At 42.9% G+C, this 57,671-nt stretch carries 56 protein-coding genes, 4 pseudogenes and 2 riboswitches (1 of these 62 cut by a window edge); of the genes and pseudogenes, 36 read left to right on the top strand and 24 right to left on the bottom strand.

The features are described from left to right. Positions 1 to 560, bottom strand: the 5' portion of a protein-coding gene (locus tag H538_RS0122155) for a TetR/AcrR family transcriptional regulator (protein WP_026679445.1). 22 nt of this gene lie to the left of the window's left edge; only the first 560 of its 582 coding nucleotides appear in the window; the start codon lies at positions 558 to 560; the stop codon falls past the left edge of the window. A 155-nt stretch (positions 561 to 715) separates the two neighbouring features. Between H538_RS0122155 and H538_RS0122150 the strand changes: the two genes are divergently transcribed. From H538_RS0122150 to H538_RS27210, 6 genes and pseudogenes are all read left to right on the top strand, one after another. Further along, positions 716 to 1,567, top strand: coding sequence for a hypothetical protein (locus H538_RS0122150; protein ID WP_026679444.1), 852 nt, complete (start codon positions 716 to 718; stop codon positions 1,565 to 1,567). Positions 1,568 to 1,757: 190 nt separating this feature from the next. Beyond that, positions 1,758 to 2,062: pseudogene (locus H538_RS24855) on the top strand (PhzF family phenazine biosynthesis protein); the annotation flags it as partial. Positions 2,063 to 2,174: 112 nt separating this feature from the next. Next, entirely contained in the window at positions 2,175 to 2,693 is a 519-nt protein-coding gene (locus H538_RS0122140) for a GNAT family N-acetyltransferase (protein WP_026679442.1), read from the top strand. 207 nt (positions 2,694 to 2,900) lie between these two features. Then, positions 2,901 to 4,610 carry a T7SS effector LXG polymorphic toxin gene (locus H538_RS24850; protein ID WP_245595304.1) on the top strand — a complete coding sequence of 570 codons (1,710 nt, stop codon included), beginning with the start codon at positions 2,901 to 2,903 and terminating at the stop codon, positions 4,608 to 4,610. After that, positions 4,607 to 5,086, top strand: a complete 480-nt coding sequence (locus H538_RS0122130) for an SMI1/KNR4 family protein (RefSeq protein WP_026679441.1) — start codon at positions 4,607 to 4,609, stop codon at positions 5,084 to 5,086. Before H538_RS24850 ends, H538_RS0122130 begins: the two co-directional genes overlap by 4 nt. 104 nt (positions 5,087 to 5,190) lie before the next feature. After that, positions 5,191 to 5,444 (top strand): annotated as a pseudogene (locus tag H538_RS27210) (SMI1/KNR4 family protein); the annotation flags it as partial. Positions 5,445 to 5,514: 70 nt separating this feature from the next. Here the strand turns inward: H538_RS27210 and H538_RS0122120 are convergent. Together H538_RS0122120 and H538_RS24840 are read right to left on the bottom strand one after the other, a co-directional pair. Continuing rightward, positions 5,515 to 6,033 carry a GNAT family N-acetyltransferase gene (locus tag H538_RS0122120; RefSeq protein ID WP_026679439.1) on the bottom strand — a complete coding sequence of 173 codons (519 nt, stop codon included), beginning with the start codon at positions 6,031 to 6,033 and terminating at the stop codon, positions 5,515 to 5,517. 58 nt (positions 6,034 to 6,091) lie between these two features. After that, positions 6,092 to 7,369: a metal-dependent hydrolase family protein gene (locus tag H538_RS24840; RefSeq protein ID WP_035351976.1), complete on the bottom strand. Its 1,278-nt coding sequence runs from the start codon at positions 7,367 to 7,369 to the stop codon at positions 6,092 to 6,094. A gap of 688 nt (positions 7,370 to 8,057) precedes the next feature. On the opposite strand from H538_RS24840, the gene H538_RS0122110 reads away from it, so the two are divergent. Beyond that, a complete protein-coding gene (locus tag H538_RS0122110) occupies positions 8,058 to 8,609 on the top strand; it encodes a DJ-1/PfpI family protein (RefSeq protein ID WP_026679438.1) in 552 nt (183 codons plus the stop codon). Between the two features lie 49 nt (positions 8,610 to 8,658). On the opposite strand, the gene H538_RS0122105 is transcribed toward H538_RS0122110, so the two are convergent. Then, on the bottom strand, positions 8,659 to 8,997 hold the full coding sequence (locus H538_RS0122105; protein ID WP_026679437.1) for a hypothetical protein: 339 nt from the start codon (positions 8,995 to 8,997) through the stop codon (positions 8,659 to 8,661). A 309-nt stretch (positions 8,998 to 9,306) separates the two neighbouring features. Between H538_RS0122105 and H538_RS0122100 the strand changes: the two genes are divergently transcribed. Both H538_RS0122100 and H538_RS0122090 read left to right on the top strand, forming a co-directional pair. Continuing rightward, positions 9,307 to 9,927 carry a cell wall hydrolase gene (locus tag H538_RS0122100; RefSeq protein WP_245595303.1) on the top strand — a complete coding sequence of 207 codons (621 nt, stop codon included), beginning with the start codon at positions 9,307 to 9,309 and terminating at the stop codon, positions 9,925 to 9,927. A gap of 195 nt (positions 9,928 to 10,122) precedes the next feature. Further along, positions 10,123 to 10,320 carry a hypothetical protein gene (locus H538_RS0122090; RefSeq protein ID WP_026679435.1) on the top strand — a complete coding sequence of 66 codons (198 nt, stop codon included), beginning with the start codon at positions 10,123 to 10,125 and terminating at the stop codon, positions 10,318 to 10,320. 116 nt (positions 10,321 to 10,436) lie between these two features. Here the strand turns inward: H538_RS0122090 and H538_RS0122085 are convergent, their stop codons facing one another. Together H538_RS0122085 and H538_RS25280 are read right to left on the bottom strand one after the other, a co-directional pair. Next, the gene (locus H538_RS0122085) at positions 10,437 to 10,739 is read right to left on the bottom strand and encodes a DUF3846 domain-containing protein (protein ID WP_026679434.1); all 303 of its coding nucleotides are present in this window, start codon (positions 10,737 to 10,739) and stop codon (positions 10,437 to 10,439) included. Positions 10,740 to 11,459: 720 nt separating this feature from the next. Next, positions 11,460 to 12,392, bottom strand: coding sequence for a hypothetical protein (locus tag H538_RS25280; RefSeq protein WP_026679433.1), 933 nt, complete (start codon positions 12,390 to 12,392; stop codon positions 11,460 to 11,462). Positions 12,393 to 12,516: 124 nt separating this feature from the next. Between H538_RS25280 and H538_RS0122075 the strand changes: the two genes are divergently transcribed. Then, positions 12,517 to 13,026: a DUF3189 family protein gene (locus H538_RS0122075; protein ID WP_026679432.1), complete on the top strand. Its 510-nt coding sequence runs from the start codon at positions 12,517 to 12,519 to the stop codon at positions 13,024 to 13,026. 83 nt (positions 13,027 to 13,109) lie between these two features. Here H538_RS0122075 and H538_RS0122070 read toward each other — a convergent pair whose 3' ends face one another. Continuing rightward, the gene (locus H538_RS0122070; RefSeq protein ID WP_051291639.1) at positions 13,110 to 14,318 is read right to left on the bottom strand and encodes an MFS transporter; all 1,209 of its coding nucleotides are present in this window, start codon (positions 14,316 to 14,318) and stop codon (positions 13,110 to 13,112) included. 157 nt (positions 14,319 to 14,475) lie between these two features. On the opposite strand from H538_RS0122070, the gene H538_RS0122065 reads away from it, so the two are divergent. Next, complete coding sequence (locus H538_RS0122065) at positions 14,476 to 14,814, top strand: MerR family transcriptional regulator (protein ID WP_026679430.1); 339 nt, start codon at positions 14,476 to 14,478, stop codon at positions 14,812 to 14,814. A 327-nt stretch (positions 14,815 to 15,141) separates the two neighbouring features. On the opposite strand, the gene modB is transcribed toward H538_RS0122065, so the two are convergent. Both modB and modA read right to left on the bottom strand, forming a co-directional pair. After that, a complete protein-coding gene (modB, locus tag H538_RS0122060) occupies positions 15,142 to 15,786 on the bottom strand; it encodes a molybdate ABC transporter permease subunit (RefSeq protein WP_026679429.1) in 645 nt (214 codons plus the stop codon). A 1-nt stretch (position 15,787) separates the two neighbouring features. Further along, positions 15,788 to 16,588, bottom strand: a complete 801-nt coding sequence (modA, locus tag H538_RS0122055; protein ID WP_026679428.1) for a molybdate ABC transporter substrate-binding protein — start codon at positions 16,586 to 16,588, stop codon at positions 15,788 to 15,790. Positions 16,589 to 16,679: 91 nt separating this feature from the next. On the opposite strand from modA, the gene H538_RS0122050 reads away from it, so the two are divergent. After that, positions 16,680 to 17,606, top strand: a complete 927-nt coding sequence (locus H538_RS0122050; RefSeq protein WP_026679427.1) for a helix-turn-helix transcriptional regulator — start codon at positions 16,680 to 16,682, stop codon at positions 17,604 to 17,606. A gap of 216 nt (positions 17,607 to 17,822) precedes the next feature. Beyond that, positions 17,823 to 18,164, top strand: a complete 342-nt coding sequence (locus H538_RS0122045; RefSeq protein ID WP_026679426.1) for a YmaF family protein — start codon at positions 17,823 to 17,825, stop codon at positions 18,162 to 18,164. A 220-nt stretch (positions 18,165 to 18,384) separates the two neighbouring features. Here H538_RS0122045 and H538_RS0122040 read toward each other — a convergent pair whose 3' ends face one another. Together H538_RS0122040 and H538_RS0122035 are read right to left on the bottom strand one after the other, a co-directional pair. Further along, positions 18,385 to 19,338 (bottom strand): TIGR03943 family putative permease subunit, encoded by a 954-nt coding sequence (locus tag H538_RS0122040; RefSeq protein ID WP_026679425.1) that lies wholly within the window; start codon positions 19,336 to 19,338, stop codon positions 18,385 to 18,387. A 13-nt stretch (positions 19,339 to 19,351) separates the two neighbouring features. Further along, the gene (locus H538_RS0122035) at positions 19,352 to 20,371 is read right to left on the bottom strand and encodes a permease (protein ID WP_026679424.1); all 1,020 of its coding nucleotides are present in this window, start codon (positions 20,369 to 20,371) and stop codon (positions 19,352 to 19,354) included. Between the two features lie 141 nt (positions 20,372 to 20,512). Here H538_RS0122035 and H538_RS0122030 point away from each other — a divergent pair, with 141 nt between their 5' ends. After that, on the top strand, positions 20,513 to 21,487 hold the full coding sequence (locus H538_RS0122030) for a CobW family GTP-binding protein (RefSeq protein ID WP_026679423.1): 975 nt from the start codon (positions 20,513 to 20,515) through the stop codon (positions 21,485 to 21,487). Between the two features lie 42 nt (positions 21,488 to 21,529). Here the strand turns inward: H538_RS0122030 and H538_RS0122025 are convergent, their stop codons facing one another. Further along, positions 21,530 to 22,720 carry a GTP-binding protein gene (locus H538_RS0122025; RefSeq protein WP_026679422.1) on the bottom strand — a complete coding sequence of 397 codons (1,191 nt, stop codon included), beginning with the start codon at positions 22,718 to 22,720 and terminating at the stop codon, positions 21,530 to 21,532. 153 nt (positions 22,721 to 22,873) lie between these two features. Here H538_RS0122025 and H538_RS0122020 point away from each other — a divergent pair, with 153 nt between their 5' ends. The 3 genes from H538_RS0122020 to H538_RS24830 all read left to right on the top strand — a co-directional run bounded on the left by H538_RS0122020 (position 22,874) and on the right by H538_RS24830 (position 23,820). Further along, positions 22,874 to 23,074 (top strand): hypothetical protein, encoded by a 201-nt coding sequence (locus H538_RS0122020; protein WP_026679421.1) that lies wholly within the window; start codon positions 22,874 to 22,876, stop codon positions 23,072 to 23,074. 15 nt (positions 23,075 to 23,089) lie between these two features. Beyond that, on the top strand, positions 23,090 to 23,458 hold the full coding sequence (locus H538_RS0122015) for a (2Fe-2S) ferredoxin domain-containing protein (RefSeq protein ID WP_026679420.1): 369 nt from the start codon (positions 23,090 to 23,092) through the stop codon (positions 23,456 to 23,458). 122 nt (positions 23,459 to 23,580) lie between these two features. Continuing rightward, positions 23,581 to 23,820, top strand: a complete 240-nt coding sequence (locus H538_RS24830; protein ID WP_051291634.1) for a hypothetical protein — start codon at positions 23,581 to 23,583, stop codon at positions 23,818 to 23,820. A gap of 318 nt (positions 23,821 to 24,138) precedes the next feature. Here H538_RS24830 and pdxR read toward each other — a convergent pair whose 3' ends face one another. Further along, a complete protein-coding gene (gene pdxR, locus H538_RS0122000; protein ID WP_026679419.1) occupies positions 24,139 to 25,518 on the bottom strand; it encodes a MocR-like pyridoxine biosynthesis transcription factor PdxR in 1,380 nt (459 codons plus the stop codon). A 98-nt stretch (positions 25,519 to 25,616) separates the two neighbouring features. Here pdxR and H538_RS0121995 point away from each other — a divergent pair, with 98 nt between their 5' ends. From H538_RS0121995 to H538_RS0121985, 3 genes are all read left to right on the top strand, one after another. Then, on the top strand, positions 25,617 to 26,240 hold the full coding sequence (locus tag H538_RS0121995; protein ID WP_026679418.1) for an FMN-binding negative transcriptional regulator: 624 nt from the start codon (positions 25,617 to 25,619) through the stop codon (positions 26,238 to 26,240). A gap of 62 nt (positions 26,241 to 26,302) precedes the next feature. Then, on the top strand, positions 26,303 to 26,941 hold the full coding sequence (locus H538_RS0121990) for a LysE family translocator (RefSeq protein ID WP_026679417.1): 639 nt from the start codon (positions 26,303 to 26,305) through the stop codon (positions 26,939 to 26,941). Between the two features lie 46 nt (positions 26,942 to 26,987). Further along, on the top strand, positions 26,988 to 27,698 hold the full coding sequence (locus tag H538_RS0121985; protein ID WP_026679416.1) for a B3/B4 domain-containing protein: 711 nt from the start codon (positions 26,988 to 26,990) through the stop codon (positions 27,696 to 27,698). Between the two features lie 88 nt (positions 27,699 to 27,786). Here the strand turns inward: H538_RS0121985 and H538_RS26880 are convergent. Both H538_RS26880 and H538_RS26875 read right to left on the bottom strand, forming a co-directional pair. Continuing rightward, a pseudogene (locus H538_RS26880) lies at positions 27,787 to 28,065 on the bottom strand (EamA family transporter); the annotation flags it as partial. A gap of 56 nt (positions 28,066 to 28,121) precedes the next feature. After that, positions 28,122 to 28,280 carry a hypothetical protein gene (locus H538_RS26875; RefSeq protein ID WP_245595301.1) on the bottom strand — a complete coding sequence of 53 codons (159 nt, stop codon included), beginning with the start codon at positions 28,278 to 28,280 and terminating at the stop codon, positions 28,122 to 28,124. Positions 28,281 to 28,660: 380 nt separating this feature from the next. On the opposite strand from H538_RS26875, the gene H538_RS24820 reads away from it, so the two are divergent. Continuing rightward, positions 28,661 to 28,999: a DUF4306 domain-containing protein gene (locus H538_RS24820; protein WP_051291632.1), complete on the top strand. Its 339-nt coding sequence runs from the start codon at positions 28,661 to 28,663 to the stop codon at positions 28,997 to 28,999. A gap of 202 nt (positions 29,000 to 29,201) precedes the next feature. Here H538_RS24820 and H538_RS24815 read toward each other — a convergent pair whose 3' ends face one another. Further along, positions 29,202 to 30,509, bottom strand: coding sequence for an RNA-guided endonuclease InsQ/TnpB family protein (locus tag H538_RS24815; protein WP_245595300.1), 1,308 nt, complete (start codon positions 30,507 to 30,509; stop codon positions 29,202 to 29,204). Positions 30,510 to 30,839: 330 nt separating this feature from the next. Between H538_RS24815 and H538_RS0121965 the strand changes: the two genes are divergently transcribed. Then, entirely contained in the window at positions 30,840 to 31,223 is a 384-nt protein-coding gene (locus tag H538_RS0121965) for a VOC family protein (RefSeq protein WP_026679414.1), read from the top strand. 147 nt (positions 31,224 to 31,370) lie between these two features. Here H538_RS0121965 and H538_RS0121960 read toward each other — a convergent pair whose 3' ends face one another. Both H538_RS0121960 and glpT read right to left on the bottom strand, forming a co-directional pair. Then, the gene (locus H538_RS0121960; RefSeq protein ID WP_026679413.1) at positions 31,371 to 32,258 is read right to left on the bottom strand and encodes a glycerophosphodiester phosphodiesterase; all 888 of its coding nucleotides are present in this window, start codon (positions 32,256 to 32,258) and stop codon (positions 31,371 to 31,373) included. A 595-nt stretch (positions 32,259 to 32,853) separates the two neighbouring features. Continuing rightward, positions 32,854 to 34,188, bottom strand: a complete 1,335-nt coding sequence (glpT, locus tag H538_RS0121955; protein WP_026679412.1) for a glycerol-3-phosphate transporter — start codon at positions 34,186 to 34,188, stop codon at positions 32,854 to 32,856. Positions 34,189 to 34,476: 288 nt separating this feature from the next. On the opposite strand from glpT, the gene H538_RS0121950 reads away from it, so the two are divergent. Beyond that, complete coding sequence (locus tag H538_RS0121950; protein WP_026679411.1) at positions 34,477 to 35,043, top strand: RBBP9/YdeN family alpha/beta hydrolase; 567 nt, start codon at positions 34,477 to 34,479, stop codon at positions 35,041 to 35,043. Positions 35,044 to 35,347: 304 nt separating this feature from the next. Here H538_RS0121950 and H538_RS0121945 read toward each other — a convergent pair whose 3' ends face one another. The 5 genes from H538_RS0121945 to H538_RS0121925 form a co-directional block, all read right to left on the bottom strand. Beyond that, complete coding sequence (locus H538_RS0121945) at positions 35,348 to 36,304, bottom strand: transketolase family protein (protein ID WP_026679410.1); 957 nt, start codon at positions 36,302 to 36,304, stop codon at positions 35,348 to 35,350. Beyond that, complete coding sequence (locus H538_RS0121940) at positions 36,301 to 37,158, bottom strand: transketolase (RefSeq protein ID WP_026679409.1); 858 nt, start codon at positions 37,156 to 37,158, stop codon at positions 36,301 to 36,303. The genes H538_RS0121945 and H538_RS0121940 overlap by 4 nt, the downstream gene beginning before the upstream one ends. A gap of 87 nt (positions 37,159 to 37,245) precedes the next feature. Then, the gene (ulaA, locus tag H538_RS0121935; RefSeq protein WP_026679408.1) at positions 37,246 to 38,622 is read right to left on the bottom strand and encodes a PTS ascorbate transporter subunit IIC; all 1,377 of its coding nucleotides are present in this window, start codon (positions 38,620 to 38,622) and stop codon (positions 37,246 to 37,248) included. A 63-nt stretch (positions 38,623 to 38,685) separates the two neighbouring features. Next, entirely contained in the window at positions 38,686 to 38,967 is a 282-nt protein-coding gene (locus tag H538_RS0121930) for a PTS sugar transporter subunit IIB (protein WP_026679407.1), read from the bottom strand. A gap of 60 nt (positions 38,968 to 39,027) precedes the next feature. Continuing rightward, on the bottom strand, positions 39,028 to 41,091 hold the full coding sequence (locus H538_RS0121925) for a BglG family transcription antiterminator (RefSeq protein ID WP_026679406.1): 2,064 nt from the start codon (positions 41,089 to 41,091) through the stop codon (positions 39,028 to 39,030). A gap of 339 nt (positions 41,092 to 41,430) precedes the next feature. Continuing rightward, positions 41,431 to 41,567, top strand: a riboswitch (cyclic di-AMP (ydaO/yuaA leader). A gap of 47 nt (positions 41,568 to 41,614) precedes the next feature. Continuing rightward, a riboswitch (cyclic di-AMP (ydaO/yuaA leader) is annotated at positions 41,615 to 41,763 on the top strand. Positions 41,764 to 42,010: 247 nt separating this feature from the next. Here H538_RS0121925 and kdpF point away from each other — a divergent pair. From kdpF to H538_RS0121865, 11 genes are all read left to right on the top strand, one after another. After that, the gene (gene kdpF, locus H538_RS27205) at positions 42,011 to 42,088 is read left to right on the top strand and encodes a K(+)-transporting ATPase subunit F (RefSeq protein WP_081412781.1); all 78 of its coding nucleotides are present in this window, start codon (positions 42,011 to 42,013) and stop codon (positions 42,086 to 42,088) included. A gap of 37 nt (positions 42,089 to 42,125) precedes the next feature. Next, a complete protein-coding gene (gene kdpA, locus H538_RS0121910; protein ID WP_026679405.1) occupies positions 42,126 to 43,805 on the top strand; it encodes a potassium-transporting ATPase subunit KdpA in 1,680 nt (559 codons plus the stop codon). 20 nt (positions 43,806 to 43,825) lie between these two features. Continuing rightward, on the top strand, positions 43,826 to 45,856 hold the full coding sequence (gene kdpB, locus H538_RS0121905) for a potassium-transporting ATPase subunit KdpB (protein ID WP_026679404.1): 2,031 nt from the start codon (positions 43,826 to 43,828) through the stop codon (positions 45,854 to 45,856). A gap of 25 nt (positions 45,857 to 45,881) precedes the next feature. Beyond that, positions 45,882 to 46,445, top strand: coding sequence for a potassium-transporting ATPase subunit KdpC (gene kdpC / locus H538_RS0121900; RefSeq protein ID WP_026679403.1), 564 nt, complete (start codon positions 45,882 to 45,884; stop codon positions 46,443 to 46,445). 59 nt (positions 46,446 to 46,504) lie between these two features. Next, positions 46,505 to 47,653, top strand: coding sequence for a KdpD-like non-kinase potassium sensor (gene kdpDN / locus H538_RS0121895; protein ID WP_026679402.1), 1,149 nt, complete (start codon positions 46,505 to 46,507; stop codon positions 47,651 to 47,653). A 157-nt stretch (positions 47,654 to 47,810) separates the two neighbouring features. After that, positions 47,811 to 48,950: an Ig-like domain-containing protein gene (locus H538_RS0121890; protein WP_026679401.1), complete on the top strand. Its 1,140-nt coding sequence runs from the start codon at positions 47,811 to 47,813 to the stop codon at positions 48,948 to 48,950. A gap of 280 nt (positions 48,951 to 49,230) precedes the next feature. Beyond that, complete coding sequence (locus tag H538_RS0121885; RefSeq protein ID WP_026679400.1) at positions 49,231 to 49,599, top strand: Na-translocating system protein MpsC family protein; 369 nt, start codon at positions 49,231 to 49,233, stop codon at positions 49,597 to 49,599. Between the two features lie 234 nt (positions 49,600 to 49,833). Continuing rightward, on the top strand, positions 49,834 to 51,360 hold the full coding sequence (locus tag H538_RS0121880; protein ID WP_026679399.1) for an NADH dehydrogenase subunit 5: 1,527 nt from the start codon (positions 49,834 to 49,836) through the stop codon (positions 51,358 to 51,360). Then, positions 51,357 to 53,987: a DUF2309 domain-containing protein gene (locus tag H538_RS0121875; protein ID WP_026679398.1), complete on the top strand. Its 2,631-nt coding sequence runs from the start codon at positions 51,357 to 51,359 to the stop codon at positions 53,985 to 53,987. The genes H538_RS0121880 and H538_RS0121875 overlap by 4 nt, the downstream gene beginning before the upstream one ends. 47 nt (positions 53,988 to 54,034) lie before the next feature. After that, positions 54,035 to 54,535, top strand: a complete 501-nt coding sequence (locus H538_RS0121870; RefSeq protein WP_026679397.1) for a carbonic anhydrase — start codon at positions 54,035 to 54,037, stop codon at positions 54,533 to 54,535. A 325-nt stretch (positions 54,536 to 54,860) separates the two neighbouring features. Then, positions 54,861 to 56,180, top strand: coding sequence for an MFS transporter (locus tag H538_RS0121865; protein ID WP_026679396.1), 1,320 nt, complete (start codon positions 54,861 to 54,863; stop codon positions 56,178 to 56,180). A 58-nt stretch (positions 56,181 to 56,238) separates the two neighbouring features. On the opposite strand, the gene H538_RS0121860 is transcribed toward H538_RS0121865, so the two are convergent. Then, on the bottom strand, positions 56,239 to 56,661 hold the full coding sequence (locus H538_RS0121860) for a VOC family protein (RefSeq protein WP_026679395.1): 423 nt from the start codon (positions 56,659 to 56,661) through the stop codon (positions 56,239 to 56,241). Between the two features lie 166 nt (positions 56,662 to 56,827). On the opposite strand from H538_RS0121860, the gene H538_RS0121855 reads away from it, so the two are divergent. Beyond that, positions 56,828 to 57,208, top strand: a complete 381-nt coding sequence (locus tag H538_RS0121855; protein WP_026679394.1) for a VOC family protein — start codon at positions 56,828 to 56,830, stop codon at positions 57,206 to 57,208. Positions 57,209 to 57,234: 26 nt separating this feature from the next. Continuing rightward, positions 57,235 to 57,466: pseudogene (locus H538_RS25880) on the top strand (NAD-dependent epimerase/dehydratase family protein); the annotation flags it as partial. Positions 57,467 to 57,671 lie beyond the last annotated feature (205 nt).

The raw sequence follows: 57,671 nt of genomic DNA, 5'->3' as shown, positions 1-57,671 counted from the left end.
CAGAATACGGTCCAGGAGGCTTCTAATTTGTCTTTCAGCCGTTTCTCATCGTTTCCGTATACGAGCTCGACCAAAATGGAATCGACGACGCCAAGGAAGGCGAGCGTCGGTGTTTTTGCCACATCCCGGGCGATTGCTTCGGCATCCATCCATTCTTGAAATTTACTCTCCAGCATTGCCTGCACCTTCTCCTCGATTTCGACCACTTCTTTTTCAATGGCTTTTGCAAGATGGGCCGGAGGAAAGAAGGTCATACGTAGCCAAAATTTGATCTGCTCATTTTTTTGGAATAGATCAATGATCAGTTGAAGGAATCCGTATAACCCTTTTTCGGGATGTTGTGTATCGGTTTCGCTGAAATAGCGGAGTTTTGAAGAAAGCTCCGTCTCTTTTGCATCACGCAAAACTTGAAGAAATAGATCATCCTTCCCTTTAAAATGGGCGTAGATCGATTGCTTTTTCATGCCGACTTCTTCAGCGATTTGAGAAAGAGATGCTCCTTCATACCCATGAATGGTGAAATATTTTAAAGCCGCATCCTTAATTTCATTACTTTTCAATAAAACCACCTCATGACTTACGAACGTTCGTCAGTTATGATAGCAAATGAAGTAAATAAAAGCAAGGTTGAAAATCACGTAAAAGTTGGTTTAAAAATAAATGTAGGAAGGTATAGGTTAAGAGAATTTCAAAAAAAGACAATGGGGGGCGGATGATGCGGCATTGGTTGATAGCGGTAATTGTTCTATTTTCATTATTCGCAGCAGGGTGCAATGTGAATGGAAATAAGCAAGAAAAAGAGATCGAACAGATGCTGGAGAAGGACAAACGGTTAACAAAAGAAGAGAAGCAGATGGTAAAAGATTCAAAGCTGATTCAGTATATTGCCCATAAATATCGCGATGCGGTTCAAGTGACGGGATTTAAGGTCACTCCGGAAGAACCGGAAGAAGCGCCGCCGTATATTACGTTGAAGGTAAAAGATAAGGAAAAAGGCTGGACGTCTGAAATTTCGTGTGAATTGGATGATACACGCGGTAAAGGGAAAACAGTATGTAAACCGATCGATAACTATTTAAATACAGCCTTGACGAAAGGGGCTGAACAAGAAATTGATCCTACGTTTAAAAAAGCGTTTGGAACGGAAACAAAGAATGTAGGCTACCTGGCGGTTCTATCGATAGATGGAGAAAAAGAGAAGAATTGGGAGTTTGAAAAGACGCCGAGTTTTGAACAGTTAAAAGATGAAGTAAAACTAACTCCCATACTTTTGGCGAATGAAAAAGTATCATCACCTGACGAATATTACGACGAAATGTTTGCGTTTATACGCGATTTTAAGAAAAAACATAGCGATATCAATCTTGAAGAAGGCATCCATTTTTTTATGGAAAGTAAAGAAGATGGTCAATCCGGCAATCCAAAAGTGTACCGGATTTCCGTTGGCAAAGAGAAGCTCGGGAAAGTTCATTCTCCTGAACAATTGAAAAACTATACAAAAGTAGATGAGACAGATCGTTATGATATGTACAGAGAGCGCTATAATGATAAATTGCGTGGAAAGTAGCTTTTCTTTAGAAATCCTGTGGGCATGAGGCCATGCAGGGTTTTTTTCATGCAGCAGGGAAGTATAAATTGTTTAATCGAGTCATTAGTGCAACAAAGCCTTTGACCTGCACCAATTGGCCTGGCCAGAGGAAGGTTTTCTAAGACAATCTAGAAGTGGAGGTGGTTAAGGTGAGGAAATAAATGTTTAGCATTATGATGCATTCAGCACCGAGCCAATATGGGGAATCCAGCCGGGGTTGTGCTGGGTGTGGAGCATCTGACCGTAAGTGAAATGCAAGAAATCGCTATGAAGGTTGGATTCAACGAGACGGCTTTTCCTTTAAAATTAGAGAAAGGCCACATTCAAATCCGTTATTTTACCTCCGGCCACGAAATAAAAGTATGCGGACACGAGACAATCGCAACGATTTTCGCTTTGAAAACAAAAGGGTTGCTGAAAGAAAAATGCGAGCTAATAATCGAAACGAAAGCGGGAATTCTGCCGATAAAATTACGGTCTCCATTTAATGCCTGGCTCACCAAATTGTTTGTTAGATCATCTGACATCGTTATTGTGCGGAAAATAGCCTTCATCTATAGTGAAAAGCGGATAGGGGGTAATTGGGTTGAGTGATATAAAAATTGAAGAGTTGAAGTCGATCGGGGAATGTGTTGATTCTCTCTCAGAGCTGCTAATAAAGATAGTAGATGAGGGGGCGTCCATCGGATTTCTCCCGCCATTAAAACGGATAGAGGCACAAAACTATTGGGAAAGCGTCCCGGGTCCTGAAGTGATTTTATTTGTGGCAAAACAGGGCGATGAGATCGTCGGGAGCGTCCAGCTACATTTATGCACGAAGCCAAACGGCCGCCACCGGGCCGAAATTGCCAAATTAATGACACATCCCGATTGCCGGCAGCGGGGAATTGGCCGTTCATTGATGCAAAAAGCAGAAGAGCGGGCGAAGCAAGAAGGCAAGACGCTTCTTGTGCTTGATACGCGGGAAGGGGATCCCTCCAACCGCCTTTATAAGGCTCTCGGCTTTATCCAGGCAGGCCGAATCCCGGGCTATGCCATGTCGGCAAACGGGGAACTTGACGCGACCGTCATTTACTATAAATCTAATATCGATAATTTTACATAAGAAAAGAGGAATTATCGATAATTCGCTACTATTAGCCTATTTGATTTTTGATTGTTAAAGGATAAATTATGGTATTCTAATTATACAGAATTTCACAGAAAGGGTCGTTTTTATGAAAGTCTTAGACTCTCCTGCTCTTGTTGCCTCGGTTAAACAACGTTCTAAGGATTATAAAAACGTTAAAGAACAAATGATAGATTTAAGGAAATCTTTCAAGGGTGTTTCGACCTTGGTGATAACTTCACCGGTAAAGGCGCAGATAATGTCAAGAACTTTTATACGGATTTGGTCAAGCACCTTGATGCATATATCGATTTTATAGATATGCAAATTGCTTTTTATGATTGTGTCGAACAAAGACTGGATGAGTTGCATCTCGGTGGCAATACGGTTGTTGATGAATACTTTCTTCAATATCAGCTGGACTGGGGGATTAAAAACAGTAAACACCTGATAGATGGGCAAAAGAATGAGCTTAAAAATATATTTAAAAATATCAGTGATATTATTGAGCTTGAACCTTTTTCAAAGAGAAAAGCGTATCATCATCTGGATGCTGCCAATCAAATGATTCATGACACGATTAATGCCGTATACCAACTTGATCATGAGCTAAAAACGGAATACGAAAAGTCGGAACATATCCAACAGTATATCGAAACCTATTTTTCATTATTGATGGCAGCCACCCGTCAAGGTGGTCATGTGAATCCGATTTATTATGATTCTGCTAAATTCCGAAATACGGAAATTTATAAAAATTATGATAAAATAAACTCCGAAGTAAAAGCTTACCTTAAAATGAAAAAAGAAGAGCAGGAGAAATACCGGATTAGAAAGCTAAAGGAAAAGCTTGAACAACCGTCCAAAATTTCAACAGATGAGTATATAAAGATTGTACAAGAAGTAGGATACGATAACCTAACATATGATCAACAAATTTATTATACCCAACTCCTTCAATTAAAAAGTTCCGAACAATCATGGGAAATTACCAAAGGAATTGGCGTTGGACTATATGAAGTGGGTAAAGATTTTGTAACCGGTATTTATGATTTTGTAACAAACCCTCAAGAAACAGTTAAAGCATTAGCGACATCAGTCATTCACCCGGTGGACACATATAAAGCTGTAAAAAAAGCAATTGAAGATTCCTACGAACGTGATGTTATTAAAGGAGATGCTTACTCTAGATCAAGATGGTTCTCTTATGCAATTGGAACGGTAGTAACATCGGTTATTGGAACAAAAGACCTTGGCTCAGTTACAAAAACCGGTATGGCGACAACAAAAGCTGTCGTAAAAACACGCGTAAAAAAGGCTACTTCTGCAGCTAAAAAGGTATCCATGTACGATTTATTGCCATATGCTCGGTACAACCAATTCGCTTTTGAAAATGTACCCTATAATGTGGTTAATGGGCAATATTTTAAAGATTCATTGATTCAACAAGCTAAAAGGCTTTCAGAACCATTCTCTGGGAAAAACATGAAAATTCCATGGTTAAATAAAGAAAAATACGAAGCATACGAAATTGAAGGATCAGTTAAAGTTAATGGCGAAATGAAAATTGTAAATAGAAGGGTTTACACACTAAAAGATATTGATATTAACCAAATAGACCCTGTTACAGGAAAAACAAATCTACAATTAATGAAAAAAGGTGATGCACCATATGCTAAGGATCGTACTAAAATCAATTTGCATCATTTAATTCAAGAGGAACCAGGTACAATGGTTGAACTGCCGAAAAGCCTTCATCAAAAATATCATAAAGTATTACATGGTTTAAAAGAAAACGGAAATAGTTTTAGGAATAATCCAGATCTTGAAAAACAGTATAATAATTTTCGCAAAAAGTATTGGAAATGGAGAGCTAAACAATTTGAAAAAGAATTAGTAGGTGATATTAAATGAACTATATAGAAGTTGAACGTTTTATTCAAGAAAATGCAGAAGATGATGATTTTACAGGCGGTATTAGTGATGAAGATATTCTTGAAATCGAAAAAATGCTTAATGTTAAACTTCCGGAAAGCTACAAATGGTTTTTAAGAAAATATGGTTCAGGTGGCATATATGGTGTTGATATATTGGGCCTGGGGAAAGTAGGGCCTCCGCAAGTAGTATCGGTTACATATGATTATAGAAAGTATTATGGATTAATTGATGGGATTATAGTTATCGAATACATTGACGAATTTTCTTATTGTCTCGATACAAATAAAATGAAAGACGGGGAATGTCCTGTTATTTTGTGGGACAATCTTGAAGGCTATGGACGAACAGTGGCAGATAATTTTCTCGATTTCTTCCTAGAAAATTTAAAAGAGTCTAAAGAGAACTGGGAAGATGATGAGGAAGATTGGGATGATGATGAAGATTTGGATTAACGAGTGTCTTTTCTAGGAATACAATGGATTGCTTCCGTAAAAGGTAATGGAAACGGATATTGAGCAAAAACAATTCGAAAATAAAGAATATGAATGTTTATCGAATGGATTATTCAACGATTCAAAACCATCTTGAAAAATATAAAGAGCATTCGATCATCACCGGAGGGATCTCTAAAGAAAAAATTAGAGAATTTGAAGAAGAACTAGATGTTACTCTCCCAGAAAGCTATAAATAGTTTTTTTAGGGAATTATGGATCAGGAGGAGCTTTTGGAACCCTTATTCTTATATGATATTGCCGGCCTGAAGTAGTTGATCAAACTAAAGAATATCAAAAATATTATAATTTAATAGACTGAATTGTAGTTATCGAATAAAAAGAGTGGATGCATCGGCCAGTGATGCATTCACTCTTTCTGCAAAATTTTACTTTAAGCATAATTTCGCGATGTCCTTCCAGCCATACGCGACATCATCTACTATGGTTCCCCCAAATGTGCTGGTCCTATGGATATATTCTTTGCCGCCCATCCGTTCATAAAAACCTCTACCGGATTGATTTTTCTTCATGACCCAGACCATCATGGAAGAAATGCCGTTTTCTTTAAAATGGCTGACGATGGCCGAAACAAGCCGCCTGCCAAGGCCTAGCCCCTTACATTCCTGCAAGAGATAAAGCGAATAGAGTTCTCCTTTAAAATGTTCATCATCACTCTTTCTGCCCGCTGCAAAACCTATGATTTTTCCAGATTGATGAACGGCGACATAAATAAAGGGTTCGTTTTTGCCATGCAAAAAATCTGCCCATCTTTTTTCTGCATCCTCATAAGATAACCCGTCAAGGTATTCGCCAGGCACCAGGCCGCGATACGTAGTCCGCCAGCTATCCACATACACTCTCGCCACGCCCGCTAGATCTTTTTTACTCGCTTTTCTAATTTCCAAGTGAAGTTCCTCCACATGATGTGATTGATTTCTAAATTGTACAAAGGACCCTATTCTTTTAAACAAGATGCAAGGATTGGCTTCCTTTTGCGGTCAACAAGTCTTTTTCGATTCGGCCGCCTTTCATGACCATGACAATATTGTCCGGGTGTTCAAGTGATTGAATGTCTGCGATCGGATCTGTTTTAGCGATGATCAGATCGGCGAGCTTTCCTTTTTCTATCGTTCCGAGCCGATCGTCCCAGCCAAGGCATTCGGCGGCGGTTTTAGTTGTGGCGACGATCGCTTCCATTGAAGTCATGCCAATTTGGCACATCAGGCTTAATTCACGCAAATTCGTTCCATGCGGGATGACGCCGGCGTCTGTGCCCATGGCAATTTTCACGCCGGCCTTGTGCGCTTTCGCCATGCTTTCACGATGGATTTCTATCACTTCGCGGGTTTTTTCTATTGCATGTTCCGGCATCGTACCGCTCTTTTCGGCGGCTTCCAGCACCCCGATAGGAGCGAGGAGCGTCGGCACGAGGAAAGTTTTGTTTTCACACATTAATTCAATCGCTTCATCGTCCAGGTAGATCCCATGTTCAATCGAATGGATTCCCGCCCGGACAGCGTTTTTAATCCCTTCCGCTCCTTGCGCGTGTGCCATTACCTTTACTCCCCGGCGAAATGCCGCTTCCTGTACCATAATTTCTAGCTCTTCCCGGGAAAACTGGGTGAATTCCGGATGGTCTGTCGGACTCGTCACACCGTCGGTAGCATGGACTTTAATAATGTCGGCACCCGCGCGAAGAACCTCGCGCACTTTTTTTCGCACCTGGTCAGGACCGTCGCAAATTCCACTTGGCATCGTTGGATAACTGACATCGGTCACATCAATCCCGGATCGCATCCAGGCGTCTCCATGCCCGCCTGTTGTCGTAAGCGGAATAACGCTGATTTGCATGCGGGGGCCGGAAATGAGCCGCTGTTCAACCGCCTCTTTTACGCCGACGTCCGTAAATCCCGCGTCCCTTACCGATGTAATGCCGGCATGAAGCGTCCTTTTTAAATAGTCTGACGCTTGATAAAAACGAAGGGAGAACGGAGTCGCCAGCCGTTTTTCAAGACCGGCCCGCGCCCATTCAATCATCATATGTACGTGGCAGTCAATCATCCCTGGCAAGACGAATCCTCCCCGGGCATCAATCACATCAACATTGGCATCCGGCTGCTTGATTTGATCAAGGGTTCCAACCGCTTCAATTCGCTCGCCTTTCATGAGAACGGCAGCATTAACAAGAGGCTGTCCGCCATTTCCATCAATTACTGTAGCATTTTTCACTAATGTATACATCCAATCACCCTCCCCATTTTCGAAAAAGTTGTACATCTGCTTTAACGATACTACTTTTTCGAGTTGAAAGGCAATTCATTCAATTACAAAAAATGATGGAACTCACTTATTCGTCTAAACTAGTGCCCTTTCAGCTAAGAAAGTTCTTATTTTCAAGAATCCATTTTCGCCTGTAAAAAAAATTAGAAGCAAAAAACAGGATCAAACTTCTCTAATGTGGTAGTGTGGTGCTATTTTCATGGCATCTGGACAATAAACAGTGGATTTCCGACAATAAATCGATTCCATCGGACAATAAATGGCCTGTGTCGGACAATAAAATGAGTAGTTTTTTCGCTTATTGTCCAAAAGTAAGATGTTATTGTCTAAACCGGATGACTTATTGTCCAAATAAGAGCATTTATTGTCCGAGAACGAAATCATTTTAAATGATGTAACGATTCGTGAATCGTTTTTCCTCATTTCACAGATCTAACGAGGTGTTCTTAAAATAACAAATGTTCGAGTACTGAAATTCAAACTATTTTTCTAGACGGGGCACTAGATTTTCTTCGCCAAAACAGGTTATTTATTCGTCTAAACCGGGTACTTATTCGTTATGAGTCTTTCTATTAAAATGAAGAAGGAACTTACAAACAATTAAAGAATATGTATGTGAATGATGATACTTTCAAGGAGGTCTTGATCGATGAGCAAAAAAGTGCTGATTGTGACGGGAGATGCGGTGGAGGCTCTCGAAGTTTTTTACCCGTATTACCGTTGTTTGGAAGAAGGATTTGAAGTGACGATCGCTTCCCCAACAGTCAAAAAACTGCAAACCGTGAGCCATGACTTTGTCGAAGGCATGGAAACATATGTTGAAAAGCCTGCCTATTGTCTTGATTCGAATGTCGCTTTTTACGATGTTGATCCATCCAAGTTTGACGGGCTAATCATTCCGGGAGGGCGGGCCCCCGAATATATTCGCATGGATGATGCACTCCCGAAGATTATTCGCCACTTTTTTGAGGAAAATAAGCCGGTTGGCGCGATCTGCCATGCGGCGCAAGTGCTTTCCGTCGTTCCTGATTTAATGAAAGGCCGGGAATATACCGCTTATATTGCCTGCAAGCCGGATGTGATCGCATGCGGGGCTACATATATTGACGAAACGCTTCATACCGACAAAAATCTCGTCTCGGGCCATGCGTGGCCTGACCTGCCTGGATTCATGCGCGAATTTATCAGGCTATTAAAATAATGCGAAAAAAATGCCCTCACTTTAAGACAAAGCTTAAAGTGGGGGCCATTCAATTGGCGGGCGCATACGACCTGTTTTCATCTTTTCCTTTCACCTTGTCAATTTTATCGACAAACATTTGAAAGACTTTTTTCTTCTCCTCTAGATCTTTTATATCTTCTTTCAATTGATTGAATTTCTGCTCAAAAGGAGTCTGGTAGCGTTCACGGATATCACGGATTAGCTCATCATTGACCGTTGACTGGATCACCTGTTTTGTAATGCTGAACTTGTAGGAATAGATTTGCAATTCTTGTTTGATTTCGTTATATTCTTTTTCGATTGCGATCAATAGATCATTGATTTCATTTTTCCATTCTTCTAATGACTTTTTTACATGCTCTTCCATACCTCGATCTCCTCGTAAAAAAAAGTTTGCTTCCATCAATTCTATCAATTTAACATTTCAGCTTTATTGCTATCACGTTACAATATTCAAAAAAGGTCGGCTTCATTCGTTGGGGCTTATAGTAAAGTATTCGTGCCAAAACGTGAAATTGCGACATGATGTGCTGCAATGAATAAATTGCGCACTTTTTAGAAAATAGTGAAAAAGTAGGAGAGATGGCTTCGGCAAAGTTCGTTCTATTGGAGGATACACAATTCGACTGCCTTCTACTAAACTAGTTCTAATTCTAAAAAGGAAGGTGGATGTGTTTTGCTGAAAAAGTCGATCGTTATTCTATTTCTTTTATTTTTGGTGATGGGTTTTGATTTTGGGGAGAGCGCGCATGCTGCAAGCTTGCTCAAACAAGGAGACAGAGGCGACCATGTTTACCAACTTCAGCGCCAGCTTAAAAAAATGGGGTATTTCCATACTCAGCCTACCGGGTATTATGGGCCGGTTACGAGAGAATCCGTGCGGCGATTCCAAAGCGATATGCATATCATGCAAAATGGAATGGTAGGGAAAAATACATACAATCACCTTCGAAATGTAGAGAAATTGGCCCATGCCGTGTATGGCGAGGCGCGCGGTGAATCGTATATCGGGCAAGTGGCCGTGGCAGCCGTCGTATTGAACCGGGTTGATTCCGCCCAATTTCCGAACACGATTGACGGCGTCCTTTTCCAAACGAATGCCTTTACGGCGGTGCATGACGGCCAGTACCATTTGTCGCCAAACCATACCGCGTACCGGGCGGCGATTGATGCCATGAGAGGATGGGATCCTTCAAGCGGCTCCTATTATTACTACAACCCGTCCATTGCGACAAGCAAATGGATTTTAACACGCCCTGTCGTGAAGCGGATCGGAGGGCACGTATTCGCCCGTTAAAGAAAAAGAGCCATAAATTTCTTCATGCAGTCAGGTTACTAAAGCAATGATCAACAAAGGAACGATCAAATGTCTGAAAAACTGGTCTTTTAGGCCGGTTTTTTTCTTTTTTGTTACAAGAAACAAAAGAGCAGGAGATCCCTTTGCTAAGAAAGAATTATTTTATAACGATAATAAAAAAGGAGGGGGTCTTGTTTGAACAAAGAGACTTTTGAACTCTTTTTAGTAGAAGCGATCACGGATCAACGTTTGCAGCGCGCGATTTATCCGGTATCAACCGTCCAGCAAGCGTATGATAGCTTCATGAGCGAATTAAATGACCCGAAAGACATTCAGAGGATCAAGTCACTTTCGATTAAAAAAGGCATCGTTTCGATGGATATTTTTAAATAAGCGAGGATCGTCTATCATCTCATCATATGCGGAATTCTGAAAATGATAGGATTCCCGACTGTTTATATAAAGACAATTTCCGCCAAATGAAAAGGGAGCCCTACTCATGGCTCTCTTTACTTCCACTTCTTCATCTTTATGCGCAGCACTTTTTTAAGCTCATCCACTTCCAATTCATTGAGGCTTTCGAATCCGTTCTGGTATTTGACGACGAAAAACGTTCCGGAAGGTGTTTTCTTATTATAGTATAAATCATACCCTTCTTTTACATGGCAGACGAGTCGATAGGGTTCCCGATGAAATTTGAGCAGATCTACCGGTCCATTCACAATTTCCTCAAAGGCCTCAAGCGAATGATTAATTTTGATGGAACGCGGTTTTTTCTTCTGATCAATCAGTATCACTGAGAGTTCCGACATTTTTATTCCCCCCCCTTGTCGAAGGATCAAATTGTTCGTTATAACGTAACGTAGTTCTATAGTACTATAAAATAGTTCATCCGAATAGAAAGTTTGTTCGTTAAAATAAACGTTTTTTCGACAAGAAGATTCGTATTTCCCGGGAAAAATCCGGGAAACTACAACATTTTTAGCGGGGGAAAAATGTACAGACTCACCATTCCAGCCAATACGGGAGCGGGCAATTTTTCTGTTGATTGGGTTCGGACAATATCTATGCGGCTTCGGACAATAACTCCTCGACTTTGGCCAATACACCCTTGACTTTGGCTAATATCTGTAAGTTTGGCCAATAAATCTTGGGTGCCGGACAATAAGCATCAGGGTTCAGACAATAACTATACGGCTTCGGACAATAACTTCTCGACTTTGGCCAATACACCCATGATTTTAGTCAATATCCGTGAGCTGGGACAATAAATCATGTATGCCGGACAATAAGCATCAGGGTTCAGACAATAACTTCTCGACTTTGGCCAATACACCCGTGATTTTGGCCAATATCCGAGAGCAAGGCCAATAAATTAAGCTTGCCGGACAATAAACATCAGAGTTCGGACAATAACTTCGCGGCTTTGGACAAGCTCTCATCATTTTGGAGTAGATGAAATAGAGCACGGTTTAGCACTTCTTCGTTTCTAGCCAATACATGATCGGACCAGCTTTTAAGTAACCGGGCTCTTACATTTCAAGCCAATTCGGGATCGGGCAACTATTACGAAGCTCGGGCTTTACGATTTCATACCAATTAGGATTTGTGCAGCTTTTGTCCCAGTCAGGTTCAAGCCAATTCGGAATGGGGTCATCATTCCTTCGGCGCTCACGCCTTTTTTCACGCGAAAAAACCGTTGTTAACGTTCCATAAAAATACTGAACAAAAGACGTTTTAATGCGCCCGCACTTATACTGAAAGACCGTGACCTTAAAGGCGTAAATCGCTTGATCGACAAGCTCTTCTAAATGTTGTTCAAACGAAAAACTCCGATAGGCCATTCGAACCTTTTGCCATAGCGAATAAATTTCAATAGCTCTCGTGAAAAAAGGTTTTACTGCATGAATGAACTCTTTAGGAATATCATCCGGCAAGTAGGTGTAATCAGGATCCGCTGCATCAATACCATTAAGACGTAAGGTGTTGGTTTTTATTATTTTTTTATTTGTTTCCAAAGAAGTAGTTTCCGGTTGTGAAAATTTGCGCTCAGCCCTTGTGCCACCCGGCTTTTCCGTTCGTGCAGGCTCCGTCAATTTTTCCTTGCTCGCCCTGTCATACTGATGAAAAACAAAAAGATTGTGGGCAAATCCTCCCTTTTGACGGAGCGCATGATGAATCGACAAAATCCCGAGCTTTTTCGCTTTCCGAAGCATCCGTTCAAACGTCGAACGGGAGACTCCGCCTTTGTCCGAAAGACATGACGAAACAAGCGTGCCAATTTTCGCATTGCACACGCCAATCACTTTTATACTGAACTTTGTAAGATGATGAAACGCAAGCAGCTCACCTTTCGTAAACTCACCCCGATGATCCTGAAGAAACCGCCGGATGGTCGAATTAAATTCCTCTACCGTTTGAAATTCACTCAATAACTTGAAATTTTCAATTTTCCCCGCGCGCATGCCTCTTCCTCCTTAAACATAACGATTCATCAAATAAATAAAGGAGAAGGAACATAAAGAGGCATGATTGCCAGTAAAAAGTATTGGAAATAATGATGCTAGATACAAGTAACGGAGTGAGAACATGATCTACATCTATAATGATTTTGGCGGAACGCATACGACCGCACTGGCCGCAGCCTATCATTTAAAGCAGCTGCCTTTAGATCGAAAGCTGACAACAGAAGAAATTTTAAACGTGAACTATTTCAACAAGCTGCAGACGTCCGATATGGGGAAGCTGATTTTTCATGGAATTGATGAGGACGGGCATCCGGTTTATACGATCGGCCGGGGTTCATCGAAAGTATTGATTCCAGGTGTGAAAAATTTAAGCATGCTTTTGCAAGAAAAATACAACATTGATGAAAGAATCATTTTCTCGAATACATCACCTACCGTGCCAATCGCCATGACCTTTGGCGGCTTGTTCTCGAGAAGGTTGAAAATCGATTCGATTGGCGTCCCTTTGTTAGTAAAAGGAGCGAAACAAGCGTGCGGCAATATCCTTGAGCTTGTCCAACATACGAAAAAATTGGCCAAGTCATCCCAAGAAAAAATTGTAGTGCTAGAAAATACAAGGTTTAAAGTGTAAGAAAAAGCCGGGGAGAACGCCCGGCTTTTTGAGTTTTAAATTTTTCCACTGAAAATGAGGCTGTTCATCATACCTTGAACGTGTTACAGTCTATTTTCCTGTTGAATAAAAAATGAGACGGAAAGCCCTATTCCAAGCAAAAGCGCCAGCGTTTCGAAGGTTAATAGATAGCTTCCTGCTTTCAGTAAATCAACGACAATCATCGGGCCGATGGTCGCGCCAATAAACAATATAAATGTGTAAAGAGAAACCGCAGCGCCCCTTGCGTCACCACCCAATTGGCCAACAAGCGAAATAAGCGTCGGGACGGTGATGGAAATCCCCGCCATAAAAACAACGCTCATTGCAACAAGGAAAGCGAGGTTGGAGCTTGCTCCCAAAATCGCAAGACCGATGACGGAGCATGTCAGGCCCCCTCTAAGAACAGTGAGAATGCCAAACTTTGCAACCAGGCGCCCGGCAAACGGGGAAAGCAGCATGCCTAAGATCCCGAAAGTGCGGACGTACAAGATGTCCTGCCCGCCAAGGCCAAATGCCGGGCTGCTTAAATAGCTCCCGAGCGCCGTATACATGCCGACAAAAGAAAGCAGGAGCGTCACAGTGATGATGTAGCACTTTAACAAGTTTCTTTTCACAAACACTTTTCCCATTTGTGTGAAAGATGCAAGAATGCCCCCCTCTGCTCGCCTGGCATCATTCGCCGGAAGAAATAGCGCAACTAAAAAGGCAGAAAGCAAATAAATCACGCCAAGAAGATAAAACACTTTGTTCCAGCCAAAATGCTGGCTGATAAGGCTGCTTATGACCTGGCCGACAATGCCGGACATTAAAAATCCCGTGCTGACAAATCCGATCGCAGTGACCCGCTTATCCGCAGGAAATACTTCAACAACGTAAGCAAGAGCAGCCGGAGCAAACGTCGCCGCTGCAATTCCTTGAACGCCTCTAAGAGCCACTAACAAGGGCAGGCTATGAAACAAGCCAATGATGGGAGAAACAATGGTGAGCACACCAAGACCGATCAAAATAATGGTTTTGCGACCATAGCGATCGGACAATGGGCCAAAAAACAAAAAGCCCACGGCATAACATAGTGAAAAAACGCTGCTGGTCCATGTGGCTTGCGTGGGTGATACATCAAAAGTGTCCGCGAAAACTGAAACAAGGGGAATAGTGACATACAGGTTTGAGACGACAACCAACCCGCACCAGAAAAAAATCGCCGTCAGAAGGGGATAATTTCTTCCTGGAGCTGCATGATGGATGTTGCTGACTGCTTTTTCCAAAGAAATGGCCTCCTTATTCATTTGAACATTTAGTTTCACTTAATGAATATTATATACATACATTGTAATTAAGTTACAAATAAAGTCAATAGATTGCGTTTGGTTTTTGTAAATAAATTTCTTGTGTTGTAAAATAGTTACGAAGAGTAAGGGAGGGAAGATTGTGAGCGATAACCATGAGATCGATCCATTGCTTGATTTTGATTTGTTAAAAAAACTTGTTGTGGGAATCGGAGAAGTTTCTGACATCACCGGGGTACCGACAAGAAAAATACGCTACTGGGAAGAAAAAGGGATCATCGAGTCTGAGAAGGAAGGGGAAGGAACGACCCGCAGGTACAATTATATAAACATAAAAAAAATCCTTCTCATTCAAGAGTTGATTGAAGAAGGATTCACGCTGGATGCGGCAGCTAAAAAGGTGGAAGCCCGGATGAAAAACATCAATGACGTTTTTCTCAAGCTTGCCAATACAGCTTCCAATGAGAAAAATAATGAATAATACCTTTGAGCCGATTTCATCATCGGCTTTTTCACGCTTCAAGAAAGCATTTATAAGCCCCGTTTGCTAGATAGGCGCATTTAAAAGTCAAAATCGTAACAATTTTGAATGCAAAAAGGACAGATCGCAATACTTCATCGCGATATTTTCCTAACTCCGTACTTTATTTTCCGAACTCCGAATTTTATTTTCTAAAGTGGGAAATTTGTTTTCCAAAATGCTATTTTATTTTCCAAACTCTAAAATTTTTTTTCCAAAACACTTATTTTATTTTCCAAACCTCGAATTTTATTTTCCAAACCGCAATTGATACGAAATAAAAGAACATTATTTTTGTCTGAGCTGTACAATGACAAGCATCATAAATGAAATAGCGATGATTGCGAGCACCCAGAGCCAGGCTAACTGCATATTTCCGGAATCCATGGCGACATAAATGGCGGTTGGAATCGTTTGCGTCCTCCCGGGGATATTCCCAGCGAACATCAATGTTGCGCCAAATTCGCCGAGCGCTCTCGCAAAGCTCAAGACTGCCCCCGAAAGAAGCGATTTGAACGCAAGCGGAATGGAAATGAACAGCAGCACCTTGAATTCATTCGCCCCGTCCACTCTTGCCGCGTCTTCAATTTCTCCATCGACCGACTGAAATCCGGTTTTTGCCGCCTGGTACATTAACGGAAAGGCGACGACTGACGAAGCGATGACCGCCGCCCACCATGTGAACATAATCGGTTGATGAAAGATCCGGCCGACCGGGCTGTTACTCCCAAAGATGACAATCAGCAAGAAGCCAACGACGGATGGCGGAAGTACGAGCGGCAGCATAAGCATCGTTTCAACAATGACCTTTCCGGCAAAACGTTTCCGGGCCATCAGCCTCCCAACGATTGTGCCTGAAAGGATAACAAAAATGCTTGATACACATGCAATGCTGATCGATAGTTTTACTGGAGACCAGAAGTCGTTCACCATTTTATTGTTTCAATCCTTTAAACCCATGCTTTTTCAAAATACGGAGCGCTTCATCTCCCTGCATGAATCGGTAAAATGCTTCCGCCTGTTTCATATGTGTTGAGCTTTTAATAATGCCGAGCGGATAAACGATGGGCTGATGTGTGTCCTCATTCGCTGTTCGAACGATTTTCACTTTTGAGGAGGGAAGCGCGTCCGTTTTATAAACGAGCCCGGCATCCACATTACCGGTTTCTACATAGGACAGAACCTGGCGAACATCTTTTGCCTGGACGACTTTGTTTTGAACGTTGTCCCAGATTCTCAAATTTTGCAGTGTTTCTTTCGCATAGGCGCCTGCTGGAACGGATTCGGGTGTGCCGATGGCGATTTTTTTTATGTTGTTGTCCGTTAATTGCTCAAAACGTGAGACCTTTTCCTTTTCGTTTTTCGGAACGATCAAAACGAGATCATTTCCGACAAGATCGCAAGCTTGTTTTTTGTCGATCAATCCCTTTTGAACAAGAGAATCTAACTTGTCTTTGGCCGCGGAGAAGAACAAATCGACTGGCGCACCCCGGGATATTTGTTGCTCTAACGCTCCGGATGCGCCAAAATTAAAGGAAAGATGTACGTTGTTATGCTTTTTTTCATAGACGGATTTGATTTCAGCAAGCGCATCATTCAAGCTTGCGGCCGCTGAGATTGTCAGCTCCGTTTGTTTGCCGGCTGAGGAAGAATCTTTTTTTGTCACACCCGGAGTTGAACATCCGCTGCAAATCATAATGACGAACATTAAGATGGATATGAGAAATTTTTTCATAGCGCCCTCCAAATTATAATTCATTATAATTAGTTATAACTTATTATAATTGAATATAGATTAGTTTTTGCAAGAAAGAAGGGGATTTTTTATGAACAAAGAGCATTCATATACCGTTGAAGAAGTGGCCGGCCTTTTGAGAGTTTCAAAATTAACCGTTTACGACATTATTAAAAAAGGAGAATTGCCCGCTTTCCGTGTCGGGAGGCAAATGCGCATCGACCAGGCCGACCTTGAAAACTATAAGAGAGGAAATCGGCAGTCCGCCGTTGTGCCTTCACACAATGAAAAGCTGCAAAAAGTAGAAAAATCAAGCCCAAGAACCGTGGTCATTAGTGGACAGGATATGGTTCTCGACCTCCTTGCAAGTGAAATTGAAAAAAATTCTCCCTTAAGGCCATTGCGCTCTTATGTTGGCAGCTTAAATAGTCTTATCTCGATGTATCAGGGCGAGTGCGACATTGTCAGCCTGCATTTGTTTGATGGTGAAACAGGCGAATATAATGTTCCCTATGTTAAAAAGTTGCTTACTGGACATTCTTATACGGTTGTCAACCTCGTCTCGCGCATGGCCGGCTTCTATGTTCCAAACGGAAATCCCCAGAATATACAAACGTGGAGTGACCTGAGCAAGCCGTTCATTCAATTGGCCAATCGGGAAAAAGGCTCAGGGGCAAGGGTGTTGCTTGACGAACAATTAATCCTTCACAATATTTCACCAAACATCATTAGCGGCTATGAAAACGAGGAGTCAAATCATTTAAGCGTCGCTTCTGCGATCGCAAGCGGGAGAGCGAATGTAGGAATCGGTATTGAAAAAGCGGCCAGAATCGTCGGCATCGATTTCATTCCTTTAATCCAAGAACGGTACGACCTTGTCATTCTCAAATCATCCGGGGAATTACTGAATGTCGTGAAACAAATTTTACGTTCCGATGCGTTTAAAAAAGAAGTCGCTTCCATCGGCGGCTATGATGTATCGCTGACCGGAGAAGTTATATATGAGACGCCTTTTTAAAGCGATCCGAATGACGGCCAGTGAATTTCATTAAAATGATCTGTTCGCGGACATTCGTGCCGCCACATTCGAGAAAGTTTTACAGGAGTAAAAATTTTGGTGCCAGGGTCCTGATTCAGCCGCCTGGAAATGAAGCCTTGCGTTTTTCACGCGCCAGGTCAACAATACTATTTCGGCGCATAAACATGATAAAAATGCATAAAAGGGGGAAGCTGCATGAATCGAAAAATTGGGAAGGATGACTTTGTGGAAGGATTTGTTCCGCATCATACCCATGGTTCTGTCGATTATACGTCGATGGAAGGAGGGCATGTACACCAATGCCTGGATGTTACACATCCTCCGACCCGCACCCAGGATGGCAGCCATATTCATTATACGGAGGGATATGTCGTTTTTGAAGACGGCCACACCCATCATTACCAGGCCTGGTCCGGACCGGCGATCCCGGTGGGGAACGGGATGCATGTCCATTATTACGATTTCTATACGTCAACCGATGATGGGCATAGGCATCGGGTAAAGGGAGTCGACCAGCCGGCCCCCGGGAACAAGTGAGATGGACTTTTCTAAAGCCCGCCGGGATAAATAAGGGATGCAAGAAATTTCCTCATTTAGCGATTAGAAAAATAAATCAACACTTTCTAGAGAGGGACGGTGAACATATCAGTTCGCCGTTCCTTTTACATTTCTCATCAGTAAAACGGGAAATACCCGGGCGTTGATTTTTCTAAATGGGTGTCTTATCGCATCCCACGATCTATCCATCATTCCATGGCTACATGTCCGGGTACACATAAGGGTCTTTCGGCTCTTTAATTCTTGTCAAGTGTTGGACTTTCATGAGTGGAATCGGATGTTTGTTGTAAACGGATTTCGTTATGACACCAGTTGCTTTGATCCATGCATCATCTTGATAGGCTTTCATGTCTTTGCTTGACATGAGGACGCCATAAACAGAAGCATCCGCTATGCAGCACTCCACGGCAAAGCGGGCAACGACGGCTTGATCCGCTTTGAAGCCGGATTCCCGGTAAACAAAACCACTAATCTCCATTTGTTTGCCGACAAACGGGCGAATGTCATGATCCATGGCAGCCATGACTTCCATAAAGTTGTTCGGAGTGACGATGATTTTATTTGTCCTCGCGAGCGTATTCACCAGAGAAGCGTAATACGCTCGGGCATCATCTGATCCTGCAGCAGATTCGTCCACTCCGGCTTGTTTTGTTGCATTTTTTTCCATTTTTTTTATATAGCCATCTGGATCCTTCAAATATTCGTCGGCATCGATTTTAAATGCGTTTGATTTCTCGTTCTCCATTTTTGGGGGACTCGGCTTCGAATAAATGCCAGAGCCATATTTGACGCCGCGATTTTTCGCAACGGATGTGTCCAACGCCGCTTCCGGGATCATGAGGCCGGCTAAAACCGGGATGACGAAAATGAGATAGAGAGAAAACTGGGCTAGCGGGGAGCCTTTTGGGCGGTGATCAATGCCGCAGCCGCAATTCATTTCCTCCTCCATGTTTTTCGCCGTCCCCCTGAACATCTGGACGGCACCGAGCAAACCAAAGCCAATCATGGCCATATACGCAAAAGGCACCATTCGCGGCGAAACGTACGAGTTGATTTTCCCGCTTACGATAAAAGCAAATAGGAGCAGCATGAATCCGAATAATATGATCGCGCGAATATACATATGGAATTCCCAATCTTGTTCATTCTTCAATTCCTTCCCTCCATTATAAAATGAATTTCAGGCACAGGGCCGAGAAAAACACAACTACTGTGACAATTGAAATGAACGCGAGAACAAAGCGGGTGTTGAACGCGGCAAAGAGCATGAGCGCATTTTTAATGTCCAGTATGGGACCGTACACGAGAAAAGCGATTAACGACACCTTTGAAAACGTGGTGCCAAAGGAAGCGGCAATAAATGCGTCGGCTTCTGAACAAATCGACAAAAGAAACGAGAGTCCCATCATCAGGCCAGTGGAGCGGACATCATCCGTTCCGATGGATAGAAGGAAATTCCTGTTGAAAAAGGTTTGGAACAGGCTGGCAAGAAACGCGCCGATAATGATGTATTTGCCAGTGTCAAAAAATTCATCTGAAGCATGGTAAAACGTCTGCTTCCATCTGCTTAACGTTCGCGTTGCCCCCGATACGGCTTCACCGGCCAATTCTTCCTTGCTCCACTTCAATTCTTTGCGGTTTTTGAAAAGAAAATAGGTGATGGTCCCCACTATGGCCGCCACAAAAATGGCAAGTCCCATCCGCGCGTAAAGGATCGCCTCATGATTCCGGAACGCAAAATAGGTTGATAGGAGGACGACAGGATTAAGGATAGGGGTGGAAATAAGCAAGACAGCCCCGATATGGAGGGGCAATCCTTTTTTTATCAATCTTCTCACCACAGGAACGATTGCGCATTCGCATAATGGAAAAGCAAAGCCAAGCAAAATCGCGGGAACAATCGCCATAATCGGTTTTTTTGGAATGAATTTCGCGATCGCTTTTTCTGAAACGAATGTTTGGATAAAGGATGAAATAAACACGCCTAATAGAATAAAAGGAATGGTCTCGATGATGATGCTCAAAAAAATGGTGTTGAATTGGACGAACATTTTTGGGAGTTTCGCCATCAGCGGATCCTGTTTAATCTGTTCCGTGAAAAGGAAAGAAACGAGAAACATTAAAAAAAGGCAAATCCCGATTACATCTTTTCTCAAAGAGCCTTCCGTCTTTTTTATGTAAGCCATAAAGGGTGCCCTCCTAATTTTCATCCAACAAAGCTGAAAAATGATATTTTAATTCTAAATCATAATCATTACGATTTGCAAGTATTATAGGATTGGGATCGCCAATGCAATCAAACTATTTTTGTACATAGGAGGATATTTATGAAAATGAGGAAAATTCCAGTGTTTATTTTGACAGGGTTTCTTGGGAGCGGCAAAACGACAGTCATGCTGAACATGCTCCAACATTGCAAAAGCATGAACGCCACGCCCGGAATCGTATTGAATGAACTGGGCCAGGCGAATGTCGAAAGTCACCTCTTTCAGCGTGAAAAAATGGTAGAGTTGCTGGATGGCTGCATTTGCTGCACGGTTAAGGAGAACTTGATTGAAGAGCTGGCGCTTTTTTTGAAAAAAGAGAACGAGGTGGATGTGCTCCTTATTGAAGGGACGGGAATCGCCAATCCAAAAGAAATCGTGGAAGCGCTGAAGGATCCCGCGCTCATGGATCGCTTTGAAATCCAGTCGATCATCGGCATCGTCGATTGCAGCAAGTTTTTGGAATATGGCAGCATCTTTTCGAGTTCGAAGGAAATCCGCGATTTGCTTGATGAACAATTAAGTGCAAGCACGTTGATCATCTTAAATAAAACCGATCTTGTCAGCGAAAAGGTAAAGGGAAAAGCCATAAAGAAAATACAGAAACTGCTTCAAGGGCAAACAAAAACCATTGAAACGGCATTTGGGAAAGTTGACATGGACACCGTGTTTAAGAAAAGGGCAGGTTCTTTTACCGTCCCGGCGCCCGATCAAGCGAACAGCCGCCATCATAAAGAAGGCCACCACCATCCATTCCAGGCAATAAAAATGGAAAATGTTCCGGCCATTGAACGCGCTTCGATTGAGAAATGGCTCCATGCCCTCCCGGAAAATGTTGTGAGGGGCAAGGGGATCGTCCGTTTAAAGAGAGAAGGCGGGTTATTCCAATTCCAGTATGCTTCAGGCCGGTCTCATTTCACGAGGCTCGCGTGTGAAGAAAAGCGCGAGACGTGCATCATCATGATCGGGCACCGATTGCCGGTGAAGGAGATGAAAGAAAGCTTCCGGCGACTTGTCTTAAAAACGGCGAGCTCTTAAAAAATAAGCTCCCTTCCAGTATTCCTGAAAGGGAGCTTATGTTTATTGTTCTGTGCCAATGGCAAACTGGGGCAGCGGATCGGACAGCTTGTCCCAATCACCGCTCATTTCTTTATTCGTCAAAAGGCAGTTATCGAGCGACTGTTCAACCTGTTGTCGGTTCATGTCGAGGCCGATGAAAACGAGTTCAGTCATGCGATCGCCATATACTTCGTCCCAGTTTTTCTGCAATTCGGGGTCTTCGTCGAGCAGCTTTTGCCGTTCATTCTCTGGATAGGCGGCAAGCCACTCGCCTGCGCCCTGGATGATGATGGAAGTTCCTGCTTGCGATAGCAGCCCGGCCATATTATTCCGTGTGGCCACCCAGAAGATGCCCTTTGCCCGGACGACATCTTCCGGCCAATTTTCGAGCCATTCAAGTAAACGCTCAGGATGGAATGGCCGTTTTCTCCGGTAAACGAAAGATGAAATTCCGAATTCCTCTGTTTCAGGCGTATGTTCCTCGTTCAGCTCTTTTAGCCATCCGGCGGACTGGCTCGCTTGCTCGAAGTCAAACCGCTTTGTATTCAAAACATCTTTTAATGGAACGTTTGCAAAGGCCGTCTCGATGATTTTGGCTTCAGGCTGCAGCTTCCGCAAAACCCCTTTCAGCCGGTCAACTTCTTCTTGCTCGACTAAATCGGTTTTATTGAGGATGAGCACATTGGAAAACTCAATTTGGTCAATGATTAAATCGATCACTTCGCGGGCATCATTCTCGTTCACCGCCTGCTTTCGGTCGAGCAAGCTTTCTCCGGATGCAAAGTCATCCCAAAAACGGTTGGCATCGACGACCGTGACCATCGTATCCAGCCTGCATGATTTGGTCAAATCGATCCCCAATTCCTCGTCGATGTATGTAAATGTTTGCGCCACAGGGATCGGCTCGCTTATTCCAGAAGATTCGATGACGATATAATCAATGTTTCCTTGCTTGATCAACTTTTCGACTTCTTTCATCAAGTCTTCGCGGAGGGTGCAGCAAATGCAGCCGTTTTGCATTTCGACCAGCTTTTCCTCTGTTCGCGAAAACCCGCCTTGTTTCACAAGAGCCGCATCAACATTGATCTCGCTCATGTCATTGACGATGACCGCGATTTTAAGCCCTTCGCGGTTCGCTAAAATGTGATTGAGCAAAGTTGTTTTTCCCGAACCGAGATAACCGCTCAGGACCGTTACGGGAATTTTTTTCACTGTAAAACACTCCTTATCCATAAAACGTAATCATTACGATTTAACAATAGCATAAACCGTTAAAAAAAGAAAAGCGTAATTTTTCCGTAAGCCTCGCATCGAAAAGGAAAAAATATTTTTCTTGACTTATCAACAAATAAGGTAGTAGTATTTTTGATAAATCGTAATCATTACGATTTATGTTTTAGGAAATGGAGAAAAGAACTGAAAAGAAACTATATCCTTTTGGCTTGTTCGGCCTTAATGACTGGCTGCGATGCCGCCAGCAGCAAGCCAAAACAAGCAACTGATCAACATCTGTCCTATGGTAAAAAAGAGCTGCATATTGTCGACGTTTTATCCATGAATGAATAAGAAAGGAAGGTAACAATGGCTACCTGGGATTTTTCTGAATTAAAACACCATATTCTCATCTGCAATGGTGCATCGTGCTTGCGCAATCAAGGAGATGAAGTAACCAACGCGATCAGGGCAGAGTTAAACCGCCGGGGTCTTGATGAGGTGATTCATACGACAAGAACGAGGTGCAATGGCAGGTGTCATGATGCATGTGTGACAATCGTCTATCCAGAAGGGATTTGGTATAAGGATATCAAGCCCGGGGATGCAAAAGCCCTCGTGCAATCGATCGCAAGCGGGGCAGCATTAGATAAGAAAATCAGCCATTCATACCAGCATCATCAATTTGTGAGAAATAAAGAAAACAACATCATTAAAGGCGTGAAAAAATATCGATAAATCTCTTGTGTGAACAGCGGGAGCCTTCAGCTGCATCCCATAGACGGAATAAAATTAATTTCGACACGCGAGTCCCGGGCGAAGGACGTGTGAAGTATTTCGGCATCATTAGGGGAGGAAAAATGAGTGCCATTGACTATAAAAAAGAGGCGCCCAAAGTTGTTCGGTGCAAGATTATCACCCCCAGTGACACATACACGGAAGAAACAAACGAAAGCGGCAGGCTAATCCATCAGTTGCTAGAAGAAGATGGCCATGGCGCATCAGGCTATGAAATTATGAAAGGTGAACGACATTCAATTTACAAAGCCGTCATTTTAGGTGATGAATTTCAATCGGAAATTGCCGCCCAATTCTGTTGAAGGCCGATCGTCCCTCCCTTACCAGGCGGCTTGTTCTTTTGTGATCGAAAGAAGCAACTTCCCCTTGCCAATTTTATTAATGATAGAGATTGGGCTGTTCTTAATACCGTATGAAAGCCTTTCGCGCGATTATCCAATTTCAATCGTCTCTTGCCCTAAAAGCGGGAAAGCTTCCGTCCAAATATACAAAGACGAAAAGCCCTCTTTCTAAAAAAACGAACTTAGCCATGGAAAAACCGATTTTTTCCTTCGATAAAGAAAAAATCGGTTTCTAAAAGTAAAGTTTGTTGAAGACTTTTCTTACTATCCTGAGCGTTTTTAAACCCAGGCTTTTTTTAAGAGTTTTACACCAAGCTCAATTTCATCAAAAGAAAGGTGACTAAATCCAAGTTTAATCATCGGTTGATCGGTATTGTTTTTTACGAAATAGAGTGAGGTGGGACGCACATTAACGCCATATGAAGAAGCACGCTCGATTAGCCATTCTTCAGAGCGGTTCAAGTGTACTTTAATTAATACGTACAAACCAGACTGCTCGCCAATAATCGAAATCGTTTGTCCGAATTGTTTTCTTAGTTCAGAAACTAAGTGCTGCATTTTTCGTTTATAAACAAGACGCATGCGTTTAATGTGGCGATTCCATTCTCCTTCCTCCATAAATTTAGCCATGGTGAGCTGGCTAAGAATGGAAGTGGTACTTTCGAAATAACGGAATTGAAGTTTATAACGTTCTAAAAGCGGTTCCGGCAATACCATATAGCTTAAACGGATTCCTGGAAGAAATGACTTTGAGAAATTCCCTAAATAAATGACTCTTGCTGAATCAATGGAGGCAAGAGCGGGAAATGGTTGTTGGGTATAGCGAAATTCACTATCATAATCGTCTTCGATAATATACCCGCGCATCTTGTTCACCCAATGAATAAGCGTTTGCCGTTGCCCGATCGACATACTTGCTCCCATTGGACTTTGATGGGAAGGGGTGACATAGATTAACCGTGATTTCATTTGTTCTAATCGTGAAAGATCAGCGCCTGTTTCATCAACCGGCAACGTTTCAAACGTGAAACGATGGAATTGAAAAGCTTCCCTGGCGCCGTCGTATCCAGGGTCTTCAACGATAATGCTCCGGAATTCATCCTTCAGGATTTGCCCAAGGTAGACAAGCATTTGTTGGGTACTGCTTCCGATAATAATTGCATCAGCATTTGTTTTCACTCCACGTGATTGAAATAAATAGGCGGAAATTTGTTCGCGCAAGGCTACTTCCCCAAATGGTTCCCCGTATCGAAAGCTTTCCTGCAAAGTTAAAACATGATTGGCGATTCTTCTCCAAATTTTCAGCGGGAAATGTGTTTGATCAACGCTATCTGCCCTGAAATTAACGATCGGAGGTTTCTTGGCCTCTGTCTGTTTTTTAGGATGAGAGATGAATGCCTCCTGAGAGATCAGAGGTTCTAGCTCATTTGCAAAATAACCTTTTCGTCCTTCCCCGCGAATATACCCTTCAGCTACAAGCTGTTCATAAGCCATTAATGTTGTATTTCGGCTTACTTGAAGAGAGTCTGCGAGCTGGCGAATGGAGGGCAATTGCTCGTTCGCTTTTATGTCGCCTTGCTCAATAAATAATTTAAATTGCTCATAGATTTGTTTGTATTTGGGAGAGTCATCATTGAGTCTAAAAATGGTCGTTTTCATTTACGATCCCTTCTGACATGTATATTTATTTAATATTGTACCTTTTTTCATGTCAGAGTGTATAGTACTATTTTTAAAAAGTTGAAAGGATGATGATTGTGTATATTCCTAAGTATTACCGTATGGATCATAATGAAGCAGTTCAAATGATGAAATCTAATCCGTTTGCCTTATTGGTTACGGTTGATGGAGAGCGCCCGTTGGCTACCCACCTTCCGCTCGACATTCGTGAAGAGGAAGGGAAAATCTTTGCGACCGGGCACATTGCATACGGAAACAGGCAGAAAAAAACGTTGGATCCTAATCGTGAAGTGTTGCTTATTTTTCAAGGGCCGCACGCTTACATTTCATCAAGTTGGTATGAGGTTGAAGAGGTTCCTACATGGGATTATCTCGCTGTACATGCATATGGGACCGCTCGTGTGATTAGTGGGGATGAGTTGAGATCGGCTCTGGATTCGATGCTTCAACATTATGAATCTCACCGGGAAAATGGCCGGCTCTGGGACACGTTTGATCCAGAGTTGCTTGAGAGTGAAATGAAAGGAATCGTTGGCTTTGAAATTGAAATCACCGATATTCAAGCTGCAGCCAAAATGAGCCAGAATCGCAGTGACACCGATTACAAATCGATCGTTACAGAGCTTGAAAAATCAAATGAACAAGGGGAAATTCAGGTTGCCCGGTGGATGCGTGAAAAGCGGAAAGAACTTTTTAAATAATGGGCCTACTCCTGTTTCTTGAAATAAATCATCTGCAAAAATACTACAAGGAGTTGGATTTTATGGAGTTTTCGACAATTTGGCTATTTGTCATTGCTGCGGCTACATTGTTAATCATACCTGGACCAGCTGTACTCTATATTATGGCAAGAAGCATCGATCAAGGAAAGAAAGCGGGCCTGGTATCCGTTCTTGGCGTATCTCTTGGCGGTTCTGTCCACGTTTTAGCTGGAGCCATCGGGGTTTCTGCGATCCTTATGACATCAGCAACAGCCTTTACGATCGTTAAATTCCTGGGGGCCGCTTATTTGATCTATCTGGGGTGCAAAACGTTATTTTCTGCATCTGATTCTACGGCTTCAGAAATTCCAAAAGCCCCTCGCAAAAAATTAATAAAGATTTTTTATCAATCAGCGCTCGTGGAAATAATGAACCCTAAGACGGCACTCTTTTTCTTAGCTTTCTTTCCGCAATTTATATCACCTTCTGCTGGTTCCGTCCCAGTGCAGTTTTTGCTTTTAGGAATGATATTTATTATTCTGGCTTTTATAAGTGATAGTTTGTATGCAGCTCTTGCAGCAAGTATTAGAAAGCGGATTTTGGACAGGAAAGTGAGTTCAAAGCTACAGTCCCGGATAACTGGTTATTTGTATATTGTTCTAGGGGTGTTCTCCGCCTTTGCCAGCCCTTCCAAAACATAAGCGTGTACACCCGGACTATAAGTAAAATGAAAGGGAGAGATCGTTGATGCCTCGGTTGATCATTGAAGATGATTTTTGGTCATTATTCCCTCAAGCAAAAATAGGTACCGTTATTTGCCAGGGGATTGATAATTCAATAAGGGATGTTGAAATTTACGAGAAGTTGCTCAGGGAGGCAGAGAAAGAAGCACATCAATTCTTAAGTCTGGAGGAATTCAGCAAGAATCCAGTCATCTCCGTCTGGCGGGAAGCTTTTCGGAAATTCAAGACAAAGAAAGGAGCAAGGAGTTCCATCGAAGCGTTATTAAAAAGAGTAAAAAATGGCAATCCTATCGGAACCATTAACCCGCTTGTTGACATCTATAATTCAATTTCATTACGCTATGGGCTTCCGTGTGGCGGAGAAGATATCGACACTTTTGTAGGCGATATTCGGCTAACGCGGGCAAATGGTGATGAACCGTTTATTCCATTAGGGAGTGTGGAAAATGCTCCACCATATGAAGGTGAAATGGTTTATAAAGATGATGGCGGTGCGATATGCCGATGCTGGAATTGGCGCGAAGCCCAGAGGACGATGCTGACGGAACATACGAAAAATGCATTTCTTTGCATTGAATTAATCGATGAGACAAGAAGCGATGAGTTTCATATGGCTCTAAACGCATTGTCTGATTTAGTGTCATATCATCTTGGTGGTAGTGTGAAGGTTGAAGTGCTAGATATAAATAATAGGGAAACTGCAATCTTTGGTTAAGGCAAAATGGCCATCTATATTTAGCCTATTTAAATTTCGGTGAACCGGATGGGGAATCGGGAGGAATGAATGAACCGTTCACTCCAACTTAGCCCCATTGTTTCTTTTGTTTAGCCCGCGTTTCATAAGCCGGGCCTTGCCAATTGATTTGTGCTAGCAATACACCTGATAATACGAATAGACAGCCTACATACCCTTTTGCTGTGAGCATTTCCCCTGCGAATAGAAAAGCGAAAACGGCTGAGAAAACCGGTTCCGACGAAAAAATGAGGCTTGTGTGGGCCGGAGTTGTATGTTTCTGGGCAGCGGTTTGCACGATGAAACCAAAAGCGTTGCAAAACACGCCCAACCCCAATACAGCAACCCATAACCCGGGCGTGCCTGAAGCTCAGGCGTCTCGAAAAGCGTTGAAAATAAGAGGCCTCACATAGCGGCAAACCCGAGTTGCACCACTCCAAGCGTGATGGAATCGACATTCTTCGTCAGTCTGCCCGTCATCATAATGTTCAAGGCATAAAACAAGGCGCATAAGATGCACAAAAGATCGCCGGAATGAACCGCCAATTGATGGTTTAGCGTCAACAGGCCAATGCCTGCAAGAGCACGATTAACATCATCAAATCTGCTTTTGCCTGCGTCTTCATCCCATTACCCCTCTTGATCCGAAAATAGGATTGCTTTATTGGTAGTATACAAATAAATTGAAGGCAAGAAAACTGAATGTTTTTAAATATTTAGTTAAAAAAATTCATGAAATAACACCACTAGAGAAGTTTGAACCTGTTTTTTGCTTTCATCTTCTTTCTTTTTCTTAGGCGGAATTGAACATAAGAACGTTCTTAGTCGATAGGGTATTAGCGATAGAACGTTTGATCGGTACTAGGAAAAAATAGTACTTCCAAAGATATTCTTATACACTTACAATAAAGCCAATTAACGAAAAACCAGAGGTGAAGTGCAAGATGGAAATGAATAGAAATGGTTCGTGGAGCCCCTGGAGTGTGGCAAGGCTCATTCTTTTTATCATGCTATTGCCGATATTTGCGTTTAGCTTTTTCGCCACTACCTGGACATCTTCCTATTTGATGCTTGATGAAGATTGGAGAAATGAAATTGTCTTTACCCCTGAAAGCGTAACCGAACCCGATCAAATTTATGATGTGGATAAATTCATTTATGCATTTAAATGTGAACCGATAATGACTGCAGTTTGCCTTTTATCATTTTTACTCTTAATGGGATTAATCATTTACTGGATTGGAAAAATAACGTTGCATATTATACGTAGAATCATAAGTTGACCTACTCCTACGGCTAAAGCCGCAAGCTACTGCCATAGGCAGTAGTGGGATTCTAACCGTGGGGGCTTTCTCACAAACATCCAACTTACTTTCTTCCAGAGAAGAAGCAGCGGTCGAACTTGGGTGAGCAACACAAGAGGTCGATACACGACTTCCTGTGGGCAAGGTCGGTGCCTACTACGCCATCCTTCTGGCGATACTTTTAAACTCTGATCGATCCTGACCTTGTCTTATTAAAAAAACAGGGATTCTCGTTCACATATCGCTTATACCAGACCGGTTGTTTAAATATGACTCCAAGGAGGTGGCTTACTTCCATCGGGTACTTTTTACGTGCGATATTCTGGGCACCGTTTACGTCCCGATGAATTTCTGTTTGGCGAACAGAAGATTTGAATGGACGTCCATTGATTTTATGTCTCCCGTGACAGAACGGACAGGTTTGGGACGTATAGCTTTCTTCCGTTTCTTCCACTTTGATGCCTTTCAGCTGAGCTTTATACGTTAGTTTTTGTTTGATCTTTCCCTGGTTCCAAAGGGAAAGCTGTTGCCTTCTTATTTTTGTTGTTTTCGACTTTTTCTTTTGGTCCTTCTTTGTGTTTTTCTCGATCCCTGCCACCCGCCCGATGTCAAGATTCGTGACGTTTTCTTTTTCTAAAAATAGAATGACTTCTTTCGTTGTTTTATGTTCCAGGTCTTCCAATTGGTTGTTAGATTTCTGGCAGATTCGTTTCTTTGCGGTATTGTATTTTTTCCATTGGCGGGAGCCCTTCTTACATCGGGACATTTTCTTTTGAAGATCAGCCAGTACTTTGGCACGAAATTGAGAGATGCTTCGAGGCGCGCGTCCAGAGACGACAAGCGCTTTGTTTTCGGTGGCTACGGTTACAGCATGGATTTCCCCTGAGTCCGCTCCGGCAGGACATAAGGGCAAGGAAGAAAGGTCTTTTTCTTGTACTTTAACGGAATAATGAAACCAATAGGAACCGTTTTTCCAAACGATTTCAGCGTATTTGCAATCTGTTAACGGTTCTTTTGCGAGGTTAGGGATGATCACTTGTTCATTTCTTTTTGGAAACTTCTCATTCCAGTTTTTCTTCTTCTTTTTCGTGACGATGTCGACAAGAGACAGGCTATAGTTTGCTCTTTTGATGCCGATTGTTTCGTCCGATATGTCCATGGAGGCTTGTTTGAGCGGGATACAATAATAATCTTTTTCTTTCCAGGGGTACTTTATTTTTTTATCGGTCTTTCTGAGTTTTCGGGTCGTCTGGCGGTTAGCATCATATTTATCGACAATCGCCTGAACAGTTTGAGAATGGAGGTTATAGGAGCCTTTTCGTACCGCTTGAATGTCGAATTTGTTGAGCCATTTTTTATAGGTGAAGAAATAACTCGTTGCTTCCCGGACAATATCATTCCAAACCGAAGCCGCTTCACGCTGCATCGTCCGTAATTGTTTATAAATCAATGGGTCATAAGGAATCCGAAAGGAATGGGTGACAAACATTTCGATTCACCTCCCCTTAATTTCCACAAACGGGAACAGACATTCGTATGCAGTTTTATTCTACCATTAAAATCGAAAAATTGAAACACCTTTTAACAAAATTTAGATATTGAACGTTTAAAGACCTATGACCACATCGAAGCCTCACTTTCATCCCATGCCTAAAGGCGATGGACTTTCTCGTTCGGAAAATCTGTAATTGCTTCTTGCACTAGACGGTCAATCAAGCTGAACGATCAGCTTTTTTTTGATCGGAGTAGAATTGTAACAAGGATAATCCGAAAGGTTTGCAGAAGTAAATAATAACGCCAAAACCAGGGAGGGAAATGAATGATTAATCAAGTTGGTCAAATTATGTTGTACGTCAACGATCAGGATGGGGCAGTCAATTTTTGGACAGAAAAAGCAGGATTTAGCGTGATTTCGGATGAGAATAACGGCCAGGGAATGAGATGGATTGAAATCGCCCCAACAAAGGAAGCTGAAACGAGCATTATTCTTCACAATAAGGAACTCGTTGCTAAAATGCAGCCTGAATTAAATCTCGGAACGCCTTCGTTAATGTTTTTCACGGAAAATCTCGATAAGTTATACAACGATTTAGCAAGTAAAAATGTAACTGTCGGGGAAATTGTCAATATGCCTTCCGGACGGGTATTTAACTTCGCCGATAACGAAAACAATTATTTTGCGGTTATGGAAAAGAGCAAGTAGACTACGAGTCTACTTGCTCTTTTTAACAGCCGGAATATAAGATTTTTTGCTGATCGCTTCCGTTAAAAAAGAAGACCCTGCGTATGCAGGATCATCTTCAAAAACTGCCAGGTTATTGCCAGCCAAAGGGCTTTTTTTACACGTACTCTACTTTTCTTGCAAAACCTCCTGCAGGCGGTCAGGGAAGTTGGTGAACATTCCCGTCACTCCCCAATCGAGCAGTTTGCGCATATCTTTTTTATCATTGACCGTATAAGGGTGGATGAGAAGTCCGTGTTTTCTCACTTTTTGAACGTACGCTTTGTCAATTTTGTCGAAGTTCATTCCAATGCCGACGCTGTACGTCTTATATTCTTCCAGCTCGGCGTCAGTGACGGCCGCATTTCTGTCGTACCATAATAATTGCACGAGAGGAATGGCAGGGTTCAGCTTATGGACTTTCTTCAAGCTTTCTGGGCTGAACGATTGGATGATGACTTTGCTGGAAGGAACATTTGGCCCTGTCAATTTGTATTGGTTCAGGATGCTGAGCAGCTTTTCTTCCATTCCCGGATATACTTCAGGTGATTTCGTTTCGATATAGTAGTTGGCGCCTCTGCCGAATTTTTGGATCACTTCTTCCAGCGTAGGCACCTTCAGGCCGGCGTATTCATCTCTGGCAAGGTCCGGGTACTTTTCATTGAACCAGGAGGCGGCGTCGAGCCGCTTGATTTCTTGCAATGTGCGCTCCTTAACGGGGCCCGTCCCGTTTGTTGTCCGGTCCAATGTTTCATCATGCATCGCAATCAGTTTTCCGTCTTTCGTCATTTGAAGATCGATTTCTATATAATCGCCTTTCATTTTTTGCCCCATTTCATAGGATAGCATTGTATGCTCTGGAGCATGGCCTGATGCGCCGCGGTGGGCAATGTTTAAAATTTTGTTCGGATTGAGCGACGGATGGTTCGGTTCAGCCGCCTCCGCTTTACAAGCTACTCCTGCTCCAATTCCAACAAGGGCCGCTGACATGAAGACACTCCTTACTATTCTTTTCATTGCACGAATTCTCCTCTCTATTAACATCGTTTATAGGATAATTGATAGATTTTAAGACAATGGATGTTTCTCGTGAAGAAAGCGTAAATGTTTTGTAAAGTGAGAACTGTCAAACGCATGGCCGGGAAAAATCCAGCGGCCTCTGCCGGCGAATTATTCCATTTCAATGAAACTAGAAAACTAGTGCCCCTTCAGCTGAGAACGTTCTTATTGATAAGAAAATGAAAGTAAAAAATAGGTTTAAACTTCTTTATGTGGTCTATTTTTATGGCATTTGGACAATAAACAGTTGATATCCGATAATAAGTAGATACTATCGGACAATAAATGGCCTCAGTCGGACAATAAATTTAGTATTTTTTCCACTTATTGTCCAAAAGTAAAATTTTATTGTCTAAACCGGATGATTTATTGTCCAAATAAAAGCACTTATTGTCCGAGAACGAAATCATTTTAAACGATGTAACGATTCGTGATCGTTTTTCCTCATTTCACAGATCGAACGAGGTGTCCTGTCCGATTACTGAAACCCAAGCTTTTTTCTAGAAGGGGCACTAGTTAAGCAACTGGCCAGGCATTCGTCAGGGTCGAATCATTAGGCCGCATTTCCCGATTTGCCAGAATTCCAGGTCAAGGCAAGGAACACAATGGATAAAACCGTTGAAGCAATAAGCAGGATGAATCCGCCGCTCCAGCCGGCAAGATCGACAACATAACCCATCGCCACGCTTGCAAACACCGATCCGCCCAAATAGCCAAATAAGCCTGTAAGCCCTGCGGCTGTGCCCGCAGCCTTTTTAGGCACTAAATCCAGTGCATGAAGCCCAATGAGCATGACCGGGCCATAAATTAAGAAACCAATGGCGATCAAAGCGATATTGTCGATCAGCGGGTGTCCAGCCGGATTTAGCCAGTAGACCGCAACCGCCACAAGAACACCGAGCATGAAGATAATCCCGGCAGGCGCCCGCCTCCCTTTGAAGACTTTGTCGCTGATCCAGCCGCATAAAAGCGTTCCCGGAATGCCGGCCCACTCGTAGAGGAAATACGCCCACCTTGACTCGTTATGGCTGTATCCTTTTTCCTCGGTTAAGTACGTCGGCGCCCAGTCCAAAACCCCGTAGCGCACTAAATAAACAAAGATGTTGGCAAGCGCGATGTACCATAAGAATTTGTTGTTAAGAACATATCGGAAAAGGATTTCTTTCGTAGAGAGCTCTCTTTCGCGGTCTTCGGTGTCATTTTCGGGGTAATCGTTTTTATATTCTTCTATCGGCGGTAGCCCGACTGACTGCGGAGTGTCCCTCATTAAAGCAAAGGCGACGATGGCGACAATGAATGCAATGATGGCCGGGAAAAAGAAAATGCTTTTCCAGGTGACAAAGATGGCGATGCCGAGACCCGCAAGAGGAGCAACGATCCCGCCACCGACGTTATGGGCGACATTCCAGATGGCCATTTTCGTTCCACGCTCGCTCACTGAAAACCAGTGCACCATCGTCCGGCCGCTCGGGGGCCATCCCATTCCCTGAACCCAGCCGTTCAGAAAGTTCAAGGCGAGCATAATGGCAAGGCTCGATGTGACAAATGAAAAAGATCCGAAAATAACATTGATAAGAGCAGAAAGCATAAGGCCGGCAGCCAAAAAATACCTCGGATTGCTCCGGTCCGAAACCGTCCCCATGACGAATTTGCTGATTCCATACGCGATGGATACAGCGGACAAGACCAGTCCCAATTCCCCTTTGCTGAATCCCATATCGTTTAAATACGGCATGGCCAGTGTGAAGTTTTTTCTGACCAGGTAGTAGCCCGCATAGCCGATGAAAATTCCGAGGAACACTTGCAGGCGAAGCTTTTTGTACGCTTTGTCAATCTTGTCCTCCGGAAGCCTGTCGACATGCGGCGCAGGCTGAAACATTTTCAGCATATTTCCATCCCCCTTTTCATTGATGGACCGAAAAAAAAGACAGCCAGAAGAAAATAGCGGAATCCGCTACTTGCTTTTTGGCTGTCTCCAGTCTCCGGCCTTTTATTAACTTCATTTTTACTATAGCATAGAATAACCAAAATATGAACGCGTTACCATAATTTCTGAGAAAAATTAAAGCCTGGGTATGCAGCGCCTAATTTTATTGAAAAAATGCTTTCCTGTTGAGTTTTTTCATTTATCAGTTTTATACTGTTTTTTAAATACATAAAACAAGGAGGAGTACCAATGGCAAAACAAGTATATATTATCCATGGGTACGGAGCTTCACCCGCCAATCATTGGTTCCCGTGGTTGAAAGATAAATTGATCGCAGATGGTAATCAAGTTTCGGTCCTTCACATGCCAAATTCGTCTGATCCTAAAAAAGAGGAATGGTTGAAAACATTAGCCAATTCGATAAAGAACTTAGATAACAACACGTATTTTGTAACCCATAGTCTCGGGTCTATCACATTATTAAATTATCTAGAACAGCTGGAACAGTTACCGCCATTTGGAGGATTCATTCTCGTTTCTGGCTTTTCTGAACCGTTATCATCCTTGCCTTCACTAGATCCTTTTACGGAGAACAAAGTGGATTATAAAAAAATCATTTCCGCAACCCATTCGCGTGCTGTTATTGCTGCAAAAGATGACGATATTGTTCCTTTTCAATTGAGCCAAAATTTATCCAACCAATTGGATGCCTCATTTTATCCTGTTGAAAAAGGTGGCCATTTTCTGGAAGATGACGGCTTCACTGCTTTCCCATTGGTTTATGATCTTTTAAATCAAATGATGAAAATGAAGTAAATCGTTGGCCCACGGTCATCGTCTCCAGCATGCAGCCCGTTTTGGATCATTTGACGAGCGAGCAAGCCGAGCGGATCGGGGGACGATTCATACTCGCCGCAAAAAGATTGAAATCAGATAAAAAATGATTGATAACCGCTCCGAAAAGATAGATAACATAAAAAAATTGATTGATAACTGCTCTGTATTGACTGATAAATAACGCTTTATCGATTTCAGGAGGGCGCAAAAATGACGTGTGATTTGGCACACGTCATTAAACATCTAATATAATGTTTTCAAAAAATCAGGCCAGAATTGAATTTTATTGTATTTCCTTTACTGCGGTAACGATGTCATTTGCCGTTAACTTGTAAAACTCCTTTAGATACTCGGCTTTTCCAACCTGACCAAATTGCTCCTTGACCCCAATTCGCCGCATGCGGGTCGGACAATGTTCACTTAATACTTCTGATACTGCGCTTCCTAATCCGCCAATAACGTTATGATTCTCTGCTGTTACAACGGCTTTTGTTTTGTCTGCGTAATTCACGATCAAGTCTTTATCGATTGGCTTAATCGAGTACATATCAATAACTGTAGCGTTAATGCCTTGCTCCTGAAGAAGATCTGCCGCCTTCAATGATTCAGCTACCATAATGCCGCTTGCGATGATGGTAACATCGCTTCCTTCGCGAAGAACCTTGCCTTTACCAGATTCAAAGGTTTCATTTTCATCATAAAGTTTTACGGCTTTTTTACGGATGGTCCGTATATAATGGATTCCGTACTCCTTTTCAATTTTTCGGAGCAAGTAGCCTAGCTGGACAGCATCGCTCACTTCATATACATTCGCATTTGGAATGAGGCGAACAAGCCCTAAGTCTTCAAAGGCCATATGAGTGCCGCCATTATGCTCCGCGGTAACGCCAGAGTCTGATCCTACTATTTTTACATTCAATTGCGCATACGCCCCTGAAACAAACAGCTGGTCAAATGCCCGCCGAGTGACGAACTGGGCAAAGGAATGAACATAAGGAATTTTGCCTGTAAGCGCTAAACCAGCGGCAACGCCCATCATATTTGCTTCCATAATCCCGGAATTAATCAGTTGCCCTGGGATTTTACCGATAATTTTATTCGTTGAAATCGCACTCATCAAATCGGCTTCCAGGGCAATGACATTTGGATTGTTTTGTGCCAATTCCAGAAGTGTGCTTGCATACATTTGCCGCATTTCAATGTCATCTAATTCATACGTTTTGGATGATGTTTGAATCATATCGTCATTGCCCCTGCCTTTCCAAGTTTAATTTCCAATTCTGAAATCGCAGTTAAAATGGCTTCTTCGTCTTTTGGATTTGGACGGATGTGATGGTTATCTGCCTTTTCTTCTAAATACGGGACACCCTGGCCTTTCATCGTATCCAAAATAATAGCAACGGGCTTATCGGTTTGTGCTTTTCCTTTTTGGATTGCTTTGTAGATTTGCTCTAGTGAGCTTCCATTTACTTTCATGGTATAAAAGCCAAACGCTTTAAATTTTTCCACAAAGTCTAGCGGATCAATAATATCTTTTGTCGGGCCATCCAGCTGTTTCTTATTGTCATCAACAAACACAAAAAGGCGATTCAATTTGTGATGGGCCGCGAATTGGAAGGCTTCCCAGCACTGGCCTTCATTTAATTCTCCATCACCCACTATGCTGTAAGTGTAATTGCCCTTATTTGATAGTTGATGAGACAATGCGACGCCAACTGCAACCGAAATTCCCTGGCCTAAAGAACCTGTAGTCATATCCACACCGGGTGTTAAATTCCGGTCGGGATGCGAAGGAAGTGTAGTTCCATTTTGATTTAGCGTATAGAGGACTTCTTCAGGGAAAAATCCTTTTAGCGCTAATGTGGCATAAAGTCCAGGTCCGCCATGTCCTTTGGATAATATAAAATAATCGCGAGCCTCCCAATCCGGGTTATTCGGATCTACCTTCATCACTTCCCCATATAAGACGGCTAAAGTTTCAATGATTGACAAGCTTCCGCCATAATGCCCAAAGCCCATATGGTGCAGTTCCTTTAATGTCAGTAATCGAATCTTATCGCGAAATATTTCCAATTTTCGTAAATCAATGTCCATAAAAACCTCCCTTTAAATGAAAAAATGCAGCAGGAAGGTACAGCAAACTCCCGTATCAACTGTACCCCCATCGCCTATTCTTAGAAGTTAAGCTCCAATTTTAGCTGATCCATCTCTTTGTTTATCTTTTTTGAAAATCGCAAATAAGAAAGCGAGCACGACAAAGGCAACGACGGTAATCGTTACACCACCAGCGCCGAACGACCTGGCAACATGCCCAAGCACAATTCCTGATGCAGCAAAGTCGGCGTCTGAGAAGGTCGTGCTTGCAAATCCAAGATCGCCTAGAACCGGCATTAAGAAGACTGGCAGGAAAGTAATGAATAAGCCATTTGCGAACGAACCAATCGTTGCGCCGCGAATGCCGCCAGTTGAATTGCCATACACTCCAGCGGTCGCGCCAGTAAAGAAATGAGGAACAACACCTGGCAGAATAATCACCGAACCAGCAATGCCAAGGATAATCATCCCAACAATACCACCAAGAAAGCTGCAGAAGAACCCAATTAAAACGGCATTTGGCGCGTATGGAAAAACAATTGGGCAATCAAGGGCCGGCTTTGAGTTCGGGACAAGCCTCGTTGAAATTCCTTTGAATGCGGGAACAATTTCTGCCAGCACCAGCCGAACACCTGATAAAATTACAAACACCCCTGCCGCAAATGTAACCGCCTGGATCAGTGCGAAAACAAGATAATGAGTTCCTCCACTAAGCTCTTTTTCAATATAAGCAGGACCAGCAAACAGAGCGATTACGACATAAAGAATGGTCATAGTTAATGCAATAGTTACAGAGCTATCACGCAAAAATCCTAGCCACTTTGGAAAATTAATTTTTTCAGTAGACCGGGAGCCTTTTCCGACAGCCATTCCAACAAGGCCGGAAAGAACATAACCTAAGCTTGAAAAATGTCCGAATCCTACTTGATCGTTACCAGTAATTTTCCTCATAAATGGCTGGCAGATCGCAGGGAAAACAGCCATGATTAATCCAAGGGCAAGAGAGCCCACAATAATGAGCGAAACTCCCCTCAATCCTGATACGACCAGGATCACCGCGAGCATACAAGCCATGTATAACGTATGATGGCCTGTCAAAAAGATATATTTCAGCTTCGTAAAGCGTGCAATCAAAATATTCGCCAGCATTCCAAAGAACATAATAAAGGCAGTTACATTCCCATATTTGGTTAACGCCATGGCAACAATGGCTTCATTATTCGGTACAACCCCCGTTACATGAAACGCATGCTGGAACATTTTTCCGAAAGGTTCCAGAGAGCTGCTGATAATTCCAGCCCCCGCTGAAATAACAAGAAACCCCAGAAATGTTTTCGTCGTTCCTTTAATAATTTCACTTTTAGGCTTTTTCTGAATAATGAGGCCAATAAGTGCGATTAGCGCAACTAAAACGGCTGGCTGACTTAAAATATCCATGATCAATTTAAGAAATCGTTCCCCCATTGATAGAAGCCTCCTTTTGCTTTTATTATTCAAACATTGGAAAGGCAACTTTTGAATCTACGCTCATAGAAGCCCTTTTTGCTTTAACACATCCGTTAGTTTTGAGCGAAGCCCATCCATATCAATGATGCTATCGATGACGATAAGCTCTCCTAAATGCCCCATCCCTTCGGCAATGTCTTTAGCGGCAATAAATAGATCCGCTGAATCTGGAGTTGCAGAGCTTAGATCAGAATGCTCTACTTCAATACCGCTTACTCCAAGTTCCGCCAAGATTTGTTGGACGTTCATTTCAAGCATGAAACTGCTTCCTAAACCTGAACCACATACTGCTAAAATTTTCATCGTCATTCCTCCTAAAGGTTTTTTTTCAAAAATTCATGAACTACCTGACTTGTTGCCTAATTAAGCGATCGCAGAATAGTGCTTAAATAATTCAGAGATTTTGTCGATCGACTCTAGCTCTTTTAATCGTTCGATGTTGGCTTTTTCACTTAGCAACTTTGTCAATTGTGAAAGTGCCTTAAGATGTGTTTTATTATCAATTGCCGCAATACAAAACAATAATCGCACGGGATGCTTTTCGTCGTTTAAAAAATATACGGGCTTATTTAACTTTAAAAAGCTCATCCCCACCTGGTTCACTCCCATTTCGGGACGTGCGTGAGGGATGGCGACTTCAGGGCCAATGACGACATATGGGCCTACCGTCTTCACATTTTCGATCATCGCATCAATGTACGATGTGTCAATGGCCCCTTTTTTCAGCAGCGGATGGGCCGCTACTCGTATAGCTTCTTCCCAATCGGAAAGCTGTTCAATGATTTGAATCGTTTCTTCTTTTAATAGATCGTGCAACACTGGCTGTCTCCCCCTGTAAACATCTACTTTTTTATGGAAGGTCATCTTGCTGAGCGCATCTTTCAACCCTTCTTCATCATAAACATTTGCGAATTGCTCAATCGTGTGCATGAGTTCTTTTAAGGATAAATTTCGGTATTGAAATCCAAAAAGATGCTGATACACTTCATTGACCAAGCTATTTTTTTCAACTGGTGTCATGATTGGCTTGACATGAAAGCAGGGAAGAGTCGTCTCTAGTCCCACTGTTGAAAAAATCAGATCATACCCTTCAAATTTCCCTTCTTGGAATTCCTGCAGTGATAGTGTGCTTTCAACCGTAATTTCTGAGAAAAGCGATTCCAGCTGGTGTTTGACCATTAAGGAAGAGCTAATCCCGCTCGGACAAACGACAAGAGCTCGTTTCTTCTTCGGCATCATTTGTTTCGGCTTTTCTAGCAGAGCCCCAAAATGAATGGCAATGAATCCAACTTCTTCATCAGGAATCGTTATGCCGAGCAATGACCCGATCGGAAGAAGCATTTCCTTCACAATGGTATAAAGCTCTTGATGTTCACTTTTAATTTGATCGAGAAGTGGATTGGTAATGGGAATACGGTACTTCATGCGAAAATAAGCTGGCTTAATATGCTGGTAAAGCGTTTTAATCACTTCATCCTTTTTTTCAAAGGCAATGCACGCTTTTGATTCAAAATCAAGCACAAGCTGTTCGCAAAGCTTAAAGAGCAAATCGCGGTCCCCGTCTTGAACAGAAACGCTGCCTAACGACAGGCCAAGCAACTGAATCGTGAAGTAACAAAGCTCCGATTCTTCTTCCTCCAGCCCGAGCAGAAGAAATAGCTTTTCCGCTACCGACCACATGCGTTCTTTCTTTAATACACTCATTTCATCAGAGTGGAATCGGACAAACTTTTTTTCTTTTTGACGGAAATAATAGAATTTAAGAAAATAGGAAAACTGAAGTAACCGTTCTTCGACAAATTGCAGTCCGAACATCTTTTCAATGTGTTTGAGGCTGCTGTGGATATGATCGAAGCGAAAATACTCATTTCCTTCGTTTAGCAGGTAATCGATCATTTTCTCGCCGTACGGCACTTGTAATAACTCGGATAAGTGCTTCATGACGAGAACTCTCTTGTCCAATTCTGTTCCAATTAGATGATAGCCTCGCTGGCGGGTATAACGAATTTCAACAAGGTATGGGCTGTTCACGTCATTCGCCTTTTTGACATCGGAAATGACGGTGTTTTTGCTCACTTTTAAAAGGTGTGTCAAATGAACCGATGAGATGGGCTCTTGCCGGATAAACAAATAGAGATAAATAAAGATCAAGCGTTCTTCTTCCGTTAAATTAAAATCCCGTTCATTGATAAGGTTTTGCTGCTTTCGAAAATACTCCACAACATCTTCCGGCATCGCGATATAATGAATTCCTTTGTATGGAATAACCGGAAGTCCTTTTTCTTTTAACCAATGATTGACTTTCTCTAAGTCATAAGAAATTTGCCGCTTTGTTAATTGGGTATAATCCATGAGTTGATTCATCGTTGTATTTTTCACTTTTAAAAGGTAATTGAGCAAAAGCGCGGGACGTTTTTCGATCATCATTGGCTTGACCTCCTGTTTTCATCATATAATAAAACGCTTTCATGGTGGTGAGTGATTGGGAACAATTGATGGGAGGAGCGACGGACAAAATTGCGCTGAACTTCTATCATGGATAAGAAATTTTCAGCGATTCCCATCAATGAAAAAAGAGTTGCGTCAATTGAATGGGCATTTAATTTAAAGAAATCGTAAGAAAAAAGAAGATTAGATGGGTCAAACTTATTGATACAAGATTATTCATTTAAAAAAACAGATATTTTGGTTCATTTTCAATGAATTCCATCCTTTACAAGCAAAAAAGCAAGGAGTAAGATTAACACTATCTTCATTTTTTAAAAATTCGAATGACCGCTGAATCCAAAGTTGGAACGGAGGAACCATCGGAAAGAAATTTCCTGGGGTGAAACTTTTTAAGTCGGGCGACTCTTGCCGTCCGAACCCGTCAGCTAACTTCGTAAGCGTGGTAGGAGAGAGAAGGTGACATTAATAGTATTCAAAAAATTTGATAGTACTCATAACCTTTGCGTCTATTTCGCTTAATTCCTCACATGGGGAAACGGGGGAACCAACCGTGGCTTCGCGCCACATGGGGTGAATCTCGATCTTTCGAGTAGGGCGACTCTCACGCCCGAATCCGTCAGCTAACCTCGTAAGCGTTTCGAGAGAGGCAACAAATTTCGTGTGCACACGGGTTTATTTAGTGATCCCTGAAGCCTGCGGAAGAGTTCCTCTTCCGCAGGCTTCTTTTTTGTTGCTTTTTTTAAGAAACAGACTCCAAATCAAGTCACTTCATTTGCTATCAAAAGGAGGAAGTCTCATTGAAAGATGTTTTCATGATTGTACTGATGATTGTCACATTCGGCATCCTATGGGGATTTATCAAGTGGTGCGACCGTACAACCGGAGGCGGTGAAAAACAATGATTTTCACTGCGATTGTGACGGGGGGAATTTTTATTTATTTGATCTATGCCCTTATCCACCCGGAAAAATTTTAAAAGAATAGCATTCTACGTTTTTAGGAGGAAACCATACATGGATGCATTGCAAATCGCGGCGGTCATTTTGCTGCTGCTTTTCATTATAAAACCATTGGGAAGTTACATTTATCATGTTTTTTCCAATGAACCGAATAAGACGGACAAATTCTTCGCGCCTATTGAGAAATGCATTTATGCAATATGCGGAATGAAAAACAGGGCGCCGATGACCTGGAAAAAATATACGATCTCTTTATTGTTGACCAATATTGTTTTTGTTGCGGCCGGTTATGTCATTTTGCGCCTGCAACAATTTCTCCCGTTGAATCCTAACGGGATCAAAAACATGGAACCAACTTTATCGTTTAATACGATTGCCAGCTTTATGACGAACACTAATTTGCAGCATTACAGCGGTGAAACGGGGCTTTCCTACTTCTCGCAAATGACCGTCATCATGATGATGATGTTCGCTTCTGCGGCTACGGGAATTGTTGTGGCAATTGCTTTTATTCGGGGAATTACCACGAAAGGGAACACTATCGGCAACTTTTTTGAGGACTTCATCAAGGGACATACACGTCTTCTCATGCCTATGTCGATCATTCTGACGCTAGTTCTTGTGGGGCTGAAAGTTCCTCAGACGCTCGATCCATCAATTACGCTGACAACACTTGAAGGAGCGAAGCAGGTTATTGCCATTGGCCCCGTTGCCGCTCTAGAAGCGATTAAACATTTAGGCACGAACGGTGGAGGATTTTTCGGCGCAAACTCTGCGCATCCATTCGAAAATCCAACCCCTCTTACAAACGTAATCGAGATTTTATCGATGTGGTGCATCCCTGCATCGTTAACGTATACTTATGGACGTTTTGCGAAAAAGCAAAAACAAGGTTGGATCGTATTCGGCGCAATGAGCATTTTATTTGTGGCTTTTCTCGCTCTTATTTACTTCGCTGAAAGTAATGGTAACCCGGCTTTAACGGCTATGGGACTGGATCCCTCGCAAGGAAGCATGGAAGGTAAAGAAGTAAGATTCGGCATTGCCCAATCGGCCTTGTTCAGCACGGTGACTACCGCGGCCACGACGGGAACGGTCAACAATATGCATGATACGTTGACACCGCTTGGGCAAATTACGCCTCTTTCCCTGATGATGCTGAATACGGTATTCGGCGGAGACGGAGTAGGGCTTGTCAACATGTTGATGTATGCCATCATCGGGGTCTTCATTTGCGGATTGATGGTTGGCCGGACACCTGAATTTTTAGGACGGAAAATCGAGCCCAAAGAGATGAAATTAATTGCGGTGGCATTGCTAGCCCATCCGTTGCTTATTCTAGGGCCAACTGCCCTGGCATTTCTAACTGAGCTAGGAAAAGGCGCGATTTCTAATCCCGGGTTCCATGGGATTTCGCAAGTACTATATGAATTTACCTCATCTGCTGCCAATAACGGATCGGGGTTTGAAGGTTTAGGAGACAATACGCTATTTTGGAACATTTCAACCGGGCTTGTCATGTTATTGGGTCGCTATGTTTCGATCATTTCATTGCTCGCCGTAGCCGGATCCCTTGTTCGAAAACAACCCATTCCGGAAACCATTGGCACATTTAGAACAGATCACTTATTATTTGTGGGGATTTTGGTAGGTGTTGTCCTCATTGTCGGAGCGTTAACATTCTTGCCTGTCATGGCTCTTGGGCCGATCGCTGAATATTTGTCGATTCGTTAAACAAAAGAGGTGTAATCAAAATGAATCAATCCAAACAGAATAAGGAGTCTGGGTTAATTAAACAGGCTATCGTATCAAGTTTGATTAAATTAAATCCATTAGTGATGATGAAAAATCCGGTCATGTTCGTCGTTGAAATAGGCACGATCCTTGTCCTCCTCATGATGATCATGCCCACAGCATTTCATGCAGAAGGAAGATTCGGGTACAATCTCGCTGTCTTTCTCATTCTTTTCTTTACGATAGTATTCGCCAATTTTGCTGAGGCGCTTGCCGAAGGCAGAGGAAAAGCGCAAGCCGACAGCTTAAAGAAAACGAAAAAAGACACAACCGCTAAAAAAATTGGCAAAAACGGAACGATTACAACGGTTTCGTCCGATGAACTTCGAAAAGGGGATATCGTTCTGGTTGAAACAGGGGATCTTGTTCCCGGAGATGGCGAAATTATTGAAGGTCTTGCTTCAATCGATGAATCTGCCATTACCGGCGAATCAGCGCCAGTGATTAAGGAGGCCGGCGGCGATTTCAGTTCGGTAACCGGCGGAACAAAAGTGGTCAGCGACTCGATTAAAGTGCGTATTACGGCAGATCCCGGAGAATCGTTTCTGGATAAGATGATTACACTTGTTGAAGGAGCCAAACGCCAAAAGACGCCAAATGAAATCGCCTTAAATATTTTGCTTGTCACATTAACGATTATCTTTCTTTTAGTCGTCGTCACTCTTTTGCCAATCGCAAACTATGTTGGTGTTCATTTAGAGCTTTCAACATTAATCGCTTTGCTTGTCTGCTTGATCCCAACAACAATTGGAGCGCTGTTATCCGCCATTGGAATTGCCGGCATGGACCGCGTCACGCGCTTCAATGTGCTGGCAATGTCCGGGAAGGCCGTGGAAGCAGCGGGCGACATTAACACGATCATCCTTGATAAAACAGGCACGATCACTTTTGGCAACCGGCTGGCCGCAGAATTTGTTCCTGTTACAGGTGCTACACAAAAGGAACTAACTGACATCGCAGTTGTTACATCTTTATTTGATGAAACACCTGAAGGGCGTTCGGTTTTAGAATTGGCGAAAGCACGAGGGTTTTCCTGGGACGCTTCTTCTTATGAATCAGCGGAAATTATTCCTTTTACCGCAGAGGAACGAATGAGCGGGCTAATCCAGGAAGGCAATCACTACCGAAAGGGTGCGGTAGATTCGATTAAAAAGTTTGTCCAACAAATGGGCGGAAAGGTGCCGGAAGATTTACAAGCGAAAAGCAACGAAATCGCGAGTCAAGGCGGCACCCCACTGGCGGTTTCTTATAACAGCAATATCCTCGGGTTAATTTACTTAAAAGATACCGTTAAACCAGGCATGAGGGAGCGTTTTGATGAACTCAGGAAAATGGGAATTAAAACAATAATGTGTACCGGGGATAATCCGCTGACAGCGGCTACCATTGCGAAAGAAGCAGGCGTTGATGAATTTATTGCGGAAGCCAAACCGGAAGATAAAATCCGGGCGATTCGCAAAGAACAGGAAAAAGGAAAATTGGTGGCAATGACCGGAGACGGAACGAACGATGCCCCTGCACTTGCACAAGCGGACGTCGGGCTGGCAATGAACTCCGGGACCATCGCCGCGAAAGAAGCTGCTAACATGGTTGATCTTGATTCAGATCCGACTAAAATTATTGAAGTCGTTTCGATAGGCAAGCAATTATTGATGACACGCGGGTCGCTGACGACATTCAGCATCGCAAATGATATCGCGAAATATTTTGCGATCATTCCCGCCATGTTCACTGTCGCCTTACCTAAAATGGAAGTGCTTAATGTTATGGGGTTGCATTCACCGACAACAGCGATTCTATCGGCCTTGATCTTTAACGCCATCATCATCCCATTGTTGATCCCGCTTGCCATGAAAGGCGTTAAGTATGTTCCGATGAGCGCAACTAAGCTGTTATCTAAAAATATTTTGATTTACGGTTTAGGTGGTGTTGTCGTACCGTTTATCGGGATAAAACTAATCGACATCATTGTGAGTGTATTTGTGCAATGATCATGAAGACAATGGAGGGTTTTACTTGTTTAAAATAATCAGATTAGCATTGTTGATGATCGTCGTATGTGGGATCGCCTACCCGCTGGCCATGACGGGATTGGCGCAAATGATTTTTCATGATCAGGCCAATGGGAGCCTGATCAAAGAGAAAGATGGTAAAGTGGTCGGATCGGAATTAATCGGCCAAAATTTTAAAAGTCCTCAATATTTTCACGGACGTGTATCTTCTATTCATTATGATGCGGCCGCTTCAGGATCCAATAACTACGGGCCAACGAACAAAGAGATGTTAAAACGAACAAATGAGTCGATCAACTTGTTGAAAAAAGAAAATCCAGGCGTAGATACGAAAGACATCCCTGTTGATTTAATCACCAACTCTGGTTCCGGTCTGGATCCTGATATTTCAGTTAAAGCTGCGAAATTCCAGGTGGACCGTGTGAGCAAAGCGACAGGCGTAAGCCGCGCTCAATTAAATTCGTTAATCGATGATACAACAAAAGGAAGAAGTCTTGGCCTTTTTGGAGAGCCGCGCGTCAACGTTTTAGAGTTAAACATAAAACTTCAAAAGCTTTTAAAATCGTAATTAAAATTTTACCTCGGCCGTTAAGGCCGGGGTAATAGGTTTGATTCGGGGGTGATGATGTGTTTCCAGAGTATCGCAGAAAAACACCAGAGGAAATTTTACAAGAAATTGAACGGTTGAAAAGAGGCAGGCTGAAAGTGTACATCGGTTCAGCCCCGGGAGTTGGAAAAACCTACCGCATGCTGCAAGAAGCTCATGAACTGAAGACAGAAGGAATTGATGTCGTCATTGGCCTAATTGAGACGCACAACAGGAAAGAAACCGCCGATTTAATCGGAGACCTCGAAATTGTCCCGAAAAAGAAAATTGAATATAAAGGCCGGATCCTGGAAGAAATGGATACTGAAGCGATTATTGAAAGGGCGCCAGAGCTGGTTTTGGTCGATGAATTAGCCCATACCAATGTTCCAACCTCCCCGAGAGAAAAACGGTACATGGATGTTGAAGAAATTTTAAAAGCAGGGATCCATGTATTATCCGCAGTTAATATCCAGCATCTTGAAAGCTTGCATGACATTGTGGAACAAATTACGGGGGTGAAAGTCAGGGAACGCATTCCAGACAGCTTTCTTCATATGGCCCGTGAAATCATTCTCGTGGATGTTACACCGGAAATTTTAAGAAAACGGTTAAGAGAAGGGAAAATTTATCATCCAAGTAAGATTGAGCAAGCATTGACTCATTTTTTTACAAAAAGCAACCTTGGCGCGTTACGCGAACTTTCACTGCGAGAAGTAGCGGATGATGTAGACGAGCGTATTGAAAAAGCAAAAAAGAAAAGTGGACAATTGACTGGTCCTACAGGGATCAATGAAAAAATCATGGTATGTGTGCAGCACGGGGGCAATGCGGAAAAGTTGATACGACGCGGATGGAGAATGGCCAGCAGGCTCAAAACAGAGCTCATCATTTTGCATGTCGCAAAAGAAGCTTCTATGAACCGGTCAGCGGAAGATTGGAGAAAAATTCAAGATTGGAAGAAACTCGCTGCTCAATTTAATGCCCGTTTTATTGTGGAACAAATGAATAAGCGCCAGATTGCAAAGGCGATTACGGATGTTGCAGCCGAACATGGCGTGACTCAGATTATTTTAGGCCAATCCGCCAGAAGCCGGTGGGAAGAAATAAGAAAAGGTTCCATCGTTAATACGATTATGAGGTATACTTCGGGAATCGACATACATATTGTTTCTGATCAGAAGCGGTAATTATCAGGCTGTTGATGCAAGCTGCCATAATCGGCAGCTTTGTTGTGCGCGGATTTCCAGCGATTTTGTCGAACGAAAATCATGGAAAAAGTTTGTCTATATAGGATAAAATTAACAGAACGCTAGTCCAAAAATAGGAAGATAAGGGAGAGAGAAAATGAAGAAAACGGGGATCGCATCGATAATCGGAGCAGGGGTGTTGGTTTCATCATTAACCTTAAGCACAACAGCCCACGCACAGGTCAACCGTCATGAAGCAGTAAAGGCTCAGTTGAAGAACGAAGTCCAAAGCAAGCTGATTCATCATTCTTTTAAAATGAACCATTTCAATAAACCTTCCGGGCTGAACGTCTTTCATTCACCGAATGTACAAAAAGGTTATAAAGCATTCAGCAAGAAAAGTTCCAGTAGCGACGATGACTACGCATTTGAGTCCGAGTCGAATGATGATTTTTCAATGGCCAACACCTTGCCGCGGGATAAAACGGTAATCGGACAGTTCCTTCCATATGACGATGTCGACTTCTATAAAATAAAGGTATCAAAAGGTACATTGGTCCTTGGTGGGGCGACGAATTCGGATGCAATCGATTTAATGTACGCGGTGACTGAAAAGGACTTTAAAGATAGCGGAAATTTGGAGTTAGTAGGCTGGGAATATGACGAGGGAGCGTTATATGAAGCGTGGGAAGTGAAAAAAGCAGGCACATATTACGTTGCCGCTTTTGATAATGACATGCTCGATAACAATACAGAAGATGATCTCTATGCGCTTTTCGCTTCATATGTCGATACCGCCGCCCCGTCCAAACCGATCGTTAATAAAGTCGACAATAATGATAAAGTCGTGACGGGCAAGGCAGAAGCTTACTCAACGGTGACGGTTAAAGCCGGAAAGAAAACGCTCGGAAATGCAAAGGCATCTTCCAAAGGGACATTTTCCGTTAAAATTAGCACGCAAAAAGCAGGGACGAAATTATCGGTTACCGCAAAAGACAAGGCAGGAAATGTAAGTTCAGCAACTACGGTAATAGTTAAAGACGTCATTGCCCCGGTCAAACCGACGATTTACAGAATCGATGACAACGATAAAGTCGTAAAAGGGAAAGCGGAAGCCAATGCCTCTATTACAGTCAGAGCGAAAGGAAAAACGATCGGCACAGGTAAAGTTAACAGCAAAGGATACTACAGTGTCAAAATCAAGGCCCAAAAAGCCGGCACAAACGTTTACGTCTACGCGAAAGATAAAGCCGGAAACAAAAGCAAAGCAGCGATTCGAAAAGTCGTAAAACATTAAGTGTTAGAGTCACAAAGCCCTTTTTGATCATAAAATATTGACGAGCGTTATTTTTTCATGTATATATAAATATAGAAAAGCGAATCGTAGTAATCGATAGATGTTATTTTTAACTTCTTTACGAATAACTGCTTTAGCATGTTGTCAATACATTAAAATTGATGAAGATGAAAAAGCGGTAAGTAGAATAAAGAAGGAAAGAATAAGATAAATCGGTATATTTCTCAGCTAGTGGACTAGTATGGGGAGTATACCGTTTTTTGTTTTTTAGGGGGCTATTATGAATAAGACAAAAGGATATATCGAAGCAGAAATAAGTAAAGCGATCACCCAATGGGAGAAAGATTTTCTTGGACGTGGTTCAGTGTCCGTTAAGACGGACATTTTACGCGATATGGTGATCGTCGTTTTACGCGGCATTCTGACTCCTGCTGAATATGCAGTTTGTGAAACGAAAGAAGGCATATTATCTGTTAAAAGATTGAGATCGGATCTCGTTGAGTCAGGTGAAGAAACTTTAAAACAAATTATTCTCACTTTCACCGGGGAACACGTAAAAAGTTTTTACACAGATATAAGCACTCGTACAGGAGAACGGGTGATGGTATTTAAATTGCAAAATGATTTAGAGAAAAAGTTGAAAAATTAAAGGTAAAGGGAGATCTTCAAAAAACGGTTAAGGTTAGTTGAAGATAAACCGGCAGCTTTAGAATGAAGGCTCAAGTCCGTCTACATTCTAAAAATTGTCGGTTTTTTACTGCCCGACTAACAAGTGAAGCAGGGAGAGGAACGAAACAAAAATGAAGGAAATATCCTTTGTTTTTACGATCACTTTTAAATCTTCAGATGGCACACTCAAGTTTTATCGATAGGGGGGAATTAGATGCTGAATTTCTTATCATTAACGACAATGTTTTTTGTATCACTTGCAGTCGCCGCTCTTAGCGCAGTATTGCTGTTACATCCGCGGGTTCCCTTAACTTTTGTTCGTATACACACCGGCATCATCACACTCCCTGCATTGACCGCTCTTGTATCTCTTATAACGAATCATACGAATGGGATTTTCGGTCCGTGGCATTTCGATGCACTCGGCTGGTTGATGGCCTTTTTCATTCTGACGATCAGCTTGATTGTACAGCGTTATTCGGTACGTTACTTACTTGGTGAACGATCTTATCGTAAATATTTTGCCCTTTTGACACTCACGACAGGTGCTGCCTCAATGACCTGGCTATGTAATGATTTTCGTTTGCTATTAGCCTGTTGGGCGGCTACATTACTCGGAATGACATTGCTCATTGGATTAAACAGAGAGTGGCAAGTAGCCAGAAAAGCGGCTTCGTTTTCCGGCCGCCAGTTCCTGCTTAGCTGGCTGTTTTTGTTCGTAGCAATCATCTGGTTAGCGCAAGTTTCGGGACACTGGCAGTTCTCACTTGCGATATCCGATGACGGTTTAAGGCAACTTGACTCCTGGGAGCGGACAGGGATCAACCTATTGCTCGTACTGGCAGTGGTGATACCAGCCGCACAATGGCCATTCCATCGCTGGCTGTTAGATTCAGCGGTTGCTCCGACACCTGTTTCCGCAGTCATGCATGCAGGATTCGTGAATGTCGGCGGAATTATGCTGACCCGATTCGCACCGCTTTTGTCTGGTGATTTCGCTCAGATTTTTCTACTTGTCCTGGCAAGCATATCAGTCTTACTCGGAACCGGAATTATGCTGGTTCAAGTCGATTACAAACGTCAGTTAGTCGCCTCTACGATTGCACAGATGGGGTTTATGCTCGTTCAATGTGCATTAGGGGCCTATGAGGCAGCCATTATTCATCTCATATTACATGGGCTTTTTAAAGCAGGCCTGTTCATGCAGACTGGTTCTGCGGTACGTCACTACGAGAGAATCTCGCGGACACCAGATCGATTATCATTTTTCTGGAAAGTCGTAGGGGGTGTATTAGGTCTCTTAGTAGGAGTTGTTTATTGGCTAACAGCTCCTGGTGAGGGTTATCAACTTATAAGTTCCCTCATTTTAGGATGGTCACTATCGTTTGCCTGGACACAGATGATTGCATATGGCCAGGGCACGATCGAACGCATGGCGGGATTTTCTGTAGTAGCAGGAATGGCATTGGTGTTTGGCTTCATTCATTACGTCTTATCTGGAGTGTTGCATCAAGCGGTATATCAACATACACAGCCATCTATGCTGGTAGCGATCTTCGCTCTGTTCATCCTATTATCCTGCAACACGATAGGAGCATGGTTGGGACGTCATGCTTCATCTGGTTCTTTCGCTGTGCTCTATCTTTGGCTTGTGCGCCTGGGTGATCCTCATCCTGTTACAGTTGAAAGTCATCCAAACTATCTTGTGAAATACATTTCACGAGGAGGGAACTACAAATGAATGGAACATCAACCTTAGTAAAAAAAGTAAACGAAGACTTGACTTCTGATTTATCTAACCTTGATTTGAACGCTTTAGTGGAGGCCGCAAATCAGGTCATTGCACCGCTTTGGCCGATTACTACATTTGCGGCAAGACATCCCTGGGCAGGGCTTGAAGGACGTTCATTTGAAGAGGTGGCACGCTGGCTTAAAGATACTCATGATGTGGATATCTATCCGAGCACTAAGATGATCAAGGCCGCATACAACCGGGGCGAAATCGATGAAGATTTTTTAGAAATGGAGCTTCAACGCTGGCTTGATGTACAATCTTTCAAATTACCAGATGAGGAAGTCAAACGATTTTGCCGGGCTGCACTTCAGTTAGACGAGTTGCCTGCCAACCTATTGGAAGCAACTGAGGTAAAGAACATCGCACAGGAGCTAAGTGATCTTGCGCCTGACAATCCGAAGAAACCCGCAGTAAAACCTTTAAGTGTGCGTCTAGAGCAGCAACGGGGCGAAATGGTGGCTCAAGCGCTAAATCATCACGTAATTAAGTGGTGTAAGTTGTACTTAGATGATTCTCAGGCAGCCTGGTCACTGCCGAATCGTGAAGAAGGTTTCTATCGTGCGTGGCGCCGGCTTGTTCCGCACGATCCTGCGCTTAGTCCCTCCCAACGCAAAAGACTAAAAGATTGGCCGCAAGAGGCAAGTGAAGGATTAAAACAAGCATTAGCGGAGCTTGCTATCAATGAGTCAGAAATAGTCGACTATCTTGAAGCACATTTACTTTCCTTGCCAGGGTGGGCGGGTATGATGCTCTGGCGCTCCCGCCAATCTGATCAAGAAAAGTTACTTCTAACGGAATATTTGGCTGTCCGGATCTCTATGGAGTGGGCTTTCATTCAACCTTATTTGCATGAAGTTCTTAAGGAAGCATCTGAAGAAAGGGAGTCTCTTGTTCCGTTAATAGCGGCCTGGGTCCATTGGGGAAACATGCCCATTGAAAACTGGACGAAGATGTCTAAGAGTGAACAAAAAGAATATGTAACTCTCGCAGGCCGCTTTGATGATATGGTTCGTAGAAATCTCTGGCTAAAAGCCTGGGAACAAACATATGCAGATCAACTAAGTGGAAAAATTTTATCAAAGAAACCTGGAACTAAAAATGGAAAAACGTCTTTAGCACAATTTGTATTTTGCATCGATGTTCGTTCAGAGCCTTTTCGTCGCCACCTGGAACACGCTGGTCCTTTTGAGACGTATGGGATGGCTGGTTTTTTCGGATTGCCTATTCAAACCAGTGAACTAGGAAGTGAACATACCCACTCCTCTTTGCCCGTCATACTTGAACCGAAACATAAGGTAAAAGAGTTTTCATGTGAATTTGGCCCATATCAACAGCGCCAAAATGTGGTGAATTCACTTCACTATACATTTAAAAGAATGAAACAAAATCCTGGTACCAATTTAGTATTGCCGGAAGTAACAGGTCCCTGGTTTAGCCTGCAAATGTTGGCTCGAAGTCTAGTTCCACGTAGCGCCGGCCGCATTTTCCGCCAATTTCGTGAAAGGTGGTTGGATAAACCTTCTACAGAACTGTCTCTGGATTGCAGACACTCTTCTGAAACCGAATTACCTGTTGGTTTTTCCGAGGAAGAGAAAGTGCATTATGTGCGACAGGCACTTCAAATGATGGGGCTCACCAAGCAGTTTGCTCCATTAGTGGTCATCTGTGGACATGGAAGCCACAGCACGAATAATCCATATGCTTCCGCATTAGATTGTGGTGCTTGCGGAGGGGCATCGGGCGGATTCAATGCGCGCGTTCTTGCCACTCTGGGCAACCTTCCGCAGGTCAGGGAGGCTCTTCGTGCAGATGGAATTTTGATTCCGGAGGACACTGTTTTTGCGGCTGCTGAGCATATTACCACGCTTGACGAATTACGCTGGGTGTATGTTCCGGAGCTTTCAGAGGCGGCTCAAAACGCACTTGATCGTATCGAGGCTGTACTGCCGCAGGTTAGTCATCGTGCGAATGAAGAGCGATTAGCCGAATTGCCCAATTTGGGATCCCGCCTCAAAGATCCGAAGAATGAGGCAGAGCGCTTTGCAGAAGATTGGAGTGAGGTACGTCCGGAATGGGGACTGGCGCGTAACGCTTCGTTTATTATCGGCCATCGAGAACTAACAAAGGAGTGCAATCTTGAGGGAAGGGTCTTTTTGCACAACTACGATTGGCAAGCAGATGAAAATGGTGAAATACTTGCTAATATTATCGCCGGCCCGGGTACAGTTGCCCAGTGGATTAATCTACAATATTACGCATCTACTGTTGCACCTCACTATTATGGCAGTGGGAATAAAGCGACTCAAACGCCAACGGCTGGTCTCGGTGTCATGCAGGGGAACAGCAGTGACTTGTTAACCGGGCTTCCGTGGCAGTCGGTCATGAAGTCGGATCATGAAGCGTATCATGCTCCTCTGCGTTTATTAGTAGTGATCCAGGCACCGCGGAAACATGTAGAGCGATTGCTCGATCGTGATCCCGCATTCTTTAAAAAAGTTAAAAATGGCTGGATTCATCTCGCAACGATAGATCCGGACGGGTACTGGGAGAGCTGGACTTCAATTCATCGTTAGTCCCGGCTTCTCAAGGGAAAATTTCAAAAATTAACGGGGTGAAGTTGATGAAATTAGATAAAAACAAAAAAGTGTTATTTTTAATTGGAATGAATCAAAATTTGGAACAACGATTACAACAGGCGACCAATTTCGATCCAAATAATGTATTGATTCTTTCCAGTTATGGACCCGAGATTTCACACCCTTACAGCGATGTCATGCGAGATATCATCATCGCGGTTTATCAGGAAAAAGTTGAGGAAATTTTTGTTGTTGGCACAACAGAGAATGTAGAGGACCGAGTGGATAAACAGAAGTTACTAAACAAAATATACGATAGTGAACGAGTAAAAGAGAACATCCAGACCATTGAGTCCCTTTTTCAAAATTACATGCCGGAATTCCCGAATGGCAGTGTGAACGATTGGTTAGCGGGAAGCGAGACGGTAGCTGAAGGCATACAAAAAAGTGTCAACATCATTCGCCAACATCCGTTGATCCCCTCTCATGTCAAGGTGCACGGTTTATTTATGAATAGCGAGAAAGAACAAGTAGTAGAAGTTTAATGTTTCATCAGCGGAAGTCGAATGATTGATATCACTCGAAAATTGATTGATATCTGCTTCGAAAAGATGGATATCATTTAAAAATTGAATGATATTTGTTCAAGGCATTTAATCGGGCGCAATTCTTAATTAAGAAGGCGCCCTTTTTTTCATTGTTGAATAAAAAGCAGGATGTTTTTATGAAAATGCAGAATTTTATAAAGAGGTAAGTTTATGTATTCAAGGAGGAGCGGATCGAACGAAGAGATTTTGTTTTGAAAAATAGTAGCTTCACAAGCGTTCACATGAGTAACAGAGATCGAATAAGAAGAGGGGGAAATCATCTATGAATCAATCGGCGCATTCTATTGAAAAAAGAACAGTGAATAAAACGATGAAACGCATTCTTCCGTTTATTTTTATTCTGTATATTGTTGCTTACTTGGATCGGGTGAACCTGGGCTATGCCGCATTGCAAATGAATGCGGACCTCGCTTTATCGTCCGAGGTCTTTGGCCTTCTCTCGGGCATTTTCTTTATCGGTTATTTCCTTTTTGAAGTCCCAAGCAATATGTTGTTGCATAGAGTGGGGGCGCGCCTATGGATTGCCCGCATTATGATTTCATGGGGATTGATCGTTATAGTAACTGGCTTTGTGCAGACGGCTACCCAGTTATACATCCTCCGTTTTCTATTAGGGGTTGCAGAAGCCGGTTTTTTCCCGGGTATTATTTTGTATTTGACGTATTGGTTCAGGGCTCGTGAAAGAGGGCGGGCAACCGCTGCCTTATTGCTGGCGTTGCCGATTGGCGGATTAATTGGCGCCCCTGTGTCAACATGGATTCTTGACCATATTTCCTGGAGCGATATGGCAGGATGGAGATGGATGTTTATTCTAGAAGGAATCCCGGCGGTAATTTTGGGCGTTGTCGTTATTTTTTACCTTGCCAATCGGCCGGCAAATGCGAAATGGCTGTCGAAAGAAGAAAAAGACTGGCTTGAAGGCGAATTGAACGCCGAGCGAAAAGCAAGTGCGCAAATCAATAAAGCCTCAAAGCTAGACATGTTAAAGGATGTGAAAGTCTGGAAGCTGTCGCTCATCTATTTTACGTCTTATACAGGCACTTATGGCTTGTCGTTCTGGCTGCCGTCCATTATTAAATCTTTATCGGAACAGGCAACGACCAATTTAGAAATCGGGTGGCTAGCGATGATTCCTCCCATCATTGGCGTCCCGTCTCTATTGTTTGTCGGCTGGAACTCAGATCGGACGAATTCATACAAACAACATTTAATGGTTTGCTTTTTGATTGCGATGATCGGGTTTATCGGTTGCGGCTTTTCTGAAGGCGTCTTTATGATGGTGCTCATGTTAACGATCGCCTCTGCCGGATTATATGGATGCAATGGATGTTTCTTTGCTTACATGACCTTTTTCTTTACGGAATCTACGGCGCCTGTTGGCATTGCGCTCGTCAATTCCTTAGCGGCATTAGGCGGATTTGTAGGGCCGATGATATTTGGAACTGTTTCATTTACTCAAGGGATGTTTATCTTATCCGGGCTGCTCGCCATCGGCCTGATCATCCAATTCACCTTAAAATTGGCGAGTAATCGGAGTAAGGACATTATCAATAACGTTCCACCCAATGTGAATCAATCATAATGAGCATATAGAAAATCCTCAAATTCGGCCGGGAATTTGAGGATTTCATGTTTCAAGCCTATTCTTCGAGCTCCCAGGCCGGGTTCCAGACGACTTCCCACAAATGGCCGTCCGGATCCTGGAAGTGCCCGGAATAACCGCCCCAAAACGTGTCGTGCGCCGGATCTGTTATCGTAGCGCCGGCTTTTTCGGCCTGTTCCATCACTTGATCGACTTCTTCCTTGCTTCCTACATTGTGGCCAAGCGTGAATTCAGCCGGGCTGGATGCTGTGAGACTAACTTTTGCCTCATGGGCAAGGTCTTTGCGGTTCCAAATGGCGAGCTTTAAGCCTGGCTGCAAGTCGAAAAAGGCAACGGCGCCATGCTCGAATTCTTGTCCTACGATCCCTTCTGTCGGAAATCCAAGCCCATCCCGATAAAACTTCAATGCCTTTTCAAGATCATCAACACCCAATGTAATGACTGAAATTCTTGGCTTCATTTATTATCCCTCCAATTAAGTTGGATCGTTCATAATCGTTTTCGATAGGAGCCGGAATATTCCTCTAAAAAGTTGCTTCGAAACTCTTCTCGGGAAAGGCACTATGAAAAAAGGAACTGCTGGCACCGCTAGCGAAATAGTAGGCAAGGAAAAAAGGAGGCTTACTATGAAAAAAACCGTTCCCGTACAAAATCAAATGAATGGCGTCTTTGTTCATGTAACCAATTTGAAAGTTTCGGCAAAATGGTATTCCGATTTGTTGGGGCTGGACATCGATGTCGATCACGTCGAATCCCCCGTCTATAACGTGCCGTTAGTAGGAACAACTTCCCTAACATTAGATGACCACACCTTTGATCTTGAATTTCAACATGTGACTAGCCCGGGCCCGATTTTCAATCTTTATGCTCCAACTATTGAAGAAGCCTATCACTATATTGAAGAAAAAGGTATTGAAATCGTGAGAGACATCGAGCGGGTAGGCGATACAGCCTGGTTTAACATAAAAGACCCGGATGGCAACGTCGTAATGATTTGCAATTGCTAAGCCATTAAGCCGAATGAAGGAAAACTATGAAGGTTCTTATTTGGGGAGGCACGCGTTTTTTTTAGGAAAGACGCTGGTAGAGGAAGCACTAGTAAGGGCATGAAGTGACATTGTATAAGGCGCGGCACGAATAAAGGGGCATCTCCAGAAGTGGAGCAGCTCGTTGGCGACAGAAATGGCGATGTATCATCACTTAAAAATCGGGAATGGGATGCCGTCATCGATACGTGCGGATACGCTCCCCATCACATAAAATCGCAGCCGTACTCAGTTTATGTCCAACAGAACGTGTCTCAAGGACAAAAATAAGGGTTAGAGACCAAATGATGTCCGATAGAAGGTGTCTCAAGGACAAAAATGAGGGTTGGAGTCCAAATGATGTCCGATAGAAGGTGCTTCAAGGACAAAAATGAGGGTTGGAGTCCAAAGTATGTCCGATAGAAGGTGTCTCAAGGACAAAAAT

Source organism: Fictibacillus gelatini DSM 15865 (assembly GCF_000430745.1).
In the GTDB taxonomy this organism is placed as follows: Bacteria; Bacillota; Bacilli; order Bacillales; family Fictibacillaceae; genus Fictibacillus_A; species Fictibacillus_A gelatini.
Note: the sequence above shows the minus strand (reverse complement) of the source record. Positions and strands in the feature narration are given on the sequence as shown.

What these genes read in the sequence shown, in the direction of transcription:
- H538_RS0122075 (WP_026679432.1), top strand. Translation starts at nt 12,517, where the DNA reads ATGATCTACATCTATAATGATTTTGGCGGAACGCATACGACCGCACTG.
- H538_RS0121885 (WP_026679400.1), top strand. Translation starts at nt 49,231, where the DNA reads ATGAATAAGACAAAAGGATATATCGAAGCAGAAATAAGTAAAGCGATC.
- H538_RS0122150 (WP_026679444.1), top strand. Translation starts at nt 716, where the DNA reads ATGCGGCATTGGTTGATAGCGGTAATTGTTCTATTTTCATTATTCGCA.
- H538_RS0122110 (WP_026679438.1), top strand. Translation starts at nt 8,058, where the DNA reads ATGAGCAAAAAAGTGCTGATTGTGACGGGAGATGCGGTGGAGGCTCTC.
- H538_RS0121870 (WP_026679397.1), top strand. Translation starts at nt 54,035, where the DNA reads ATGAAATTAGATAAAAACAAAAAAGTGTTATTTTTAATTGGAATGAAT.
- modA (WP_026679428.1), bottom strand. Translation starts at nt 16,588, where the DNA reads ATGAAAAAATTTCTCATATCCATCTTAATGTTCGTCATTATGATTTGC.
- H538_RS0122105 (WP_026679437.1), bottom strand. Translation starts at nt 8,997, where the DNA reads ATGGAAGAGCATGTAAAAAAGTCATTAGAAGAATGGAAAAATGAAATC.
- H538_RS0121855 (WP_026679394.1), top strand. Translation starts at nt 56,828, where the DNA reads ATGAAAAAAACCGTTCCCGTACAAAATCAAATGAATGGCGTCTTTGTT.
- H538_RS0121960 (WP_026679413.1), bottom strand. Translation starts at nt 32,258, where the DNA reads ATGAAAAGAATAGTAAGGAGTGTCTTCATGTCAGCGGCCCTTGTTGGA.
- glpT (WP_026679412.1), bottom strand. Translation starts at nt 34,188, where the DNA reads ATGCTGAAAATGTTTCAGCCTGCGCCGCATGTCGACAGGCTTCCGGAG.
- H538_RS0121965 (WP_026679414.1), top strand. Translation starts at nt 30,840, where the DNA reads ATGATTAATCAAGTTGGTCAAATTATGTTGTACGTCAACGATCAGGAT.
- H538_RS0122015 (WP_026679420.1), top strand. Translation starts at nt 23,090, where the DNA reads ATGGCTACCTGGGATTTTTCTGAATTAAAACACCATATTCTCATCTGC.
- H538_RS0122085 (WP_026679434.1), bottom strand. Translation starts at nt 10,739, where the DNA reads ATGTCGGAACTCTCAGTGATACTGATTGATCAGAAGAAAAAACCGCGT.
- kdpB (WP_026679404.1), top strand. Translation starts at nt 43,826, where the DNA reads ATGAATCAATCCAAACAGAATAAGGAGTCTGGGTTAATTAAACAGGCT.
- H538_RS0121880 (WP_026679399.1), top strand. Translation starts at nt 49,834, where the DNA reads ATGCTGAATTTCTTATCATTAACGACAATGTTTTTTGTATCACTTGCA.
- H538_RS24815 (WP_245595300.1), bottom strand. Translation starts at nt 30,509, where the DNA reads ATGTTTGTCACCCATTCCTTTCGGATTCCTTATGACCCATTGATTTAT.
- H538_RS0121875 (WP_026679398.1), top strand. Translation starts at nt 51,357, where the DNA reads ATGAATGGAACATCAACCTTAGTAAAAAAAGTAAACGAAGACTTGACT.
- pdxR (WP_026679419.1), bottom strand. Translation starts at nt 25,518, where the DNA reads ATGAAAACGACCATTTTTAGACTCAATGATGACTCTCCCAAATACAAA.
- modB (WP_026679429.1), bottom strand. Translation starts at nt 15,786, where the DNA reads ATGGTGAACGACTTCTGGTCTCCAGTAAAACTATCGATCAGCATTGCA.
- H538_RS0121890 (WP_026679401.1), top strand. Translation starts at nt 47,811, where the DNA reads ATGAAGAAAACGGGGATCGCATCGATAATCGGAGCAGGGGTGTTGGTT.
- H538_RS0122130 (WP_026679441.1), top strand. Translation starts at nt 4,607, where the DNA reads ATGAACTATATAGAAGTTGAACGTTTTATTCAAGAAAATGCAGAAGAT.
- H538_RS0121940 (WP_026679409.1), bottom strand. Translation starts at nt 37,158, where the DNA reads ATGGACATTGATTTACGAAAATTGGAAATATTTCGCGATAAGATTCGA.
- H538_RS0122035 (WP_026679424.1), bottom strand. Translation starts at nt 20,371, where the DNA reads ATGGCTTACATAAAAAAGACGGAAGGCTCTTTGAGAAAAGATGTAATC.
- H538_RS24840 (WP_035351976.1), bottom strand. Translation starts at nt 7,369, where the DNA reads ATGTATACATTAGTGAAAAATGCTACAGTAATTGATGGAAATGGCGGA.
- kdpF (WP_081412781.1), top strand. Translation starts at nt 42,011, where the DNA reads ATGATTTTCACTGCGATTGTGACGGGGGGAATTTTTATTTATTTGATC.
- H538_RS0122030 (WP_026679423.1), top strand. Translation starts at nt 20,513, where the DNA reads ATGAAAATGAGGAAAATTCCAGTGTTTATTTTGACAGGGTTTCTTGGG.
- H538_RS24830 (WP_051291634.1), top strand. Translation starts at nt 23,581, where the DNA reads ATGAGTGCCATTGACTATAAAAAAGAGGCGCCCAAAGTTGTTCGGTGC.
- H538_RS0121985 (WP_026679416.1), top strand. Translation starts at nt 26,988, where the DNA reads ATGCCTCGGTTGATCATTGAAGATGATTTTTGGTCATTATTCCCTCAA.
- H538_RS0121925 (WP_026679406.1), bottom strand. Translation starts at nt 41,091, where the DNA reads ATGATGATCGAAAAACGTCCCGCGCTTTTGCTCAATTACCTTTTAAAA.
- H538_RS0121945 (WP_026679410.1), bottom strand. Translation starts at nt 36,304, where the DNA reads ATGATTCAAACATCATCCAAAACGTATGAATTAGATGACATTGAAATG.
- H538_RS0122050 (WP_026679427.1), top strand. Translation starts at nt 16,680, where the DNA reads ATGAACAAAGAGCATTCATATACCGTTGAAGAAGTGGCCGGCCTTTTG.
- H538_RS0121950 (WP_026679411.1), top strand. Translation starts at nt 34,477, where the DNA reads ATGGCAAAACAAGTATATATTATCCATGGGTACGGAGCTTCACCCGCC.
- H538_RS24820 (WP_051291632.1), top strand. Translation starts at nt 28,661, where the DNA reads ATGGAAATGAATAGAAATGGTTCGTGGAGCCCCTGGAGTGTGGCAAGG.
- H538_RS0121865 (WP_026679396.1), top strand. Translation starts at nt 54,861, where the DNA reads ATGAATCAATCGGCGCATTCTATTGAAAAAAGAACAGTGAATAAAACG.
- H538_RS0122045 (WP_026679426.1), top strand. Translation starts at nt 17,823, where the DNA reads ATGAATCGAAAAATTGGGAAGGATGACTTTGTGGAAGGATTTGTTCCG.
- ulaA (WP_026679408.1), bottom strand. Translation starts at nt 38,622, where the DNA reads ATGGGGGAACGATTTCTTAAATTGATCATGGATATTTTAAGTCAGCCA.
- H538_RS0121930 (WP_026679407.1), bottom strand. Translation starts at nt 38,967, where the DNA reads ATGAAAATTTTAGCAGTATGTGGTTCAGGTTTAGGAAGCAGTTTCATG.
- H538_RS0121860 (WP_026679395.1), bottom strand. Translation starts at nt 56,661, where the DNA reads ATGAAGCCAAGAATTTCAGTCATTACATTGGGTGTTGATGATCTTGAA.
- kdpA (WP_026679405.1), top strand. Translation starts at nt 42,126, where the DNA reads ATGGATGCATTGCAAATCGCGGCGGTCATTTTGCTGCTGCTTTTCATT.
- H538_RS0121990 (WP_026679417.1), top strand. Translation starts at nt 26,303, where the DNA reads ATGGAGTTTTCGACAATTTGGCTATTTGTCATTGCTGCGGCTACATTG.
- H538_RS25280 (WP_026679433.1), bottom strand. Translation starts at nt 12,392, where the DNA reads ATGCGCGCGGGGAAAATTGAAAATTTCAAGTTATTGAGTGAATTTCAA.